The sequence below is a fragment of the Meiothermus ruber DSM 1279 genome (assembly GCF_000024425.1).
Taxonomy (GTDB): Bacteria; Deinococcota; Deinococci; order Deinococcales; family Thermaceae; genus Meiothermus; species Meiothermus ruber.
The window spans coordinates 2,392,600-2,449,003 of sequence record NC_013946.1; the positions used below are offsets into that span (position 1 = coordinate 2,392,600).

52 protein-coding genes and 1 tRNA gene (2 of these 53 running past the window's edge) are annotated in these 56,404 nt (G+C 64.5%); 22 read left to right on the forward strand and 31 right to left on the reverse strand.

What is annotated here, in order from left to right:
* The 5 genes in view from MRUB_RS11810 to mce are tightly spaced (at most 40 nt apart) and all read left to right on the forward strand, a layout consistent with a single transcriptional unit that may run on beyond the window.
* Positions 1-489, forward strand: partial view of an LptF/LptG family permease gene (locus MRUB_RS11810; RefSeq protein ID WP_013014593.1) — the end only. The gene continues 528 nt to the left of window position 1, outside the view; the window shows 489 of its 1,017 coding nt (coding positions 529-1,017); its start codon lies off the left edge, out of view; the stop codon is at positions 487-489.
* Positions 490-508: 19 nt separating this feature from the next.
* Positions 509-1,549 carry an LptF/LptG family permease gene (locus MRUB_RS11815; protein WP_013014594.1) on the forward strand — a complete coding sequence of 347 codons (1,041 nt, stop codon included), beginning with the start codon at positions 509-511 and terminating at the stop codon, positions 1,547-1,549.
* Between the two features lie 2 nt (positions 1,550-1,551).
* Entirely contained in the window at positions 1,552-4,533 is a 2,982-nt protein-coding gene (locus MRUB_RS11820) for an LPS-assembly protein LptD (RefSeq protein ID WP_013014595.1), read from the forward strand.
* The gene (locus MRUB_RS11825; RefSeq protein WP_013014596.1) at positions 4,534-5,652 is read left to right on the forward strand and encodes a hypothetical protein; all 1,119 of its coding nucleotides are present in this window, start codon (positions 4,534-4,536) and stop codon (positions 5,650-5,652) included.
* A gap of 40 nt (positions 5,653-5,692) precedes the next feature.
* On the forward strand, positions 5,693-6,088 hold the full coding sequence (gene mce, locus MRUB_RS11830) for a methylmalonyl-CoA epimerase (protein ID WP_013014597.1): 396 nt from the start codon (positions 5,693-5,695) through the stop codon (positions 6,086-6,088).
* A 1-nt stretch (position 6,089) separates the two neighbouring features.
* Here the strand turns inward: mce and MRUB_RS11835 are convergent, their stop codons facing one another.
* On the reverse strand, positions 6,090-6,674 hold the full coding sequence (locus MRUB_RS11835) for a DedA family protein (RefSeq protein WP_013014598.1): 585 nt from the start codon (positions 6,672-6,674) through the stop codon (positions 6,090-6,092).
* Positions 6,675-6,761: 87 nt separating this feature from the next.
* Complete coding sequence (locus MRUB_RS11840) at positions 6,762-7,463, reverse strand: SDR family oxidoreductase (RefSeq protein ID WP_013014599.1); 702 nt, start codon at positions 7,461-7,463, stop codon at positions 6,762-6,764.
* A 143-nt stretch (positions 7,464-7,606) separates the two neighbouring features.
* Between MRUB_RS11840 and MRUB_RS11845 the strand changes: the two genes are divergently transcribed.
* Positions 7,607-8,044, forward strand: coding sequence for an OsmC family protein (locus tag MRUB_RS11845; RefSeq protein ID WP_013014600.1), 438 nt, complete (start codon positions 7,607-7,609; stop codon positions 8,042-8,044).
* Here MRUB_RS11845 and MRUB_RS11850 read toward each other — a convergent pair.
* From MRUB_RS11850 to MRUB_RS15950, 3 genes are read right to left on the reverse strand one after another with little or no spacing between them, the layout of a single operon-like run.
* A complete protein-coding gene (locus tag MRUB_RS11850) occupies positions 8,041-10,803 on the reverse strand; it encodes a UvrD-helicase domain-containing protein (RefSeq protein WP_013014601.1) in 2,763 nt (920 codons plus the stop codon). The genes MRUB_RS11845 and MRUB_RS11850 overlap by 4 nt on opposite strands.
* Complete coding sequence (locus tag MRUB_RS11855) at positions 10,800-11,243, reverse strand: type II toxin-antitoxin system death-on-curing family toxin (RefSeq protein ID WP_013014602.1); 444 nt, start codon at positions 11,241-11,243, stop codon at positions 10,800-10,802. Before MRUB_RS11855 ends, MRUB_RS11850 begins: the two co-directional genes overlap by 4 nt.
* Positions 11,224-11,394 carry a restriction endonuclease subunit S domain-containing protein gene (locus tag MRUB_RS15950; protein ID WP_013014603.1) on the reverse strand — a complete coding sequence of 57 codons (171 nt, stop codon included), beginning with the start codon at positions 11,392-11,394 and terminating at the stop codon, positions 11,224-11,226. Before MRUB_RS15950 ends, MRUB_RS11855 begins: the two co-directional genes overlap by 20 nt.
* Positions 11,395-11,458: 64 nt before the next feature.
* Here MRUB_RS15950 and MRUB_RS11860 point away from each other — a divergent pair, with 64 nt between their 5' ends.
* From MRUB_RS11860 to MRUB_RS11865, 3 genes are read left to right on the forward strand one after another with little or no spacing between them, the layout of a single operon-like run.
* A complete protein-coding gene (locus MRUB_RS11860; RefSeq protein ID WP_013014604.1) occupies positions 11,459-12,304 on the forward strand; it encodes an aminotransferase class IV in 846 nt (281 codons plus the stop codon).
* Positions 12,305-12,337: 33 nt separating this feature from the next.
* Complete coding sequence (locus MRUB_RS15820; protein WP_024050441.1) at positions 12,338-12,508, forward strand: hypothetical protein; 171 nt, start codon at positions 12,338-12,340, stop codon at positions 12,506-12,508.
* Positions 12,509-12,565: 57 nt separating this feature from the next.
* Positions 12,566-12,820, forward strand: coding sequence for a hypothetical protein (locus MRUB_RS11865; RefSeq protein WP_013014605.1), 255 nt, complete (start codon positions 12,566-12,568; stop codon positions 12,818-12,820).
* A gap of 6 nt (positions 12,821-12,826) precedes the next feature.
* Here the strand turns inward: MRUB_RS11865 and MRUB_RS11870 are convergent, their stop codons facing one another.
* The 3 genes from MRUB_RS11870 to MRUB_RS11880 form a co-directional block, all read right to left on the reverse strand.
* Entirely contained in the window at positions 12,827-15,163 is a 2,337-nt protein-coding gene (locus MRUB_RS11870) for a hypothetical protein (RefSeq protein WP_013014606.1), read from the reverse strand.
* A gap of 39 nt (positions 15,164-15,202) precedes the next feature.
* Positions 15,203-15,709, reverse strand: coding sequence for a hypothetical protein (locus MRUB_RS11875; protein WP_157413590.1), 507 nt, complete (start codon positions 15,707-15,709; stop codon positions 15,203-15,205).
* Positions 15,710-15,779: 70 nt separating this feature from the next.
* Positions 15,780-17,045 (reverse strand): SpoIID/LytB domain-containing protein, encoded by a 1,266-nt coding sequence (locus MRUB_RS11880; protein ID WP_013014608.1) that lies wholly within the window; start codon positions 17,043-17,045, stop codon positions 15,780-15,782.
* Between the two features lie 226 nt (positions 17,046-17,271).
* Between MRUB_RS11880 and MRUB_RS11885 the strand changes: the two genes are divergently transcribed.
* Complete coding sequence (locus tag MRUB_RS11885) at positions 17,272-19,194, forward strand: heavy metal translocating P-type ATPase (RefSeq protein ID WP_013014609.1); 1,923 nt, start codon at positions 17,272-17,274, stop codon at positions 19,192-19,194.
* A gap of 79 nt (positions 19,195-19,273) precedes the next feature.
* On the opposite strand, the gene MRUB_RS11890 is transcribed toward MRUB_RS11885, so the two are convergent.
* A tRNA-Ala gene (locus MRUB_RS11890) sits at positions 19,274-19,349 on the reverse strand.
* A gap of 96 nt (positions 19,350-19,445) precedes the next feature.
* Here MRUB_RS11890 and MRUB_RS11895 point away from each other — a divergent pair.
* Positions 19,446-21,011 carry an acyl-CoA carboxylase subunit beta gene (locus tag MRUB_RS11895; protein WP_041654073.1) on the forward strand — a complete coding sequence of 522 codons (1,566 nt, stop codon included), beginning with the start codon at positions 19,446-19,448 and terminating at the stop codon, positions 21,009-21,011.
* A 1-nt stretch (position 21,012) separates the two neighbouring features.
* Here the strand turns inward: MRUB_RS11895 and csaB are convergent, their stop codons facing one another.
* Genes csaB through udk form a run of 3 tightly spaced genes read right to left on the reverse strand, consistent with a single transcriptional unit; the run spans position 21,013 to position 24,441 of the window.
* On the reverse strand, positions 21,013-22,011 hold the full coding sequence (gene csaB / locus MRUB_RS11900; RefSeq protein WP_013014611.1) for a polysaccharide pyruvyl transferase CsaB: 999 nt from the start codon (positions 22,009-22,011) through the stop codon (positions 21,013-21,015).
* Positions 22,012-22,054: 43 nt separating this feature from the next.
* Positions 22,055-23,785 carry a DUF5693 family protein gene (locus tag MRUB_RS11905; RefSeq protein ID WP_013014612.1) on the reverse strand — a complete coding sequence of 577 codons (1,731 nt, stop codon included), beginning with the start codon at positions 23,783-23,785 and terminating at the stop codon, positions 22,055-22,057.
* A complete protein-coding gene (gene udk / locus MRUB_RS11910) occupies positions 23,782-24,441 on the reverse strand; it encodes a uridine kinase (protein ID WP_013014613.1) in 660 nt (219 codons plus the stop codon). The genes MRUB_RS11905 and udk overlap by 4 nt, the downstream gene beginning before the upstream one ends.
* 77 nt (positions 24,442-24,518) lie before the next feature.
* On the opposite strand from udk, the gene MRUB_RS11915 reads away from it, so the two are divergent.
* Positions 24,519-25,460, forward strand: a complete 942-nt coding sequence (locus MRUB_RS11915) for a carbohydrate kinase family protein (protein ID WP_013014614.1) — start codon at positions 24,519-24,521, stop codon at positions 25,458-25,460.
* A 147-nt stretch (positions 25,461-25,607) separates the two neighbouring features.
* On the opposite strand, the gene MRUB_RS11920 is transcribed toward MRUB_RS11915, so the two are convergent.
* Both MRUB_RS11920 and MRUB_RS11925 read right to left on the reverse strand, forming a co-directional pair.
* Positions 25,608-26,753, reverse strand: coding sequence for an ABC transporter ATP-binding protein (locus MRUB_RS11920; RefSeq protein ID WP_013014615.1), 1,146 nt, complete (start codon positions 26,751-26,753; stop codon positions 25,608-25,610).
* A 187-nt stretch (positions 26,754-26,940) separates the two neighbouring features.
* Positions 26,941-28,992 carry a (Fe-S)-binding protein gene (locus tag MRUB_RS11925; protein WP_013014616.1) on the reverse strand — a complete coding sequence of 684 codons (2,052 nt, stop codon included), beginning with the start codon at positions 28,990-28,992 and terminating at the stop codon, positions 26,941-26,943.
* A 108-nt stretch (positions 28,993-29,100) separates the two neighbouring features.
* Between MRUB_RS11925 and MRUB_RS11930 the strand changes: the two genes are divergently transcribed.
* Positions 29,101-29,337, forward strand: coding sequence for a hypothetical protein (locus tag MRUB_RS11930; RefSeq protein ID WP_013014617.1), 237 nt, complete (start codon positions 29,101-29,103; stop codon positions 29,335-29,337).
* Between the two features lie 2 nt (positions 29,338-29,339).
* On the opposite strand, the gene MRUB_RS11935 is transcribed toward MRUB_RS11930, so the two are convergent.
* The 11 genes from MRUB_RS11935 to MRUB_RS11985 all read right to left on the reverse strand — a co-directional run bounded on the left by MRUB_RS11935 (position 29,340) and on the right by MRUB_RS11985 (position 39,114).
* Complete coding sequence (locus MRUB_RS11935; protein ID WP_013014618.1) at positions 29,340-29,810, reverse strand: CAP domain-containing protein; 471 nt, start codon at positions 29,808-29,810, stop codon at positions 29,340-29,342.
* Between the two features lie 58 nt (positions 29,811-29,868).
* Entirely contained in the window at positions 29,869-30,318 is a 450-nt protein-coding gene (locus tag MRUB_RS11940; RefSeq protein ID WP_013014619.1) for a divergent PAP2 family protein, read from the reverse strand.
* Between the two features lie 36 nt (positions 30,319-30,354).
* Positions 30,355-31,236 carry a bifunctional methylenetetrahydrofolate dehydrogenase/methenyltetrahydrofolate cyclohydrolase FolD gene (gene folD / locus MRUB_RS11945; protein WP_013014620.1) on the reverse strand — a complete coding sequence of 294 codons (882 nt, stop codon included), beginning with the start codon at positions 31,234-31,236 and terminating at the stop codon, positions 30,355-30,357.
* Between the two features lie 43 nt (positions 31,237-31,279).
* Complete coding sequence (nusB, locus tag MRUB_RS11950; protein WP_013014621.1) at positions 31,280-31,738, reverse strand: transcription antitermination factor NusB; 459 nt, start codon at positions 31,736-31,738, stop codon at positions 31,280-31,282.
* Between the two features lie 71 nt (positions 31,739-31,809).
* Positions 31,810-32,145, reverse strand: coding sequence for an Asp23/Gls24 family envelope stress response protein (locus tag MRUB_RS11955; RefSeq protein WP_013014622.1), 336 nt, complete (start codon positions 32,143-32,145; stop codon positions 31,810-31,812).
* Positions 32,146-32,232: 87 nt separating this feature from the next.
* Positions 32,233-33,303, reverse strand: coding sequence for a branched-chain amino acid ABC transporter permease (locus MRUB_RS11960; RefSeq protein WP_013014623.1), 1,071 nt, complete (start codon positions 33,301-33,303; stop codon positions 32,233-32,235).
* Positions 33,304-33,357: 54 nt separating this feature from the next.
* Entirely contained in the window at positions 33,358-35,262 is a 1,905-nt protein-coding gene (locus tag MRUB_RS11965; protein WP_013014624.1) for an AMP-binding protein, read from the reverse strand.
* Complete coding sequence (locus tag MRUB_RS11970) at positions 35,259-36,014, reverse strand: ABC transporter ATP-binding protein (RefSeq protein WP_013014625.1); 756 nt, start codon at positions 36,012-36,014, stop codon at positions 35,259-35,261. Before MRUB_RS11970 ends, MRUB_RS11965 begins: the two co-directional genes overlap by 4 nt.
* 90 nt (positions 36,015-36,104) lie before the next feature.
* The gene (locus MRUB_RS11975; protein ID WP_013014626.1) at positions 36,105-36,890 is read right to left on the reverse strand and encodes an ABC transporter ATP-binding protein; all 786 of its coding nucleotides are present in this window, start codon (positions 36,888-36,890) and stop codon (positions 36,105-36,107) included.
* A 35-nt stretch (positions 36,891-36,925) separates the two neighbouring features.
* Positions 36,926-37,840 (reverse strand): branched-chain amino acid ABC transporter permease, encoded by a 915-nt coding sequence (locus tag MRUB_RS11980; RefSeq protein WP_013014627.1) that lies wholly within the window; start codon positions 37,838-37,840, stop codon positions 36,926-36,928.
* Between the two features lie 86 nt (positions 37,841-37,926).
* On the reverse strand, positions 37,927-39,114 hold the full coding sequence (locus tag MRUB_RS11985; protein WP_036199650.1) for an ABC transporter substrate-binding protein: 1,188 nt from the start codon (positions 39,112-39,114) through the stop codon (positions 37,927-37,929).
* Between the two features lie 246 nt (positions 39,115-39,360).
* On the opposite strand from MRUB_RS11985, the gene MRUB_RS11990 reads away from it, so the two are divergent.
* Positions 39,361-39,969: an FMN-binding negative transcriptional regulator gene (locus tag MRUB_RS11990; RefSeq protein ID WP_013014629.1), complete on the forward strand. Its 609-nt coding sequence runs from the start codon at positions 39,361-39,363 to the stop codon at positions 39,967-39,969.
* The gene (locus MRUB_RS11995; RefSeq protein WP_013014630.1) at positions 39,966-40,604 is read left to right on the forward strand and encodes a GNAT family N-acetyltransferase; all 639 of its coding nucleotides are present in this window, start codon (positions 39,966-39,968) and stop codon (positions 40,602-40,604) included. The genes MRUB_RS11990 and MRUB_RS11995 overlap by 4 nt, the downstream gene beginning before the upstream one ends.
* 140 nt (positions 40,605-40,744) lie before the next feature.
* Here the strand turns inward: MRUB_RS11995 and MRUB_RS12000 are convergent, their stop codons facing one another.
* The gene (locus MRUB_RS12000) at positions 40,745-42,061 is read right to left on the reverse strand and encodes a TldD/PmbA family protein (RefSeq protein ID WP_013014631.1); all 1,317 of its coding nucleotides are present in this window, start codon (positions 42,059-42,061) and stop codon (positions 40,745-40,747) included.
* 25 nt (positions 42,062-42,086) lie between these two features.
* Positions 42,087-43,481: a TldD/PmbA family protein gene (locus tag MRUB_RS12005; protein ID WP_013014632.1), complete on the reverse strand. Its 1,395-nt coding sequence runs from the start codon at positions 43,479-43,481 to the stop codon at positions 42,087-42,089.
* Between the two features lie 166 nt (positions 43,482-43,647).
* On the opposite strand from MRUB_RS12005, the gene MRUB_RS12010 reads away from it, so the two are divergent.
* The 3 genes from MRUB_RS12010 (at position 43,648) to MRUB_RS12020 (ending at position 47,886) form a co-directional block, all read left to right on the forward strand.
* Positions 43,648-44,865 (forward strand): N-acetylmuramoyl-L-alanine amidase family protein, encoded by a 1,218-nt coding sequence (locus MRUB_RS12010; protein ID WP_244403979.1) that lies wholly within the window; start codon positions 43,648-43,650, stop codon positions 44,863-44,865.
* Positions 44,866-44,884: 19 nt separating this feature from the next.
* Positions 44,885-46,546, forward strand: coding sequence for an Eco57I restriction-modification methylase domain-containing protein (locus MRUB_RS12015; RefSeq protein WP_024050458.1), 1,662 nt, complete (start codon positions 44,885-44,887; stop codon positions 46,544-46,546).
* 362 nt (positions 46,547-46,908) lie between these two features.
* Entirely contained in the window at positions 46,909-47,886 is a 978-nt protein-coding gene (locus MRUB_RS12020) for a calcium/sodium antiporter (protein WP_013014635.1), read from the forward strand.
* On the opposite strand, the gene holA is transcribed toward MRUB_RS12020, so the two are convergent.
* Together holA and MRUB_RS12030 are read right to left on the reverse strand one after the other, a co-directional pair.
* Positions 47,868-48,806, reverse strand: a complete 939-nt coding sequence (holA, locus tag MRUB_RS12025) for a DNA polymerase III subunit delta (RefSeq protein WP_013014636.1) — start codon at positions 48,804-48,806, stop codon at positions 47,868-47,870. The two genes, MRUB_RS12020 and holA, sit on opposite strands and share 19 nt — an antisense overlap.
* Before the next feature lie 330 nt (positions 48,807-49,136).
* Positions 49,137-49,496: a DUF4160 domain-containing protein gene (locus tag MRUB_RS12030; protein WP_013014637.1), complete on the reverse strand. Its 360-nt coding sequence runs from the start codon at positions 49,494-49,496 to the stop codon at positions 49,137-49,139.
* A 120-nt stretch (positions 49,497-49,616) separates the two neighbouring features.
* Between MRUB_RS12030 and MRUB_RS12035 the strand changes: the two genes are divergently transcribed.
* On the forward strand, positions 49,617-50,294 hold the full coding sequence (locus MRUB_RS12035) for a hypothetical protein (protein WP_013014638.1): 678 nt from the start codon (positions 49,617-49,619) through the stop codon (positions 50,292-50,294).
* A gap of 6 nt (positions 50,295-50,300) precedes the next feature.
* On the opposite strand, the gene MRUB_RS12040 is transcribed toward MRUB_RS12035, so the two are convergent.
* A complete protein-coding gene (locus MRUB_RS12040) occupies positions 50,301-52,664 on the reverse strand; it encodes a TRAP transporter permease (protein WP_013014639.1) in 2,364 nt (787 codons plus the stop codon).
* A 110-nt stretch (positions 52,665-52,774) separates the two neighbouring features.
* Positions 52,775-53,776, reverse strand: a complete 1,002-nt coding sequence (locus MRUB_RS12045) for a TAXI family TRAP transporter solute-binding subunit (RefSeq protein WP_013014640.1) — start codon at positions 53,774-53,776, stop codon at positions 52,775-52,777.
* 246 nt (positions 53,777-54,022) lie between these two features.
* Here MRUB_RS12045 and MRUB_RS12050 point away from each other — a divergent pair, with 246 nt between their 5' ends.
* The 3 genes in view from MRUB_RS12050 to upp are tightly spaced (at most 45 nt apart) and all read left to right on the forward strand, a layout consistent with a single transcriptional unit that may run on beyond the window.
* Entirely contained in the window at positions 54,023-55,270 is a 1,248-nt protein-coding gene (locus tag MRUB_RS12050) for an MFS transporter (RefSeq protein WP_013014641.1), read from the forward strand.
* Between the two features lie 30 nt (positions 55,271-55,300).
* Entirely contained in the window at positions 55,301-56,143 is an 843-nt protein-coding gene (locus MRUB_RS12055) for a phosphotransferase family protein (protein ID WP_013014642.1), read from the forward strand.
* Positions 56,144-56,188: 45 nt separating this feature from the next.
* Positions 56,189-56,404 carry the 5' portion of a uracil phosphoribosyltransferase gene (gene upp, locus MRUB_RS12060; protein ID WP_013014643.1) on the forward strand. The gene runs 411 nt beyond the window's last position, so 216 of the gene's 627 nt are visible here — the first part of the coding sequence; it begins with the start codon at positions 56,189-56,191; its stop codon lies off the right edge, out of view.

The window sequence follows — 56,404 nt, forward strand, 5'->3', positions numbered from 1 at the left end:
GTCCGGGTGGTGGAGTCGGGCGGTTCGGTCTGGAGCGCCGAACGGGGGGTTTGGGTAAGCGGGGCCTGGCGGCTGCAAAACGCCTACCGCGTAGACCCCAGCGGCCAAATCTTCCAGGAGGCCGAGCATCCCCTGCCCTTCCCCGTGGGGGTGCAGCCCAAAGCCGTCTCCTACGAGGCCCTGCGCATGCCTGAGCTCCACGCCGTAGCCAGCGCCGACCCCGCCGCCCAGTTTCCTTTAGCCCGCCGCTATGCCAACGCCGTCGGCACGGTGGTGCTGGCCTGGCTGGCCATCGTGATTGGCCTCTCGCTGCGCGAGTCGGCCTGGGCTTTTATTGCTGTGGTGGGCCTTATTTTCGGCTACTGGACGCTTTTTACCCTCTCGGCCCAGTTCGCCCGCTTCGACCTGCTGGGCGCCTACGGGGCCTGGCTGCCCAACATCGTGTACGGTGGGCTGGCCCTGCTGGGAACCTGGAGGCTGGCCCGATGAATCGGGGCCGGAGGTGGCCGTGAGCGTGCTGGATCGCTACCTGATCAAAGAAGTAGGGGCCTCGGTGCTGGGCGCCCTGGCGGTGGTGGTGCTGGCCTTGTTGGGCGGGGCTTTGTACGAGGTGCTGGCGCCCCTCCTGGCCCGCGGCGCCGATCCGTGGGTGGTGAGCCAGTACCTGGCCTTCCGGGTACCCGAAGCGCTGGTGCGCGGGGCACCGCTGGCCTTTTTATTCGCGCTCTTGCTGGTGCTCTCGCGCATGGGCGAGGAGTCCGAGCTCAAGGCCATGCTGGCGGGGGGGGTCTCCAAGCTGCGGGTGTTGTTTCCGCTGCTTTTGTTGGGCACCCTCTTGTTTGTGATCTGCCTGGCCGCCGCCGACAGCCTGGTGCCGCGCAGCTTGCAGCAGGGCCAGAATGTGCTGCGCCAGGCCGTGCTGCAAAAGCCCAGGGCCCTCCTACAACCCGGCACCCGGCTGGTGGACGCCTACGGGCGCATCGTGTACGTGGGTGAGGTGAGCGATGCCGGCATCGGGCAGGTGCGGGTGATCACCGCTGAGGAGATCCTGGTGGCCGAGCAGGGCCGCTTCGAGCAAGGCACCCTGGTGCTCTCCCAGGGCATGCGGGTGACCTATGGGGGGGCCCGGCCCCGCACCGTCGCGCGGTTTGAGCGGGCCACCGTGCCGCTGGTGGAGCTTTCCCTCGAGCCCCCTGGGGGCCTCTTTAGCCTGACCGTGGCCGAGCTGCGCCAGCGCATCGCCCAGTACCGCGCCCAGGGGCTACCCTACCACGCCGAACTCACCGCCCTGCACCGCAAGTGGGCCGAGCCCGCGGCGGTGTACTCGTTCGCCATTTTTGCGGTGGGGCTGGCCTTCTTTCTGCTGGGTGGCAGCCGCAGCCTGGGCATGCTGGGGGTGGTGGTGCTGACCTTCATCTACTACGCCACCTGGAGCGTGGGCCGCATCATGGGCGAGCAGGGGGTGCTGCACCCCATCCTGGCGGCCTGGGGGCCCAATTTGCTCTACGCGCTGGCCGGGCTGGCCCTGCTGCGGCTGGGGAAGAGGTAGGCATGTGGGCGATGAAACCAGCGCTGGGCAGCCGGTACAGGCCCACAAGGGCTGGCAAAGGGCATCTGACCTGGTGGCGGACAGGTGCAGCCTCTCCGCTGCTTTCCTTCCTGCTCTTATGCCTGATTTTTCTCGCACCCGCCTTCGCCCAGGAGAACCCGCCCACACCCGAGGCGGGCGGCAAGAAACTGAAAATCCTCGAGGCCGAACGCCTGGAGCTGCGCAACGAGGCGGGCGAGGAGCTGGTGATTCTGGTGGGCAACCCGGTCAAGATGGAGCGGGACGGCGAGCGCATCGAGGCCTTCAGGGTCATCTACAACCGCACCCGCAAGCGCCTGATGCTCATGGGGGGGGTGCGTTATCAGGACAAGCAAGGCCAGCTCATCGAGGCTGGGGAGCTCGAGCTCTTCACCGACGACGAGAGCTTTGAGGCCCTTGAGGTAAAGATCGAGTCGGGCGAGTTTTTCCTGAGTGGCCCCATCTGCCAGCGGGCCGCCGGGCAGATTCTGTTGCAGGAGGGCTACCTGACCCCCTGCCAGCGCTGCGAACAGGAAGAGGCCGACTACGCCTTCCAGGCCCGCGAGGTGGTGCTCTATCCGGGCGACCGGATTATCGCTCGAGGGGTCTGGGTCTTGCTGCGCGGGGAGCGCACTTTGTACCTGCCGGTGTTGCTGCTGTTCCTGAACGAGCGGCGGCCCAAGCTCGAGTTCGGCCAGAGCGAGAGCGATGGGGTGTTCGTAGCTGCCGACCTACCCTATGTCTCGGACTTTGGCATTGGCTTTACCCTGCTGCGCTACTTTGAGCAGCGGGGCTGGGGTTTTGGCTTCGACCACTTTGGCATCGGGGCGGCCCAGGAGCGCTACCAGTTCCTGTACCTGCCCCCACCCGCCGGGCAGGCATTGCCCGACAGCGATCCCCGCAAGGACGGCATCTTCAAGTACCGCTTGAGCTACAAGCTGGAAGAACCCGACCGGCGAATAGAGGGGCTCATTCTGCGCGACGACAGCGCCCAGGATGAACCGCGTTTTTTGCAGGGGGCGGGGGGCCAGCCCGACTACACCACTTTCCTGATCGAATGGGCCACCCGCGCCACCCCCAGCCACCCCGAGCCCCTCTACCGCCTGACCCTGGACGGCTACATAGATCACAACCCCCTGGCCCTGCCCAACGAGCGCACCACCCCCCAGCGGCTCCCGGAGGCCGAGATTACCTTTCCCAGGGGCCTCGAGGGCGAGTTTCGGCTGAATGGGCGGGTTCTGCTGGGCTACTACGAGGCCCCCTCCAACCCCCTCAACCGCAGCGCCCGGCGGCTGGGGCCCTACATCGGGGCGGGCCGGCTCTGGGTGGAGCACCGCAGCAGCTACCGCCCTGCCACCCCGCCCTGGCCGGGCCTGAGCTTTAGCGTCGAGAACACCTTCATCGGGCGCTACTACAGCACCCAGAACCTCGACGAGAACGGCAACCCCACCGAGTTCGAGCGGCTCATCCGCTGGAACACCAGCGCCAGCCTGGGCCAGACCCTGGGGGCCTTTAGCCTCAACCTGCGCCTGAGTCGCAACGTGGTGGAGGGGGAAACCCCCTTTCAGTTCGATTATGAGCGGCCCCAGCGCAACAGCCGCCTCGAGGGCTCCTTCAGCTTCAACCCCGACCCTCTTTTTTCCTTCACCGCGCGGGCCAGCCGCGACCTCGAGCGCCGCGTCTTCGACCCGCTGGCCGAGTTCGCCCTCACCTCGCGCCCTTTCCTCTGGCTCAACTTTACCGCCAGCGCCAGCCGCGATATCGAGCTGGGCCGCTGGGGCCTGCTGCGCAGCAGCCTGGGCCTCACGCCGGCCCCCTTCAGCCTCAACCTGAGCTACGAGCGGCAGCTCGAGCTGGGCCTCGACCGCCTGCTCACCCTGAGCGCGGCCTACAACCCCCTGCCCTTCAACTTCTCACTGCGCACCAGCTACCGCTACTGGGACGTGCAGGAAAAAGAAACCCGGCCCCCCGAGCAGATCCCCCTCATCGCCCGCTACGATCCCCTCGAGCTTTCCGCCAGCTACAATCCCCCCGGCAACACCACCTCGCTCACCCACAGCCGCGACCTCAACAACGGGCAAGCCATCCGCACCGAGCTGAACCTGGTCTTGCAGGAAGCCCCCAACACCTTCCGCTTGCGTCAGAGCTTCACCCACCTCTACCAGCCCCTGCCCTCCCTCACCAACCCCACCCCCACCACGGTTCCGGCCGTGCTGGACGGACTGGCCCAGCTCACCCTGAGCCTGCATACCTTTGTGTTCGCCCAGACCATCGGTTTCAGTCCCGGCAGCGAGACCCGCTTCCGGCTGGGCTACCAGTACAGCGCCGACCTGTTGCAGGCCGACCTGCTGTGGAATTACCGCGAGGGCCTGCTGCGCAATCCTCGGCTAACGGTGCGAGCAGCGGTGCGCGAGCCCGAGATCTTCATCAACGAGGTCTCGGCGGAGTTTCACTTTCCCGAGAGCGAAAACCCCCTTACCCTCGAGGACGACACCCAGGCCTTCCTGCGCTTTTTGCGCTTTACCGGCGAGCTGGAGCTTCTCCCCGCGCCGCTGCGCCCGGAAGACCCCCCCGGCCTCTCGCTGCAAGGGTTCGTGGGCCTCGAGCGCCTCTCGGACAACAGCGGGCGCTTCCGTGTAACCCTGCGCGAGTTTGGCCCCACCATAAGCTTTATGGGCCAGGAGAAAACCCGCCTGTTCTACCGCATCGTCTGGAACGCCCCCGAAAGCGGCGGGACAAACCCCAAGGAGTTTTTTCTGCCCAACCTCGAGGGCACCCTCCTGCGCCCCCGCTTCGACCTGATTATCGACCGCTGCTGCTGGGCCTTCCGGGCCAGCCTCGATATGCTCAAACAGGAGTTCAAGTTTTCCTTTGCCTTAGGGGGTGAGGCCGCCGAGTTTTTGTTCAACCAAAACAACATCGTCCTGCCCGGCGGCCTCAAACTCCCCTCCCCAGGAGGATCTTAGATGAAGCAACCAATCCAAATCCTCAGCCTGGGCCTGCTGCTCTGTCTCTCGGCCTGCACCGGCAGCAGCGAAGAACCCACCCGCGCCCTGCTGGCCGCCAGCATCAACAACCCCAGCAGCGGCACCTACCAGGTGCGCTTTTTTCAAAGCACCACGCTGCAACCCGGTAGCACCGATACCCCCCGCCTGGTCGGGAGCTGGAACCTGGACGCGCCCATCATAACCCTCCTTTACCGCCGCAGCCTGGGCGCAGGCAACGACCAGCTCTGGGTGCTCACCCCGAGCCGCCTGCGCCGCTACAGCACCAACAACCTCACCATAGACGATGTGGGCACCCCCCAGCTCGACGGCTTTGACGAGGCCCTGAACGTGGACTGTAGCCAGGGCTACCTGCGCCCGGGGCAGAGCAACATCCTGCTGGTCTGTCCGCCCGCCCCCACCACCCCCCCGCGCCCCATCGAGGAGTACCGGGCCTGGATCATTCCCTTTACGGCCACGGCCCTCCCCACCCCCATCAATTTTCTGGACGCCAACCTGGTGCGCCTCAGCACCCCGGCCCGGTTTACCCTGGGCCCCAACGACCAGCTGCTCTACCTGACCCCCAGCCAGTTCGGGCAGTACGATTTTCTCAACCCCTACATCGAGCGGCCCTTGAGCCTGAGCACCTCGAGCCCCACCGATCTGATTTTTGTGAACGGCCAGGCCCTGGGGCTCTTCGACGACAACGACTCCACCAGCACCGACACCACCCTGGCTTCCTGGAACCTCAGCGCGACCGGAGCGGTAGGGCTCAGCCGAGACAGTAATATCGCTGCGCGGTTGTTCGCTCGAGGGGCCCCGCCGGTCTTCGTGCTGGGCACCGGCCTGGCCCGTTACGAGGGCAGCTTCCAGCTCCCGCGCGAGACCGAGAGCGGGCTTTTGCGCACGCGCCGCTACAGCACCGCCAGCGTGGGGGTTGACCAGTTTCTCTACCTGGCCGACCTGGACACCCCCACGCTTTTGGTTATAGACCTGACCGTGAACATCGCCAGCGCCCTGACCACCACAGGCGTACGTTCTTCTGCCCTGGGCAGCTTTCCGGAGGGCATCACCAGCCTGGCTTTTATCCCGGTGGAGTAGGCCCCTATCCCCTCGACCAAACCTGGGGTAGTTTGGGGGTATGGAGATACACCACATCGGCATCGCGGTGCAGGATTTACAGGAGGCCGCCCAGCCCTACCTGGGCCTGGGGTATGCGCTCGAGGCCCAGGGCAGTGTGGAGAGCCAGGGGGTTGAGGTCTGGATGCTCAGGAGCGGGGGAAGCCGCCTCGAGCTCCTCCAGGCCACCCGCCCCGACTCGGCCATCGCCCGCTTCATCGAGAGGCGCGGGCCGGGTCTGCACCACATCGCCCTCGCCACCCCCAACATTCGGGCCGAGCTAGAGCGCCTGGCTGCGGAAGGTGCGCCATTGATTGACGCCACCCCCCGCCCCGGTTTTGGGGGCCACCTGGTGGCTTTTATTCATCCCAGATGGTCGGGTGGGGTGCTGGTCGAGCTGGTGGAGGCCCACACCTGAGCTACCCCCAGCGCAGATGGCCCGCACGGTAGGCCCGCCAGGCCGCCAGCACCACGCCAAAAACCACCCCGGCCAGCAGAATCAGGTAGATGTAGCGCTCGAGGTGCGGGATTTTCGAGCCCACATAGTAGGCCAGCAGGGTCAGGCCCTGCGTCCAGAGCAGGCTGCCCAGCAGGCTCAGGGCAAAAAAACGCAGCCAGGGCATCTTAATCGTGCCGCACATAAAAGGCACCACCGCCCGAAAAACCGGCACATAGGGGCCAATCAGAAGCGAGAGCGGGCCGAAGCGGGCCATAAAGCGCCGGGTACGCTCGAGGTCTTCTGCCCTGACCCTGGCTTTGTTCAGGAGCGCAGGCCCCACCTTGTAACCCAGGTAGTAGCCCAGGTTGTTACCCAGCACCGAGCCCAAAAAAAGCGCCAGCAGTGCAAAGGACAATTGAAGCTTTTGGGCTGCGGCCAAGAGTCCCACCGCAATCAAAAGCGAGTCGCCGGGCAGGAAAAACCCCACCAGCAGGCCGGTCTCAGCAAATACCGTGGCAAAAATACCCAGATACCCCACGGCCTGCACATACGCGGTAACGTCCATGCGCTCCACCCTAACGCAAAAAGATGAAAAGCAGCAAGCCCGCCGGCACGACCGGACACCCGGCCCAGGGCTCGCCCCGAGCATCCTTCAGCGCGGGGGAAAAATTTGTAATTCCATCACCCGGCCCCGGGGGCTGCGGCTGGCCGCATAGACCAGGCTCTCGCCGATCTCGGCGGGGTCTACCCAGGCCATAGGGTCGGCCTCGGGCATCTCCCTGCGGTTGGCCGGGGTGTCCACGGCACCCATGGGGTACACGATGGCTACGCGTATGGCAGTACCGGATAGTTCGGCGTCCAGCGAACGCAGGTAGGTGGCCACGGCGGCCTTGGCCGCGGCGTACAGGGCCACCCCCGGCCCCACCCCATGCCAGGCTGCTGCTGCGGAAATCCCCGCGATAAAGCCATCTTTTTGGCTGAGCAGCTCGGGGATGATGGCCCGGGTCATGTAGAACAGGGTGCGCATGTTCAGGTCGAACATGCGGTCGTAGAGGTTGGGCTCGGTGTCTTTGACCGGGGCATAGGCAAAGCCACCCACAGTGTGAATCAGGCCGTCCACCCGGCCAAACTGGGCCTTAACCTGGCGCACCAGCATCTCGGCGTCGGGGTAGTGGGTCAGGTTGGCTACAAAGGCCCGCGCGCCCAGCTCCTGCGCCCGCTCGGCAATGGTGGTCTCGTAGGCATCGGCCAGGGCCAGCCTGGCGCCGGCCTGGGTAAAGGATCGGGCGATCGCCCCGGCAATGGCCCCACCCCCACCGGTAAGAATATAGACTTTGCCCTCCAAGGTCTGCATGGCTCAATTATCCGCACCAGCCTCCGAGCACCTGTCTTTAGGCTCACATTCGGCAGAATGTGCAGGGATGGAGTTATTTTACCCTGGCGCATCCAATATTATCGGGGTGGCTCCATAAGAGCCCGGTTACCCTAAGGAGATCTATGGCAACGAAAAAAGTAGTACTGCACCGCTTGGGAGGACACCGGTTTGTGGGCATCAACGAGCAGGGGGACAAGGTAATGGTGGACGGCGACCAGCCCTCCACCGGCCTGCGCCCCATGGAACTCCTGCTGGCCGCGCTGGCCGGTTGCACCGCCTACGACGTGGTGGACATCATGGAGAAAAAGCGCCAGCCCCTGGCCCGCTACCGGGTAGAGGCCGTGGGCGAGCGGGCCGAGGAGCACCCTAAGCGCTATACCCACATCGTGGTGACCCACTACGGCGCAGGGCCCAACGTCACCAAAGAGGCCCTCGAGCGCGCGGTGGAGCTCTCCCACACCAAGTACTGCTCGGTCTCGGCCACCCTCAACGCCCAGATCGAGACCCGGGTGGTGGTGGAGCCCTGGCAGGACGAGCAGCAGCTTCAATCGCAACGCTAGCGGCGCAGCCCCTCCCCTTTGGGCATGATCTCGCCCAGGGCGGCCTCCAGGATGGCCTTGTCCAGCCGCTCCACCCAACCAAAGCGCAGGTAGACCAGCCGCACCTCGGGCTCGATCTGCCAGGCCTGGCGAATGGCCGCCAGGTAGATTCCCAGTTGTACCAAATACCGCTCGGGCCGCATCTCCTGGTCGGTCTTGTAGTCTTCCAGATACCACTGCTGGCCCACCCGGTACAAGCGGTCAATCACCCCCTGCCAGACCGTAGAGCCCAGCGGCAGGGCCACGGCGAACTCGGGGTAGTCCTCGTCGCGGGGCCAGGGGAGTGCGCGGCCCAAAAGTTCCTGGTAGTGCTCCAGCAGGGCCTGCACCTCGGCCATGATGCCCCTGCGCTCGTCTGGGCCGAAGGGGAACATGACCTCCTGGGCCTCGAGGTTGGCCAGGTGTTGGGGGTTGTCGGGGCGCCAGTTCTGCCCGATGGCGTAGTGCACCAGCGTCCCGATGGCCCGGGCGCGGCCCGGAACGGCCTCACCCTCCTCGGGGTCGGGCAGGGGCAGGGGCTCGGCCTCGAGGCGCTTCAGCGCCGAGGGCGAGAAAAGCGGGGGAAACGGCTCGGGCTCGAAGCGGGCATCCACCCAGGGCGAGGGCTGCAAAGGCGCTGGCTGGCTCAGCACGCGCACCGGCGGCGCTGGCTGGTAGGGCCAGGTTTGTAGGTGAAAATCCGGGCGGTGGTAGGGCTTGCTGGCCGGGCCCAGGTTCATGGCCTCGAGCACCTTACCCCAGCCCTCGGGCTGGCCGTGGCTGGCGCTGGCGGTGAGCAGCAGGGTATCGCGGGCCCTCGAGGCCGCCACGTACAGCAGGCGGTAGCTCTCCTCCTCTTCCTGTAGCTTCACCTGCTGCCTAAAAGCCTCGAACTGTGGGGTTTCCGGCAGGGCCACCCACCGCCTCAAGCGCCCCCCATCCCCCCCATTCGGCCCCTGCCCCAGGTACAGCGGCTGGGGCCGGTGCACATTCATCCGCCCCAGGTCGAAGACCGCCACCAAAGGCCATTCCAGCCCTTTGGCCTGGTGGACGGTCAGAATCTGCACCCCCTCACCCGACTGCGGCACATCGCCGGCGTCGGCCTGCCGCGAGAGCAGCTCGAGCCGCTCCAGAAGCCCCTCGAGGTTCTGGGGTGGGCGCGGGGCGAAGTAGAAGAGCAGCGCGTCCACGTTCTCCCGCGCGCGCGGCTCCAGGAAGTCGTGGTAGGGGCGGCCATCCATCAGGGGGGCCCGGATCAGGAATTTGAGCACCTCGAGCGGGGCCATCAGGCGCACCTGGGCTTGAATCTGGCGAAGGCGTTCGTACACGCTGGGCCAGTGCTGGGCCAGGCGGCCCAGGGGGTCGTCGGCCCGCAACACCCCCTCGATCTGGGGAAGCTCGAGGGGCTTCAGGGGGCCGGCCTCGGTGTGCTGCCCGAAGGGGCTGCGCAAAAAAACCGCCAGCGACAGGCCCCTGGGGTCGAGGGCGGCCCGCAGGGCATGGTACAGGTCACGCACCTCCTGCCGCTCGTAGTAGCCCCGCCCCTGCAACAGCACGTAGGGAATCTGGGCCTCGGCCAAGGCCTCTTCCAAAAAGCGCACGCTGCCGTATGAGCGCACCAGCACCGCCATCTGGCTGTACTCGATGGGGCCGCGCAGGGCCGCGAGCCGCCCGGCCAGCACCCGCGCCTCCTGCTTGCGCAGCTCCTCGAGCGGGAGCTCCCCCACCACCCAGTGCACCTCCAGCCGCCCCTGCTCGGGCCGCACCCCCTCGACCGGGGGGGCTTCCTCGAGGCCAAAGCCCAGCCCCTCTTTAGCCAGATACCCTGTAAGGCCGTTCAGAAAGCGCACCAGCACCCGGCTGTGCCGGTAGCTATGGGTCAGGGGGGGTTCGGACTTACCTTCCCGCAGGGCCTTGCGGAAGACCGAGACATCGGCGTTGCGAAAGGCGTAGATGGACTGCTTGGGGTCGCCCACAATCTCGATGGGCAGCCTGGCCTGCTCGAGGGCCGCAAAAAAAGCCCCTTGCACGGGGTTCACGTCCTGGTACTCGTCCACCAAAAGCACCCGCACCCGCTCCAAAACCCGCTTCATGGCCCTATCATTCCTGGCGAGTTCTAAAGCCTTGCGCTCGAGCTCGGAGGGCGAGAGCAGGTTGGCCCCCAGGCGGGCCTCGTAGGCGGCGTACACGGTCTGGTACACCTGGAGCAGATGCTGGTTGGCCTCCCCCGCCGCCGGCTCAAAAACCTCGGCCTGGGAGCGCCTGGAAAAAAGGTGCAAAAGGGGCTCGGTGAGTTCGTCGGAGACCAGGCCAAACAGCGGGTGGTGGGCATCCTGGGCCAGGTAGCGCAGGGTCTGCCACTCCTCCTCGAAGATAGCCTGGGCCTCCCAGTCGCCCAGCATGGAAAAGTCGGGGTCGAGGTGCAGGAGCGGGGCCGCAAGCCGCAGGCACTGGGCCATAAAGCCGTGAATGGTGCTGAGGGTGGCCCCGGCAATCTCGCGGGCCGCCTCCTGAAAAGCGGCCCGGCTCCCCCCTGAAGCCACAAAGCTCAGGTGCCGCCCGGTTTGCAACACCTCCTCGATGGCCGCCGCCACCCGCACCCGCAGCTCGTCGGCGGCCTTGCGGGTAAAGGTGACGCCGGCAATGCGGCGCAACGGCGTACCCTTAGCGATGAGCTCGAGGTAGCGCAAGACCAGGCTGGCGGTCTTGCCGGTTCCGGCGGAGGCGACACGAACTTTCACAGGTGTGGGTCGGTATAGTCCTGATTACAGGCCATCAGCAAGAAAGCTCGAAATCCTTCCAGGCTCAAATAACCGGCTGCCATGAGCACCATCATATCCTCAATCTCGAGCGCCGGGCGGCTAATGTAGTAGCCGTTGGCGTGGAGGGTGGTTTCGACCGCAAGCCAGGCCGTTCGCTTATTGGCATCGTGAAAAGCGTGGTTCCTGGCCAATCGAAAACCCAGGGCCGCTACTTTGGTAAAGAAGGTGGGATAAGCATCCGCGCCCCCAGCGCTCGCAATAGGTGCGGACAGGGCCGACTGTAGGGCCGCCGCATCCCGAATCCCCTCCAGGCCCCCAAAGCGTACCAGGGCGTTGTGGTGCAGTGTAACAACCAGTTTTCCTGTGGGGTAGCGGTGGCCTTTGTAACGATAGAAGAAGCTAGCGCTGGGCAAGGCCACGTAATACCTCTGCGTTGCGCTCCAGGGCCTCCGCCACAATGCGCTCCTGTTCTTCGAGGGGAGTCTCCTCGAACTCGAGCTCCTCGAGCTGGGGAAGCTCAACGGGTGCAGGAACTTCGAGTTGAATGGGTTGGGTTTTGGCAGTGGACATGGCACTCCTGAGACAAATAAGTATAGCAATGTCCTGCTAGAATATCGAGCGATAGAGGGCTTTTGTGAAATACGCCAGCATCAACGGAACCATCATCGAACACGACAAGGCCAGCCTGCACATCTCCGACCTGGGCCTGCGGCGGGGGTATGCGGTATTCGAGTTTTTCCGCATTTTGCGGGGTGTTCCGGTGTTTCTGGAGGATCACCTCGAGCGCTTCGAGCGCTCGGCCCGGCTGCTGGAGCTTACCCCACCCTTCGGGCGGGAAAAGCTCGAGGGCCTGATTCGGGAGCTGATAGAGCTCAACAACCTGCGGGAAGCCGGCATCCAGATGCTGCTCACCGGGGGCTACTCCCCCGATGCCTTCACCCCCGGCCAGCCCAACCTGATCATCGCGCCCATGGCGGTCACCCCACCCCCAGCCCAGCTCTACCAGCAGGGGGGCAAGGTCATCCTGCACCAGAACCTGCGCGAGCTGCCCGAGGCCAAAACCACCGACTACCTGGTCGCGGTGAAGCTCGCCAAACGGGTGCGGGCCGAGGGGGCCACCGAGGTGATCTATCACGATGGAAAAACCGTGTACGAGGGCGGGCGCAGCAGCCTGTTGATCATCCAGCAGGGCACCCTGATCACCGCCCAGGCGGGCGTGCTGCCGGGCATCACCCGCAAGCACCTGCTGGAGGTGGCCCGTCCGATTTTGCCCATCCAGGAGCGGCCCATCACCCTGGCTGAACTCTACTCCGCCGACGAGGTGCTGCTGACCGGGGCCACCCGGCAGGTCATGCCCATCACCCAGATTGAAGATCGGCGGGTGGGCGATGGGCAGGTAGGGCCTTACAGCCAGCAGTTGATGAAAGCCTTCCAGGAGCACCTCGATGCCTATCTGAACCACCGCATGGTGCTGCGCTGAGCGCAGGGGGCTTGGGAGGGTTGCATACTTTCAGTGCTCTCACGGCCGGAGGGCTTCGGGTTCAGTACACGGTGGGGCCTGGGGGCCGACCTGTTGCTGCCCCCGCGCCCGGGGGCCTCGGCTTTTGCCCGCGGTTCGTACATAGAAGACGGTCTGGCTGTTGCTCTGAGCGTAACCTGGGAGACCTACATCGCTTACCGCTAGGTGGCCTCGACACTGAACGGCGGTGGCGTAGGGTTGGACACGGGGTATTGCTGGCCCATGGCCCTCGAGACCGACCAGGGGTATATCGGGCCCCGCCTATACAGCTACGTGCAGTGCCAGAGTACCAACAACGCCCCCCTGCAGTGCGGTGGGCTGCGCCTGAACCCCGGCTTTAGCATCGGGGCCAACCTCAACCTGGGGCGCTTTGTGGCCGCGCCGGAAATCCCGCTGTTTTTACTGCCTCCGGACGAGGCCTATGCCACCCTCCGCCTGGCTTCGCCGTTCAGTTTTTCGCTGTCTTTCCGTTTTTGAAGGAGGCTAACTGTACTGCGCCTCACGGCAGACGTCCCGAACACCACAGCTACGGCAACGGAAACCGGGGTTGGGTTCCACCACCCCGGTTTTGTACTGGGCGTAGGTCTCCTGCGCTTTGGCCAGTAGGTTCTCGAGCGCCCCCCAGAGCCGTTCGATGGGCTTGCCGTACACCAGCAGCGGGTCGCCCAGCACCGGCCAGGCCCACAGATAAACGCGCTGGACGCGCTTCGGGAAAGTCGAGAGCAGGTAACCGGCGGCCCAGCGCTCACTCCAGCGCTCGCGCACCTGCTGGTCGGCCTTTTCTGCGGGGGTCTCGGGGGCTACAAAGCGGTAGATGTGCACCTCGCCGCCCTTGCGCAAAACCCCGTCCAGCCGCGCTTCCAGCCCCGCACCATTCAGCCTGAAACCCAGGCTGAGCTCGCTCAGCAGGGCGTAGTGGTGGCGCATCCAGCCCTCGGTCTGGGGGAACTGCCGGGCCAGGGCCTCGAGGCGGGCCGGCACCAGCTTCTCGGCCTTGCGCAGCTCGTGCGTCCACTGCTGCCACCACTCCAGCAGTCGCTCGTCCTTGGGGATGAGCTGCTGGGCCCAGAACTGAAAGCTGCACTCGCGGTAGCGCCGCAGGTCTTCCACCCGAGGCGCCCCCAGGCTCGCCCGACCCAAGGGGGCCCGGTAGCCTCCTTGCTGGGCCAGCTCGAGCCGGCTGGCCGGGGGCAGCTTGGGCAGGTAGGGCGGGGTGCTGCCCACCAGCATGGGCTCGGGTTCCAGCGGCCCCTCCTGGCTGGCCTCGGGGTAGGTGATGATCACCTCGTCGGCGCGGGTTTTGAGCTCCTGCAAGAGCAGGCGGTCGCGCCCCAAAAAGCGTTTGGGCAACCCCGCAGCTTGAAGGGCTTGCTCGAGGCCCACCCGCAACTCCTCGGGGACGAAGTAGTCCTCCTGCTCGCCGGTGTTGTAGGCCCCCTCCACCGCATAGGTCAGATAGAGCTTCTTCCAGCGCTGCCCCGAGGCCAGGTTGGGCGTGAGCACCGCCACCCCGCCCGGCGGGCGCTGGGGCTCGTAGGTCTCGGCCAGCAAGGCCGCCCACCAGTGGCGGAAATCGGGGCCCAGGGCGATGCGGTGGGCTTCGTAGGCCCGTTCCAGCAGGCTGACCCGGCGGGGGCTGTGGCGCACCTCGGGCAGCGAGTCCAGCAGCTCCTCGGCCCAGGCCAGCGAGGGGTGGAAGCTGTGGTTCCACCCCCGGCCTTCGAAGAACGAGCCTGCTTCACCGGGGGGCTTCAGGCGCGAGAGCCAGGCCGCCCACAGGTCTTGCATCCCCAGCTCAGCGGCCAGGCGGGTGGTGGCCTCGAGGCCCACCAGGCCGCGCTCGAGCGCCGCTCGGCCCAGCGGGGCCAGGTCGGGCACGGCCATCAGGCGGCTGGGCGTGGGGTAGTCGGGCAGCTCGAGGAGCTCGAGCAACAGCCGCCCCTCGGGGGTGTCGGCGGCGGTGCGAAGCCGGTAATCCACCAGGGGCAGGCCATACTCGTCGGCCAGGGTGAGCAGGGCAGGAATCCGCGACTCCGGCGCCACCACCGCCACATCCAGGGCCGCCAGGCCCTGCGCCAGGTCGCGCTTGATGGCGCGCAGCACCCAGCGGGCCTCGCTCACCGGGTTCTGGGCGCGGTAAACCTGGGCCGGAATTGGGCGCGATTCCAGTGTCTCATCAGGGGCGAGTCCGGGCGGGGCTTCGGGTAAACTAACCCAGACCGGAACATAGCGGGACAGCGCCCGCAACAGCCGCAACTCCTGCACCCCCAGTTCGCGAAAGCCATCCACCACCACCAGGTCGGGCTCGAGCTGCACCGGCCCCTGCGCCAGCAGTTCCAGCGCCCCCGAGCGAAAGTCGTCGTAGTCCCAGCGGCCCAAGGTGGTCTTGAGCTCCTCGTAGCGGGCATATACCTGCCGCAAGCGCCGGGTCTCGGGGCTCTGGTTGGGAATCTCCTCCGGTTTTACCCCGTTGCGCTTGGCCTCGGCGATGGCGCGGGCAAACAGGCGGGCCTCACCGGGCTTGGGAATTGGATTTTCTGAATTCTGCAGGGCCTCCCCCACCAGCGCCACCCGGCCCGGCCCGGTCAGGATGGGCTTCAGGCCATAGCTGGCCGCCAGCAAGCGGTAGTAGAGCTGCTGCGAGGAGAGCACCTCGAGGCCCAGCACCGCGCCTTTTTGGGTGGCCCGGCGGTAGACGTAGGCTTTTTGCGCGGGCAGGCACACCCACCAGACCCGTTGGCGCTGTTGCAAAAAAGACTGGGCCAGCTCGAGCAGGCGGGTGGTCTTGCCGGAAGCCGGGGGGCCAACCAGGAGGTGCATGAGCTCACTATAGCGAGCCGCTCCTGGCTTCGAGAAGTACTAGCGAAGCTCGAGCGGAAACCGCACCACCGAGCGCTGGTAAACCGCCAGCCAGCGAGGGTTGGGGATGGGCTCGAGGTTCTGCCTCAGCAACAACACCCCCACCACCCGGCCCTGGTGGGTCAAAAAGCAGCGGTAGCCGGTGGGAACGGCCACGTACCAGTTACCCAGGCTCAGGCTTTGCGGTAGTTCTCCTAGACCCTGAGACAGCCGGTTGCGCAGCCGAATCGCGTCTTGTAGTGGGCGCTCGAGCGCCACCACCGCAATATCCTCCAGGCCCAGCGGAACCGGCTGCAGGTCGATGTTAACGGTCAGCCGGGCCAGGGCGGCTTCCCCGGTGCCCAGTACCACCCGCAGCAAGAAGCGCTGGGGGGCTACCCGCTCGGCGTAGGCAAACTGGGGGCGCAGGGCCTGAAAAACCCCCTGGCAGCGCTCGAGCACACCCAGCTCAACCGACTGCGCCCAACCCCAGGCCCCCAACACCAGCAAACAAAAACAACGCCTCAAGCTGCCCCCATCGCGGCAATAAAGCCAACCGCCCCCGACCACGGTTCAAAGCAATGCCACCTGCCTTCTATCAATCATCCTTCAGTTCTTCCCCGGCGAGCTCGAGCCCCACAGGCCACTTTACGCGATGTGGCTTAAGCCCACCTGAAAAGGCATCCACCCCAACCCCCGCAGAACCGGCATCTGGGAAGCGCGCCAACCCCAAAGCGCTATAAACCGGCCCCAATGGGTATCCGGCCAGGCGGAGCTTCTCCCTCAGGCCGGCCACCACCTCAAAGCTGCTGAGGAAGGTTCCGGGGTAGTAGTAGCCCAGAATCTGGCGGAAGTCCCAGCCCTGTAATGCCAGCCCTCGAGCCCCCCACTGGCTCATGCCCACCCCGTGGCCGCTGCCCTGTCCAAACACCTGCCAGCCCTCAAAGCGCACACGGGTGGAAGGCAGCCCCAAACCCCGCAGCAGGCGGGTAGACTGTGGTGCATCGAGCTCCACGCTGCCGCTATTCCCCACGATGCGCAGGCGTAGGGGACGGCCGCTCTCACTTACCAGCAGCGGGGTCACCGCCTGCACCACCCCAACCTGCATACCCAGCCCAGCCAGGCCCCGCGCCACCGCTTCGGGCGTCAGGGTACGGCTCCAGCTACTGTTGGGGCTCACCGCAAAGGGGTCGGGCCGGGCTACCAGATAGGGGACGGTGTTGCCCCAGACTTCAGCGGAAGCCGCTGTGTAGCCGCCTGAGTCGGCATGGTAGACCGCGGTAATTGGTTTTTGGTTGAAGCTCACGATCAGCGAGCGGGTAGCATACACCGCGCTCGAGTGCCGGGGGTTTTCCGCCGAGCGCCCCAGATAAACCTGACAGCGCTCGGTAGCGCATAGATCGTAGAGGCCCCGGGGATTAAGCCGGTATAAGGCAAAAGTACGGGCCAGGATGGCCTGGGCTTGCAAGACCGCGTCCGGGAAAGAGGCCGGCACCTCGGCCGGCACAACCCCCAGCAGGTAGTCTTCGAGCCAGACCCGGTTGACCAGCAACACCCGCCCCGCCTGCCACACCGCCAGCAGGTTTCCCCGGTAGCTACGGCCCTCCAAGGCAAAACCTTCAGCGGCCACAAACTCAACCCACGGGCCCGCGCTAAGCCCATCCACCAACACCTCGCCCGGGCCGGCCGTTACTCGAAACTGGCCCGTGCCCACATCTCGAGCCCCATAGGCTGTCTGCTGCCGGTGAGGCCCCAGTCGAACGGTAGCCGACGGGGCTTCGGCCAACAAAACCCGCAGCAGCAGGTCTGGCTGGGCTTGTGCAAACCCCAGCAGGAGCAGCCCCATCCATAAAACGCGCCTCATAGCAACCTTCCTCAAGTATAGGCTCACCGCCAAGACGGTCGCGTTCATCTGGCCTTGAGGTCGAGCAGCAGGCGCCCAATGCCCCGGTGCATAGCAGGTACAATCAGCCTACAGAAGCGGCACAATCCACCCTGCGCTGCCCGGTGGGGTTGTGCATTTCATTCTGTTGTGGGATACTCTTATTAGTAATGATTACTATTTTCATATCGAGCGAAAGGATCCTTCCATGAATGCAGTCTTCACGCCGTCCACAACGATACAAACCCAACGGCCACCGTTTTGGAGCCACGAGGTCAACCGGGGGTTTTTACTCTCCGGCCTCACCCTGCTGGGTGTGGTGGGGGGCTTTCTGGCTAAAGGCTATGGGCTGGGTTGGCTGCAAGACGGCCTGTGGGCGCTGGCTTTTTTAGCAGGTGGAATACCGGCAGCGCACAAAGCCATCCTGAGCCTGGTACAGCAGCGGAAGCTGGACGTGGATCTCCTGATGGTGGTAGCAGCCCTGGGCGCGGCCTCAGTGGGCCAGGCGGGGGATGGGGCCATCCTGCTTTTTTTGTTCAGCCTCTCCAACACCCTGCAAAGCTGGGCCATGAACCGCACCCGACGGGCCATCGAGGCCCTCATGACCCTGCACCCCGAAGGGGCCAATGTATTACTCCCCGACGGAAGCGAGCAGTGGAAGCCATTGGATGCTCTATCGCCCGGCGACATCCTGGTCGTGCGCCCCGGTGAGCGTTTCGCCGCCGACGGCCTGGTGGTGGATGGGTACACCGACGTCGACGAAAGCGCCCTTACCGGCGAGAGCGTTCCGGTAGACAAAAAACCCGGTGATCCTGTAAGAAGCGGTACCCTCAACGGACACGGAGTGGTGCGGGTGCGGGTTGAGCGTCCGGCCAGCGAAAGCACCCTGGCCAAGCTGATCAAGCTGGTGGAAAACGCCCAGGCTAGCAAAAGCCGTACCGAACGTTTCGCTGAGCGTTTCGAGGGTCCTTACACCATTGCAGTACTGCTCTCGGCCCCGGTGGTGTTCGCGGTGGCCCACCTGGTGTTTGGCCTCGAGGCGGCTCAAGCCTGGTACCGCGCCATGACCTTCCTGGTGGTGGCCAGCCCCTGCGCGGTGGTCATTGCCACGCCAGCCGCGGTGCTGTCGGCTATGGCTGCCGGCGCCCGGGCCGGGGCGCTATTCAAAAGCGGAGCAGCTTTGGAAGCTCTGGCCAAAGCCAACATCTTTGTCTTTGATAAAACTGGCACCCTCACCGAAGGGCGCATGAAGCTGGTGCAGGTCGTCGTGCTGCAAGGCAGCGAGGCTGAGGCCAGAGCCCTGGCAGCCGGAATTGAGCGCTACAGCGAGCACCCCATCGCCCAGGCCATCGCCCAGAGCTGGGAGGGCCCCACCCCAGCGATCAGCCAGGTACGGGCCATACGGGGCCACGGGGTGGTGGGGGCTCTGGCCGACGGCACGCCGGTCTGGGTGGGCAACCGCCGTCTTTTAACCAGCCTGGAGGTGGGCCTCGAGCCCCCGGTCGAGCGTCAGCTCGAGGCCATGGAAAACCAAGGCCTGACCACCGCCATTCTGGGCCTAGATCGTCGTATCGTGGCTTTGTTGGGTGTGGCCGATACCCCCCGCCCAGAGGCCGCCCAGGCCATCGCCAAGCTCCAGCGACAGGGCGCGCGGGTCATCATGCTCACCGGCGATCGCAAGGCCGTGGCGCAGAATATCGCTGCACAGGTGGGCATTTCAGAGGTCTACGCCGAGCTTTTACCCGAGGACAAGCTCGAGCGCATCCAGCAACTCCGCCAAGAAGGCACAGTGGTCATGGTTGGGGACGGCCTTAACGACGCCCCTGCGCTCAACGCTGCCGACGTGGGGGTCTCGATGGCCGCAGGTGCCGATGTTTCACTGGAGAGCGCCGATCTGGTGCTTATGAAAAACGACCTCAACCGCCTGGTCGGGGCTCAGCAACTGGCCCGCGCCACCGCCCGCACCGTCTATTTCAACCTGAGCTTTGCCCTTGGCATCATCATCGTGGTGGGGGCTTTTGCCCTGGCCGGCCAGGTACCCCTCCCGCTGGGGGTGGTGGCCCACGAGGGCGGCACGGTGTTTGTGGTCTTGGTCGGCCTGCGTCTACTGGCCCACCGGCTGGGCAACTAGCCGCGCCTCCAAGGCCCGGACACCTGCCCATAAACAGCAATCCGGGGGTTTGGTTCCCCCGGATTCTGCGTCCCTGACTTGGTGGAGCTGAGGGGATTCGAACCCCTGACCTTCTGAATGCCATTCAGACGCGCTCCCAACTGCGCCACAGCCCCGCGCGAACAGCAATGGAAAGTATAGGGGGCCAGCGCCAACTCGTCAAGCCTGGTCGGCGGGGTGGCATCTGAGCAGGTTGGTAAGATACAGGCATTATGGCAGACAACACACGGGCTTTGATGGAGGAGCTACTGGCCGAGATGGAAGAACGGCGCAAGCGCATCATCGCTGGCGGAGGGCCGGAACGACTGAAAAAACAGCACGAAGCCGGCAAGATGACGGCCCGTGAGCGCATTGAATACCTGCTCGACCCAGATAGCTTTGTTGAGCTGCAACCCTTCGCCGAGCACCCGGAAAGCGAGCTAATGCGTGGGATTCAGGCCCCCGCCGATGGGGTGGTTACCGGCTATGGTCAGATCGGGGGCCGTACGGTTTTCGTTTTTAGTCAGGATTTTACCGTGCTGGGCGGGAGCCTGGGCAAAACCCACGGACAAAAAATAGCCCGTCTGATGGATATGGCGGTCAAGGTGGGCGCGCCCATCATCGGCCTCAACGACTCGGCAGGGGCCCGCATCCAGGAGGGCGTGGATAGCCTTTCGGGCTATGGCGAGGTGTTCTACCGCAACGCCATCTACTCCGGGGTGGTGCCGCAGATCTCGGCCATCCTGGGGCCTTGCGCCGGGGGGGCCGTCTACAGCCCGGCCCTCACCGACTTTGTGCTGATGAGCAAAGGTAAAAGCTACATGTTCATCACCGGGCCGGAGGTGATCAAGAGCGTGACCCGTGAGGAGGTCACCTTCGAGCAACTGGGGGGCTCGGAGGTTCACACCACCAAGTCGGGCGTAGCCCACCTCGAGTGCGAGGGCGACCAGGGCGTGCTGGACACCATTAAGAAACTCCTGGTGTACCTGCCGCAAAACGCCAGAGAAAAACCCCCTCTACGGAACAACGGCGACTCCAAGCAGCGCAAGACCCCAGAGCTTTTAAATCTGGTTCATCCCGACCCGCGCCGCCCCTACAGCATGCACCAGATCATCGAGACCATCGTGGACGAGGGGGTGTTTTTGGAGCTGCACCCCCAGTTCGCCAAAAACATCATCGTGGGCTTTGCCCACCTGGGGGGCCAGAGTGTGGGAATTGTAGCCAACAACCCCCGCTTCATGGCCGGTGCGCTGGACATCAACGCCTCGGACAAAGCCGCCCGCTTTATTCGTACCTGCGATAGCTTCAACATTCCCATCCTGACCCTGGTGGATGTCACCGGCTTTCTACCAGGGGTGGCCCAGGAGCACCAGGGCATCATCCGCCACGGGGCCAAGATGCTGTACGCCTATGCCGAGGCCACCGTGCCCAAGATCACCCTGATTACCCGCAAGAGCTATGGCGGGGCTTACCTGGCCATGAACTCCCGCGACATGGGGGCCGATGTGGTGCTGGCCTGGCCCACCGGGGCGGTGGCGGTGATGGGGGCGGAGGGGGCTGCCAACATCATCTACCGCAAGGAAATCCAGTCTTCACCCGACCCCGCGGCGACGCGTCAGGCCAAAATTGCCGAGTACAAGAAAGCCTTCGACAACCCCTATGTGGCGGCCAGCCGGGGCTATATTGACGATGTGATTGACCCCGCCGAAACCCGCCGGCTCCTGATAAGGCACCTCGAGATGCTCTCCAGCAAGCAAGAAGAACGGCCCTATAAAAAGCACGGGAACATCCCGCTGTAGCCTACCTCGAGCGCTGCATCCGCCCCTGGGGGCGGGCCGATAAAACCTGGTCGAAGCTGCTACGAGCACGGGCTTTCATGGCCTCAATAGCGCTCCAGTTGGGCTGACGCCGGGTTAATACCGCCGAGGCCAGCAGATCGGGGTCGCCGGGCATGTCCACATACACCGCCCCGGCATCCCGGCAAAAGCCGGCCACCTTGGGGTCGTAGGCGATGCCGGCAAAGGGCGTTCCGGCTGCCGCCGCCAGGATGGCCCCGTGCAGGCGCACCGAGATCACATAGCCGGCCTGGGCCAGCAGATAGCTCACCCGGCGCGGATCCCAGGCCAGCTCGCGGGTAAAGCTGCTGAACTTTTCCAGCACCGGTTCATCGAAGCCCGGTTGCAGGGCTAGAACCACCACCTCGAGGCCCTCCACCCGCAGCCGGTCGGCCAGTTTGTGCAGATTGGCATTGGCCGCCTCGGTGCCGTACTTGGGCACCAGCACCACCATGTTGGGCTCGCGTTCCACCGGCGGCGTGGGGAGCAGCAGGGCCGGGTCAGCCCCCAGGTGCACCTCCAGTCCCAGGCCGCGCCCGTACTCGAGCGAACCCTCATCGCGAAAGTAACAGGGCACCCCGCGCAAGGCCCGCCGCACCCGGCGTTCCCCTCGCTGGCTCAGAGGCCCCAACGACTGGTTGAATACGTACACGGCCTTGCCCCGCCGCCGGGCCAGGCCCAACATGGTGAGGTAGTACCACAGGCTCAGGCTGGAGGTTTTGTCCTGCAGCAGACCTCCACCGCCCGATAAAAGCAGATCAATCCGGCCCAGGGCCTTCCAGACCTCGAGGGGGTGGGTGCGTTTGACGGCTTCCACCCCGTAGCGCTGCGCGGTCTCGGCGGGGTTGTTGGAAAACACCACGGCCTGGTGTCCACGGGCCCGCACCTCCTGCACGATGGCCTCTAAAATAGCCTCGTCGCCCGCATTCTGAAAGCCGTAATAACCGCTAACCCCGACGCGCATAGACCCTCCCATCCATCTTGGCATGCCCGGGCCTTAGATGCTTCTACCTGAGCCACCATTCGCGCAGGCGCCGGAAGACCCAGACCCCTACCAGGCCCAACAACAAGCCAATGAGCATCCCGTTCAACACCCGGAAAAAGGAGATGCTCAAAGGGGTGTGGTAATGCGAAAAGGTGTTCAGTATGGAACCCATACCCACCGCCACCAGCACCAGCAGCGCATTTCTCATCCAGGTCGGCCAGGGCAGCAGCAGGGCCATGGGGGCCAGGGCATGAGCAAAAATCTCCTTGAAGCGGGGGCGCACCATCACGTCCTGCAAGAAGGCCCTGAGCTGCAATTCCCATTCCGGCACGATGGAGGGGGCCGCATCGTTGCCCCGTCGCAACACCGCCAGCGCCACCACTGCCAGACCCAGCAGCACAAGAACCGCTTCGCCCAGCTTAAACTGGTAGTTGTAGAGGAAGTTCAGAACGGGCTTGTAATTGCTGGGCAAGAACGAGAGGGCCACCAGGAGGGGCGGCACCACCAGGGTCAGGGAGACCCCCCGGAAAGGCTCCAGACCCAGCACGCTCTGGGGGGTGCTGCCCAGGGCGGCCAGGAAGACCACCCCAGCCAGCGAGTAGAGCACCGCGGCCAGCCACAGGCGCAGGCCGGTTAATTGGCGCTCGAGGAAGCCCAGGGCCGGGAACACCATCGCCGCCAGCAAGGGCGCCGCATCCCCGCGGGCCACCCCCAGGGCCAAGAGCACCAGCAGCCCAACCACCGGTACTCCCAAGGGTTGTGGCAGCCCACTGGCCAGCAAAACCAGGCCTGCTACGATGCCCAAAAGGGCGATATACCGGAGCGGTGAAGGCGTAAAGTCGCGGGCCCTGGGCTCACCCATGGGGATACCGGAACGCTCCAGATCGCGCTGCAGGAAGCTCAGAAAAGCCTGGGTATCGCTCGGTTCCCGGTAGGGCCGCAGGTAGAGCAACTGGTGGCCGCGCTCGCGGGCCGCCAGCACAAACTTGTCGGCGGTCTCGGCAGGGGTGAGTTTGTCCTGCCACTCCGGGCGGATGCTAAAAAGCCGTTTGACCGGCAGGGTCTGGGCAAGCTGGGTGAAGCCCCGCTGGGGGGTGCCCTCGATCCAGGCGATCGGTTTGCCCTCCAGACCGGCTGCAACAGCCTCGAGGTTGTCCTTATAGCCCAGTGCATCCAGCCCTGCAAACGCCACTGCGTCGGCTTCGGGGGGCACCAGCTCCACGTCGTATTTGCGGTAGGGGTGATCGAAGGGCCGGGCCACGATGTAAAAGCCCTGGGCTTTTAGCTCGCGGGCCAGGGCCAGATCGAAGCCGGCCGGGAAAAACTCCACATTGACCGGGGTGGCCAGCCAGGTCTGGGTTCCGATCAGCACGCGTTCGGTCGGGATATCCCAGCGGGCCACCATAGCCTCCAGCAAGGCTGGGGGGCCGGCCAGGTAAAACCACCCCGGCTTGATCTGGGCGTTGGGGTAGAGCAATTGCAGGGTGTTGGCGGGATGGTAGCTAAGCAACCCCCGGTTTACCCAGTTACGCACCGGCTGTTCGTAGAGCGCCACCCCGTGCACCCCCAAAGCGCGGTACTCCTCCATGAGCTGCAGGAAGGTTTTGCCGGTAAAGCGGGCCTGGTCGGCGACTTCCTCGCCGTCCATCACCAGCACCACCGGCCCGGGCCGCTCAGCCTGCATCCGGGGCAGCAGGGCCGGCAGACTCAGCAAGGCCGAGAGCAAGATTACGATTCTGAGGTAAAAGTTCATGGCCGCCCCCCGTGGCCCACCCGGCCGTCCTGCACCAGGCTGCGCACCCGCGCGGTCAGCATAGCCAGGGCCTCCTGGTTATGCCCCCCGTGGGGAATGATCACGTCGGCATAGCGCTTGGACGGTTCCACAAAGGACAGGTGCATGGGGCGAACCTGCTCGAGGTACTGCGCTATCACGCTCTCCACGGTGCGCCCGCGCTCCGCAATATCGCGCTGTAAGCGCCGGATGAAGCGCACATCGGCATCGGTATCCACAAACACCTTGAGGTTCATCTCGGCGCGAAGGGTGGCGTCCACCAGCAGCATAATGCCCTCGAGCACCACCACCGGGGCAGGCTTTACCAGTATGGTTTCGCTCGAGCGCGTGTACTCCTTAAACGAATAGACCGGAACCGCCACCGGCTGACCCGCCACGATCTGGCGGATGTGCGTAAGGTAAAGCTCGAGGTCGAAGGCGTCGGGGTGGTCGTAGCTTTGCTTGAGACGCTCTTCAAAAGGCAGGTGGGTGTTGTCTTTGTAGTAGTTGTCCATCGGCAGCAGGGCCACATGCTCGGGCCCTACTGCATTGATCACCGCCTCGGTTACGGTGGTTTTGCCGCTGCCGGTTCCACCGGCAATTCCAATCACAAAAGCCCGACTCACAAAGCCAATCATACGCTCTGCAACCGGGCCTGGGTAGGCTCGAGCCAGGACTTTTGCAATTTCGGAGATTTGTTAGAGTATACGGCGGAATGGTGGTGCTCACCGGCGAGATCCTGGTTGACTTTATTGGTCGCAACCTCCTATCGAAGCCCACGCTCTCGTATCACGGGGTGCTGGGGGGGTCGGCCCTCAACACCGCCGCCATTCTGGCCCGTCTTGGGATACCAACGCGGTTTGTGGGTGAGCTTGGACAGGATTTTTTAGGCGACTGGGCCCTGGCCCGCATCGCCGAGCGCAAGATCGAAACCCGCTTTATCCAGCAGCTCCCGGAGGTGGCCACCCCTCTGAGCCTGGCCGAGCTGGATTCCCAAGGCAACGCGCGGTTTAGCTTCTACCGCGCGTTTGGTGCTACCCGGTTCAGCCCGGATAGCGCAGCCATGGCCCGGGCCAGGTGGTTTCACTTTGGCTCGCTATCGGCCTTCGACCCCCGCAACATCCCGGGCATCCAAAGCCTGCTGGAGATTGCCCTCGAGTTCGATGTGCTGGTAAGTTTCGACCCCAACCTGCACGCGCCCCCCAGCGAGGCCTACTGGGAACAGTTGTTGCGCTATATGCCGTACGTTTCGGTGCTGAAGGCCAGCCTGGACGACGCCCGGCGGATGTTCCCTCAGGCGCCCGATGAGCCCCAGGTCTTGCTCGAGCACCTCGTTGAGCTCGGCGCCCCGGTTACGGTGCTCACCCTGGGGGCCGGCGGGGCCATGGCCGCTTTCCGCACCCGGATGATGCGGGTTCCTTCGGTGCGGGTAGCCGTGGCCGATACCACGGGGGCCGGCGACGCCTTCATGGCCGGGCTCATCTACAGCATGATCAAGCAAGACATTGGCTCGAGGATGGAACTCCTGACCTGGGATGGCACCCAGCTCCCGGTCATCCTGGCCGCCTCCTGCCACCTCGCCGCCATCACCTGCACGGTGGAAGGGGCCAGCCCCCCCGAGCAGCCCCTGCAGGCCTGGTGGGAGCGTTTTGGTTAGGGTTTCCCAGTCCGTGGCAAATTGGACTGCGATGATTCATGCGGCTTCACAAGGGTACACATCAAGTCAAAAATCGCACCACACATCAGATCCCACAGGCAAACAACCCCAGTCGCCTGACCGGGGTTGCGTTGAATGTCTAGCGCTCTAGACTCGAGCCACCGAGCGGCTGTCTTTGACCGTGGCATGGCCGATGGCCTTTTCATTCCCCTCCACTTCAAAGGCGTGGAGCTTGCTGGTGTCCACCAGGAGTTCCACCGTGTCGCCGGTGCGCACCAGGGCGTGACCATCCACCTTGGCGGTCATCATATGCCCGGCCACGTCAACGTGCACCTCGGTATCGGCCCCCAGCGGCTCGACCACCTCAACCCTCCCCTTGATCACGTTCTCGCCTTCGGGAATGGTAGTCCAGCCCTTAAGGCCGATGTGCTCGGGACGGATGCCCATCCAGACTTCCTTACCGTTGTAGGGCATCAGGCTGGCCCCCAGGGTCTGGTTGGTCTTAACCTTGAAGCCTTCCCCCACGAAGTAGGCGTTGCCGCCCTCGACCTGCACCCTCGTGCGAATGAAATTCATGGAGGGGGAGCCAATGAAGCCCGCCACAAACTTGGTCTCGGGGAAGTCATAGAGGTTGAGGGGCGTATCCACCTGCAATACCTCGCCGTCCTTCATCACCACAATGCGCTGGCCCAGGGTCATGGCCTCGACCTGGTCGTGGGTCACGTAGACGGTGGTTACCCCTAAGCGGCGCTGGAGCTTGGAGATCTCGGCCCGCATCTCCACGCGCAGCTTGGCGTCGAGGTTGGAAAGGGGCTCGTCGAACAGGAAGACCTTGGGCTCGCGCACGATGGCCCGGCCCATAGCCACCCGCTGGCGCTGACCCCCCGATAGCTCGCGGGGTTTGCGGTTTAGCAGGTGGTCAATTTTGATGATACGGGCGGCCTCTTTGACCCGGCGGTCGATCTCGTCTCTGGGCACCCGGCGCAGCCGCAGGCCAAAGGCCATGTTCTCGTAGACGTTCATGTGGGGGTAGAGGGCGTAGTTCTGGAAGACCATGGCGATGTCGCGGTCTTTGGGGGGCACATCGTTGACCAGGCGGTCGCCGATGTAGAGCTTGCCCTCGGTGATGTCCTCCAGACCGGCAATCATGCGCAGGGTGGTGGTCTTGCCGCAGCCCGAGGGGCCTACAAACACCACAAACTCGCCGTCTTCGGTCTCGAGGTTGAAGTCTTTGACCGCCGTCACCTTGCCGCCGTACCGCTTGTAAATGTGCTCCAGTCGGATTTTTGCCATTATTGGCCTCCAATCTGATGCCAAGCCGCCATGCTGGCTTGGCGCGTACCGCGTTCCCGCGCTGTGAGACCTCGCCCTGGCGAGCCCATCGGGGATTCATCTGGTACGCGGCCAGTTTACCCAGTTTGCGCAACCAACTTCAATACCTGGCGTGACGCTGACACCCCAGGGTCTTAAAGCGGTACAGCTATTCGCCCGCCGGGCTGGCCTGCTTGCTTTTTAGCTGCTGCACCACCAGCTCAGAGATATCCAGCACCCTGGGGGCCTGGCCCTCGGGTTCCTGGGCGGTCTCGAGGTTCATCATCTGCATACAGAAGGGACAGCCCACCGCAATGGTCTCGGCCCCGGTGCCCCTAAGCTCGCGGTAGCGGTGGGTAGAGACCCGCTCCTGGCCGGGCTCCTCCTCTTTCCAGAACTGGGCCCCGCCGGCCCCGCAGCAGAAGCTATTGGTGCCGTGGCGCGGGGGCTCCTTGAGCGCAAGGCCGGCCGCCTGGATGACCTGGCGGGGTTCTTGCAGCACCCCGTTGTGCCGGCCCAGGTAGCAAGGGTCGTGGTAGGTAACCGCCCCGCTCATGGGCAGGAGCTCGAGCCGCTTAGCATCAATCAGCTCGGCGATGAACTCGGTGTGGTGCTTGACCGTGTAGCGGCCGCCAAAGTCTTTGTACTCGTTGGCCAGGGTGTGGAAGCAGTGGGGGCAGGTGGTCACGATGGTCTTGGGCTTATCCGCCATGACCGCGTTCAAGGTCTCTACGTTCTCGGTGGCCAACTGCATGAACAGAAACTCGTTGCCGGCCCGCCGGGCCGCATCCCCCGTGCATTTTTCCTGCTTGCCCAGCACCGCCCAGCTCGTGCCGGACTCATGCAGAATTTCCGCGAAGGCCCGGGCGGTCTTCTGGGCGCGGGGGTCGTAGGCCGGGGCGCAGCCCACCCAGTAGAGCACCTCGGCCTCGGGGTTCTCACTTACGGTCTTGACCGGGAACGGCAGCCCCTCGGCCCAGGCCAGGCGCTTATCGGCCCCCAGGTTCCAGGGGTTGCCGTTGCGCTCCATGCCCTTGAAGGCGTTGTTGAGCTGGGTGGGGAAGGCCCCCTGCATCATCACCTGTTCGCGCCGCACGTCCAGGATGTGCAGCATGGGCTCGTTGCCCACCGGGCAGACCTCCACGCAGGCGTTGCAGGTGGTGCAGGCCCAGAGGGCCTCTTCGTTCAGGGCAAACTCCAGCAACGGGCGGGGGCTCTCCTGGCCCGCGGCAAAAGCCGGCAGAATCTGGTTCAGCTCGTAGCGCTCGTTGATGATCAGGGCCGAGGGCGAGAGGGCCTTGCCGGTGGTGTAGGCCGGACAGACCTCCTGGCAGCGGTTGCACATGATGCAGCTATAGGCGTCCAGCAGGCGCGGCCAGGTGAAGTCCTCCAGCTTGGCGACCCCGAACTTCTCCAGCTTTTCCAGCTCTTCAAAGTCCTTGGCGATGGGCAGCAGGGCCCCTGGCTTCTCCTTCTTGAAGGCCAGGTTGAGGGGGGCCAGGAATAGGTGGATGTGCTTGGAGCGGGCAAAGTAAGGGATGAAGAGCAGAATCGAGCCGATGGCAAACCACCAGAAGAGGTGCTCGAGGACGATCAACCGGTCTACATCCACCCACAGGAACAGGTTGCTGGCCAGGCTGGCTACCGGCTGGAAGGGATCGGGGCCGTACTCGAGGTTGGCGGCCTGGGCGGCCTTGTGCAGCAGGCGGCTCCCCACGTGAAAAAGAATGAACCCACCCACAATGGCGCTATCGGTGGGGATGCCCTCGCGCACCCGCTCATGCAGGGGGGTCTTCTCGTTCCAGCTAAAGGTCTTGCGCCCCGCCCCGGAGTAACGCCGGATGAGCAGTCCGGTAATGCCGACCAGAATGAGAGCCGTGAGGATGTCGGCCACCAGGTTGTAGCCGTTCCAGAAGCCCCCCCGGGCCTTGAAGGGGAAGAAGCCATCGAGCACGTCCACCAGGTTCACGCTCAGGTAAAACACAAAGCCGTAGAACACAAAGGCGTGCAGCAGGCTCACCCAGGGCCGCTTTTTGAAGACGGTCTGCATGGTGAGGGTCTGCCACAAAGCCCGGCCCGCTCGAGCCGGCAGGTTGTCGAAGCGGTCTTCGGGCTGGCCCCGGCGGATGGCCTTGTAGACGCGGTACAGCGCCCCACCACCAAAATAAAGCGAGGCCAGCACCAGCAGCAAGAAGAGGATTTTTTCAGGTGTGGTTAGCATGGAACTCCCTTCAAGCGGTAAAAATTTATACTGAGTATAAGTTTATTGGTCGCCTGGACGGATATCAAGTGCGGGGCTTTACCTCAACCCATCGTACAATGCAGGGCGATGAGTACCTTCGTGCTGGCCTGGATCTTGCTGCTGGTGTTTGCCGCTTTTAACAACTACATCATCTACCGGCTTCTGCGGGAGCGCAACCGCACCGACTTGATGTGGATTGGCGTGGTCGCCACGGTAATACCGGTGGCGCTTTTTGCCCTGTGGCCGGGGGCGCTGACCCTGATGTCGTTCCCGCTTTTGCAGAGCATCGGGATGCTGTTGATCATGCGCCTGGCGCAGCGCTAGCCCTAGCGTGGCTGGGCCAGCACCACCGTCCAAGCGTAACCGACCCTCGAGAGCCCCGCCCCGGCCTCGGTGTAGTAGGGATTCATGATGGCCCGGCAGTGTACCGGCGAACGCAACCACCAGCGCACGGCCCGCGCCGGGTCGCTACTACGGCCCTTGAAGATAATTTCTGACATGCGCAGGTAACCATAACCGGCCCTGGCAACCCGCACCCGCGGCCCCACCCCCTGGTAGTAGTGCGACATAAAGCCGTAGCGTCCCATGTTCAGGGCATGCTTCTTAGCGGCTAGGGCCAGGGTTGCGTTGTAACGCAAGGGGGGTAGCCGGACACCACCACCACCCCCACGGCAGGCCACACCCCGGGCCCGTGCATCGTTGAGCAAGGAGAGAATTTGCGTCTCGAGCTGAGTGGTGGACTGCGCCACTGCCAGCGGGCCAATCAGAGCAATAAGCACCCAGACCACCCTTTTCATAGGACTGCCGATAAGCTACCACCCCACCACCCCCTCAGGCAACCCCAGCGGCCCGGATTCACACCAGGGTAAAGCTTAAGAAAGCAAAAAGAATACCCAGGACGGCGCCCACAGCGACCTCGAGGTAGGTGTGGCCCAGCAACTCCTTGAGGGGCTCGGGCCGCGGGCCGTGGGCGAAAACTGCACGAAACTCCTCAAACAGGTCGTTCAGGCGCTCGGCGTGCAGCCCGGCCGCCCGGCGAATACCGGTGGCATCGTACATCACGATGATAGCCAGCACCACCGCAATGGCGAAAAAGGCGCTGCCCACCCCCTCGGTAATGCCCACCCCTGTGGCTAAAGCGGCCACCGTAGCGGAGTGGGAGGAGGGCATGCCACCGGTCTCGGCCAGGCGTTCCCACTCCCAGCGGCGCTCCACCCAGTAGTAGATAAACAGCTTGAGAAGCTGTGCCACCACGCTGGCTAAGACAGCCGTCCAGAGCACCTGGTTAGAGAGCAACTCACCCATAGTCAGCGCTACCTGCCAGATTCTACCTTCATGGGGTTAGCGCGCCGCCTGCAACCGCTCGCCCGTGGGCCTGCCCCGCCGCCGCATGGCCGCAATCACCGTGTTGTAAAGCAGCATAGCCACCGTCATAGGGCCCACGCCGCCGGGCACCGGGGTCAGGGCCGAGGCCACAGCCGCCACCCCCGGGGCCACATCCCCTACCAGGATGTCGCGGCCTTTTTCGTTCTGGCCCACGCGGTTGATGCCCACATCCACCACCACCGCGCCCGGTCGCACCATCTCGGGCGTAATGAGGCCGGCTTTCCCCACCGCCGCCACCAGAACATCGGCCCTGCGGCAAACCGCGGCCAGGTCTTGGGTGCGCGAGTGGGCCAGGGTCACGGTGGCGTGCTCCCGCAACATCAGCGCGGCCAGGGGCTTGCCCACCAGGTTGCTGCGCCCCACAATCACCACTTCCTTGCCGGCCAAGGGAATCTGGTAGTGCTTCAGAAGGCGCATAACCCCGGCCGGTGTGCACGACTCCAGGGCTTCCAGCCCCATCCACATCCGCCCAGCATTGACCGGGGTCAGGCCGTCCACATCCTTGAGGGGATCGATGGCTTCCAGCACGGCATTGAAATCAACCTGCCTGGGCACCGGCGACTGCACCAGGATACCATCCACCTCGGGGTCGGCGTTGAGCCGGGCAATGTGGGCCAGCAGCTCCTCTTGCGAGGTACTTTCGGGGAACACATCCACCTGGCTGGAGAGTCCAAGTCTTTTAGCCTGCCGATCCTTTAGACGCACATAGGCCACCGAGGCCGGGTCATCCCCCAGCCGCACCACCCTCAGGTGGGGTACATAGGGTAAGGTGGCGAGCAGGGTTTGCAGCTCCTGATAAACCGCCTCGGCAACAGGAGGGCCGGATAGTTCTAGCATGGCGCACCTCGAGGTCAAAAGAAGATTTTGGTATGCAAGCGGCCTAGTCGCTCTTGGCTACCGCCGATAGCTCACCCGCTTCAATGCGTTTGAGCAAACGGGCTAAAACCCCGTTGACAAAGCGCCCAGAGTCCTCGCCGCCATAGCGCTTGGCAATTTTGACCGCCACCTCGATCAAAGGGGCATAGGGCGTGGGCTCGAAGAGCATCTCATAGGTCGCCAGGCGCAAAACCGCCAGGTCGGTCTTAGCCATCTGGCTGAAGCTCCACCCCTCAATGGTGCTGGCCAGCGCTTCATCCACCGTTTGCTGTTGCGCTGCATAGCCCTGCACCAGGCGCTGGGCGAACAAGAGCCCCTCATGATCGAGCACATCGGCTTCCTGGTCGGCCTCCTCGGGTTCGACTTCCTGGGTGGCGTGCTGCCAGGCCGCCTCGAGCGGAACCCCGCCCACAGCGTGCTCAAACAGCACCTTAAAGGCCAGTTCACGCGCTTTACGCCGCATGCGACCCCCAGCTCAAGCAGCACAGACAACAGCCCAGGTCAACGCGCTTGAAGCGCCCGGCAAAAAACATACTAGGCTGCATGGGGCTCCTTATACTCCACAGCCACCACCGTAACGTTGACCGCCTTAACCTTGAGGCCCGTGGAGGCCATTAAGACCTCCCCCACGGTTCGCTGAGCCTCCTTGGCCGCTTCGATTACGGATCTACCGTAATCCACACACACGTTAAGGTCAACCACCAGGGTGTCCCCTTCGCGCTCCACGCGCACCGGGCGTGAGCGCCGCCCCGACAGCATCTCGCCCACACTCCGGCCACCCGCCTGGGCCAGGCGCAACCCTTTTTGCCCCTCCAGCGCCAGCGTCACCAGGCTGACCAGGGCCGATTCGGAAAGGTCGTAGTCCACCATGCCCGTAGTTTACCTGCTTGTGAGCCTCGAGCGCACCCACCCCCAAAAGCAGTTGGGGCAGGCCAGCCCCCTTAACAAACCCATCCTTCAGTACGGCAGCGGCCAGGTTCGGAAGTAGTCCCGAATGCGGCCCCACAAACCCACCAGCCCCCGGGGTTCCAGAATCAGGAACAACAGAATGAGCACCCCAAAAGCCACGCTGCGCCAGGCCGAGAGCTGGGCCACGTACTGCGGCCCGAAAGCCCCGGCAATCACGCTCAGGATTTCGGGGATCAGGACGATAAACAAAGCCCCCAAGACCGCGCCCAGCACCGTGCCAGCCCCGCCCACGATCACGATGGCCAGGTACTGGATGCTAAAGGCAAGCACGAAGTTCTCCGGGGTCACCGCCCCAATCAGGTGCATCAGGATACCCCCGGCAATGCCCCCGTAGAAGGCAGAAAGGGCAAAAGCCGTGAGCTTGGAGCGCACCAGATCTACACCGGAGAGCTGGGCCGAGAGATCGTTATCGCGCACGGCGAACCAGGCCCGGCCCGCCCGGGTTGAGAGCAGGCGCTTGGCATAAAAGAACATGGGGATGGCAAACACCAGGCCAAGGTAGTACACCACCCGGTCGTCGGCCAGGGGCAGCCCCAGAAAAGTGCCCTCCGCCGGAAGACTGCGGCCGGCCACCCCCCCGGTGAAAGCAGTCCAACGCTTGAAAACATAGTCGGCCAGGAACTGAAAGGCCAGCGTAGCGATGGCCAGGTAGGCCCCCTTGATGCGCAGCGAGGGGATGCCCAGCACAATCCCAATCAGGGCGGCCACCAGCCCACCGGCCAGGATACCCAGGGGGGCCAGGTCGCCCGAGAGGTGGCTCGAGACATAGGCGCCAATGCCCACAAACGCGGCCTGGCCCAGCGAAATCTGGCCCGCGCCCCCCACCAGCAGGTGCAGGCCCAGGCCGGCCAGGGCTGCTATCAGAATCTGGGTGGTTACAAACAGCGGGTACTGCGGCAAGAGCAAAGGCAGCACCAGCACGCCAATAATTGCCACGGCCAGCCAGAAGCGCCCCTGGGGGGTGCTGGCGTAGGCCTCGTCCTGGCGGTAGTCTTCGCGCACCGTACGCGAGAAGCGGCGGCTAAAGGCATCGGTTAGGGTTTGGCTCAGGCGGTACATGACGGGTTTCCTCGGAGGTTCAACAGCAGCATCTACAACGCATCGGTCGCTTCCTTAGGCACGCACCTTGGGTTCATCCATCGGCCTGCCCACATCGGCAATCTGCACCTCGGCCTCGAGGGTACCCTGGCCCTCGAGGTAGCGGATGGGCAGCGTCAGCTTTACCTTTCTGGAGCCATCGTACAGCGCGGCCAGCAAAGCTGCGTAGCGCGCCTCCACCGTCCCCCGCTTGACCTTGCGGGTGCGGGTGATCTCCTCGTCGTCGGCGTGCAGCTCTTTGGGCAGGATGGCAAAGCGGCGCACCTTGAGCTCTTCGGGTAGGCTCTCACAAGCCATCCTGAGCTCCTGGGCAATCAGCTCGTAGACCTGCGGGTTGGAGGTCAGGCTCTGGTAGGTGGTAAAGATGATGCCGCGCTTGCGCGCCCAGTTCTGGGTGTTCTCGGGGTCAAGCTCAATCAGGGCCGTCACAAACGGCTTGCCGTGGCCGATCACCACCGCCTCGCGGATGTAGGGCGAGTATTTGAGGCGGTTCTCCAGGAATTGCGGCGCAAAGCGGGTGCCGTCGGCCAGGGCCCCCACCTCCTTGAGCCGGCCCAGCAGCACCAAATGGCCGTTTTCGTTAAAGAAGCCCGCATCGCCGGTACGGAACCAGCCGTCCTCGGTAAAGGTTTCCCTGGTAGCGGCCTCGTTCTTGAAGTAGCCCGCGAACACCTGCCGGCCCTTAACCTGAATCTCGCCATCCTCGGCGATGCGCACCTGGGTATTGGGCAGGGGCTTGCCCACCGTCTCGGGCGGGGTGTCGCCGGGCAGGTGGGCCACGCTGGTGGCCGCGGTCTCGGACTGGCCGTAGACCTGGCGGATATCCACCCCCAGCGCGCGGAAAAAGGTGAACACTTCGGGGCCCAGCGGGGCCCCCCCCGTGGCGGCGATGCGGCAGGCTGCCAGCCCCATGCGGGCCCGGAGCGGGCGGGCCACCAGCGGGTAGGCCAGGGCCCGAGCCAGGTTGAGCCCAAAGCCAATGGGCTCTTTGCGGAACTCGCGCTGGGCGCACTCGAGCAACACCCCCATACCCCAGCGGTAGACGGCCTTCTTGAGCCCGTCGGCGTCCTCCATCCGGCTGCGCACAATGGCCGCTGCATCCTCCCACAGCCTTGCCGGGGCCAGATAAAAGTCGGGCTGCACCTCTTTGACATCCTCGCGCACGGTGATCACATCCTCGGGGAAGTGCACCACCGTGCCGTCGGTAAGGTTGCGCACCACCGTGAGCATCTGCTCGCCAATCCAGGGCAGCGGCAGGTACGAAAACACCCACTCCCCGCCGCGGATGCTGATGGTCTCGCGGCCCGCCTCGGCCCCGGCGATCAGTTGGGCGTGGGTCAGCATGGCCAGCTTGCTGCGGGCCGTGGTGCCGGAGGTGGGCGCCAAGAGCGCCACCGTATCGGGCCCCACCTGGGCTTGCGCGGCCCGCACAGCCTGGCGGTTTTTCTCGGCCTGGCCCAGCTCCAGCACGCTGCTAAAGGGCCGTACCCGCTCGTTCCAGTACTTGCTCATGCCGGCCTCTTCCCAGACCAGCACAAACTTTAGCTTGTCCAGGTGGGGCAGCACCTTATCCAGTTGTTCTTCGTCCGAGACCACAATGCCCGCGCACTCGGAGAACTCGATGAAGTAACCCACCTCCTCCGGCATGGCATCGGCGTAGATGCCCATGGGCATGGCCCCTACAGTCTGGGCCGCCAGTTCGGATATGACCCACTCCGGTGCGTTCTGGCCCAGGATGGCCAGCACTCTACCCGGCTCCAGGCCCAGTTCCAGCAACCCCCCCGCAAGCTGCTCGACCTTCTCTTTGAGGTGGGCCCAGGAGGTGGTCTCCCACACCCCCAGGCGCTTAACCCGCATCGCAGGGGCGTTGGGCCTGGTCTGGGCGTGATGGGCCAGAAATTCAATCAGGGTCTGACTCATGCACTCCTCCCCAGATAAGCCTCGGCCACGCGGGGGTTCTCCCGCACACCCGCCGGGGCTCCCTGGTACAAGACCTCACCGTAGGACATCACCAGTACCCCGGTCGAAAGCTCCAGCACGGCTTTAAGGTCGTGTTCCACCAGCACCAGCGTGACGCCCCACTCGCGCCGGGCGTCCAGCAGGAAGCGGGCCAGGTCTTGTTTTTCCTCCAGGCTGAGCCCGGCCATGGGCTCATCCAGGAGCAGCAGCTTGGGCCGACCAGCCAGGGCTCGAGCCACCTCCACCCGCTTTTGCAAACCGTAGGGCAGGGCCCCGGCCGGTACGTGGCGGTACGGTGAGAGGTGCAGGTAGTCCAGCACCTCTTCGGCGTGGTGGCGAATCTTCCATTCGATCTGGGCTTTGGGCATCAGGTCGGTGTAGCCGCCCACGGCCAGCTCGGCCCCCAGCTTGACGTTGTCCAGCACGGTCATGCCGCGGAAGAGCTCGAGGTTCTGGAAGGTGCGCCCCAGCCCCTTGCGCACCCGCTGCTGGGGGCTCTGGCCGGCCAGGTCTTCGCCCATAAACACCACCCGACCCTGCTGGGGCCTGTACAGCCCCGACAGCACATTAAGCAGGCTGGTCTTGCCCGCCCCGTTGGGGCCAATCACCGCGAACAAATCGCCCTCCGCCACGCTAAAACTCACCCCGGCCAGCGCTTTGACACCCCGGAAGGAAAGGTGCAGGTCGTGGGCCTCGAGCAGCGTTTTAGACATGGCGAACCTCCTTGCCGTAGGGTGGCACAAGAAGGGTAGGCGGAAGTGCCCCACCTGCTCCCCTGCTCGCCACCCACGTTTTTCTCGAGACTATACCCATCGCTTTCTCCTCCGATACCGCTTGGCCTCCGAGAAACCTCCGACCACCGCACCCCCTAAGTAAAACTCCATCACGTCGGCATCGGCCTGGGCTTCCTGGGCGGTGCCCTCGAAGACCACCCGGCCCTGCTCCATCACATACACCCGCTCCACGATGGAAAAAGCCGCCCGGGCGTTCTGCTCCACCAGCACCAGGGTGAGGCCCTTGTCGCGGCGCAGCTCGTCCAATACCCGCATGACCTCCTCGGTCAGCTTGGGCGACAGGCCCAGGCTGGGCTCGTCCACCACCAGAATCCTGGGCTCGGTCAGGAGGGCCATACCCAGCAAGAGCATCTGCTGCTCACCACCCGAAAGGTAGCCCCCCTGCTCGAAGCGGCGCTCGTAGAGGCGGGGGAAGCGGGTAAAAATCTCGTCGGTCAGCTCTTTCTGGCGCTGGGGGGTCAGCTTGTGCCCTGCGGCCCGCAGGTTTTCGATCACGGTCAGGTAGCGAAAGATGGGGCGGCCCTCGAGGATGGCGGTCAGGCCCAGGCCCGCCACCTTGAGCGCGGGCAGGTGGCTGATATCCTCTCCACCCAGGGTAATTCGACCGTCCAGCACCCGCCCGTCGTACTGCGGCAACAGCCCGGAGATGGCCCGCACCAGGGTGCTCTTACCCGCCCCGTTGGGGCCCAGCAGCGCCACCGCCTCGCCAGCCCCGGCCCGCATGCTCACCCCCTGCAGGGCCAGGATGACCCCCCTGTAGACCACTTTTAGGTTTTCAACGTTGATTTCGGCCATTCAAACGCTCCTTGGATAGTGGGGATGTCCTCCCTTCACACCCGCTCGATGCGGTGCTGGCCAAACAAGCCATAGGGGCGGAACAGCAGCACCAAGAGCACAATCAGGAAGGGGATGGCCTGGGTGATGCCGGGCAGCAGGGACTCGAGGTAAAGTTGCGAGAAGGCCTCGATCAGGCCAATCAGCAGGCCTGCCACCACCGCACCCGGTACCGAGTCGAAACCCCCTAGAATAGCTACCGGGAAGACAATCAGTCCGAGCAGAATCAGATGGTGGCCGGGGCCGCCACCCCCCGCCGCGCCCGCCAGAAACGCACCGCCAATGGTAGCCATCACGGCCGAGATGCCCCAGGCCACCGCCACCACTCGAGGCGCATTGATGCCCATGGCCAGCGCAGCGGTTTCACTCTCCGAGACCGCCCGCAATAGCACCCCGTAGCGGCTGTATTTGAGTGCCAAAACCAGCAAAATAGCCAGGGGTAGGGCCAGAATCAGGCTCCACACCGCTTTAGAAGAAAGAAACACCCCCCCCAGGCTAAAGGCCAGGTTGGGCATCTCCTTGGGTAACTGGGAGATATCAGCGGCCCCCATGGCTTTCTGGTCGGGGCCCCACAGGATGAGGGTGGCCCCGTCCAGGGTGGCGGCCAGACCAATGGTTGCCATAATCACCGCCACCACGTTTCGCCCCAGGAGGGGCCGCACAAACCCCCGTTCGACCAGCACCCCAAAGATAAAGGCCAGGGGCAGGGCCAGCAGAATGGCCAAGAACAGCGGAAAAAAAAGCGACATGGTGTAGGTCAGGTAAGCACCAATGAGCATGAACTCCGCTATGGCAAAGTTGACCACGCTGGTTGCGCGGTAGACCAGCACAAACCCAGCGGCAATCACCGCATACAGCGCACCATTGGCCAGGCCGTTGAGGGCGGTTTGGATGACTAAGGCCAGATCCATGTTTTCCTTTAGGCGATTTTTGCGACAGGCCCGAGGGCCCGGGCCAACCAGCGGTCAGCTCCCGACCCTCGAGCCCCCAAGGCAGCTTAGAGTTTTGAACCGTCCACCCAGTCGGTGATGGCGTCGAAGCGGCCATCCCGCACGTTGGCCCGCCAGAGCTTGGTAAAGGGCAGTCGGTGGTTCACCCAGCGCATGTTGCGCACCTGGCCGCCAGCGTTGTAATCGCCCAGGCTCTCCAGGGCCTCGATCATGCCGGGGCGGGTCAGCTTGCCCGCCGCATGCGCCCGGCGCATGGCCTCGGCGATCACATCCACGGCCATCCAGGAACCCATGTAGTAGGTGGTGCGGTACGAGAGATCGCGGCCTTTAGAACGGCGCAAAGCCCGGATCTGCTCCACCGCCGGCACCGTGGTGTCGTAGTAGTAGGCGTTGTGGTAGGTCACGATGAAGCCATCGGCCGCCGCCCCGGCCCGCTGCATCAGGGCCAGCTCAGCCGAGTAGTAGGTGCCCATAAAGGTAGCCCGGACGCCCTGTTCGCGGGCCGCCCGCACCACCAGCGGTTCTACGGTGAGCACATAGCCCTGCATAATCACGAAGTCGGGCTGGGTCTGGCGCAGCTTGGTCACGATGGGGGTGGCATCGGCGATGGCCAGGGGGGTGACTTCCTCACCCACAATCTGGAAGCCCAGTTTGGCCGCACGGTCTTTTATGAAGGGAATGGGGTCGCGGCCGAACTCGGAGTTGGAGTAGCAGAGGAAAATTTTGGCCCCACGCCCCCTTTGCAAGCGAATCTGCTGCAGCAAAGCCCCGGCCATATCGTTGTAGGTGGGGCCAAAGACGAAAATGGTGGGGTAGGTGTTGGGATCGGCCAGCTCGTTGGAGAAAGAGGTGGCGGTGTAGGGCAGGCGCAGGCGGGTAATCTCGGGGGCCAGGGCTTTCGAAAGGCCGGTGGAGTCGCCGTAGACAAACACCAGCTCTTCCGGGCTTTCGCGCTGCACAATGCGATTGAAGGCAGCCGTTCCGCGGGCCACATCGTAGCCGTCGTCCTCGACCACCAACTCAAAGCGCCTTCCTCCGATACCACCGCTGTCGTTGATGCGATCGGCGGCATCGCGGAAAGCGTCCAGGGCCGCATTACCCGCAAAGGCAAAAGCACCCGTGAGGGGGAGAATGGCCGCGAGTTTGACCGGCCGGGCCTGGGCGCGGGCAATCATCCAGGGACTGTACACGGTAGAAGCAGCTAGACCAGCTTTAAGTACTTGCCGACGGTTCATCTTCATGCACTTCCTCCTCGAGAGCAACTTCGGTTGTGTTGTGCACCTAGAATACTATGCCCCCTCGAGTTTTGTGTACCCGGTTCAAAACCATCTGGCTTATGGCGTCCACCGAACGGTCTAGCACGGCGGCGCATTGGAAAGCCCTTTTCTTCGGCGCGTGTTGTTGAAGGCTCGAGGCCGGATCCCCACGTTTTGTCAGGATGCCTATTGGCAAGCCCTTTGCTGGAGGGTTAGGCTGGTCGAATGTATCTACCCCAGCACTTTGCCGTGACCGACCCAGCGGTGCTGTTCGACCTGATGCAGCGGTTTAGCTTTGCCACCCTGGTCTCGGTGCACGAGGGCCGGCCTTTTGCCACCCAGATACCCTTTACGGTCTACCCCGAGCGCAACCTGCTGGCCAGCCACATGGCCCGCGCCAACCCCCAGTGGACCAGCTTCGACCAGAACCAGGAGGTGCTGGTGATCTTCCAGGGTGACCACAGCTACATCTCCCCCACCTGGTACGCAAAGCACCCCAGCGTACCGACCTGGAACTACATGACCGTCCACGCCTACGGCAAGGTGCAAATAGTCGAAGAGCCCGAGGCGGTGAAAGCCCTGCTGCACGATCTGGTGGTGTCGTACGAGCAGCAGTGGAAGATGGAGGAGCTTCCCCAGGACTACCTGCACGGTATGATCAAAGGGATTGTGGCCTTCCAGATCGAGATTACCCGGCTTTTTGGCAAGTTCAAGCTCTCGCAAAACCGCAGCCGGGCCGACCAGGAGCGGGTTATTGCCGCCCTGGAGCAAAGCCCCCATCCCGGCGATCGGGCCGTTGCCCGGCAGATGAAAAAGCGTTTGGAACAGGTATGAACCCCCACCTCACCCAACCCATCACCCTCGAGGGCCGCCTTGTCCGGCTCGAGCCCCTCACCATGGCACACCTGCCCGCCCTGCTGGAGATCGCGCAGCTCGAGGAATACCCCTACACCGCCGTGCCCAAACCGGAGGTGGGGATGCGGCGCTATATTCAAGCCGCCCTGAACGAGCAGGCCCAGGGGCAGGCCCTGCCCTTTGCAACGGTGGACAAGCAATCCCATCGCGTGGTGGGCAGCACCCGCTTTATGGCCTTCGAGTACTGGCCCTGGCCCGAAAACAGCCCCCACCACCGCCCCCAGCAACCCGATGCGGTGGAGATCGGCCACACCTGGCTGGCCCCACCGGCCCAGCGCACCGGCCTCAACACCGAGGCCAAGCTCTTGATGCTCACCCACGCCTTCGAGGGGCTGGGGGTGCGCCGGGTGACGCTCAAGACCGACGCCCGCAACCTGCGCTCACGCCGGGCCATTGAGCGGCTGGGGGCGCACCTCGACGGGATTCTCCGCGCGCACCGCCCCGCGGCCGACGGCGGCATCCGCGACAGTGCGATGTACAGCATTCTGGCCGAGGAGTGGCCGGCAGTTAAGACCCGGCTTTTGTACTTATTAGCCCAGAGAAACCCCGCTTGAAGGTTGTGATATCCGCTTTAGCCCGCCCCCGTGTGTGAGGCGGTGTACTCGAGCCCCTTCAGATTCAGATGCCGCCGGTCGTGGCCGGCCAGCATGGTTACAGAGAGGCTCGAGGCTGTCTTGGTGTAATCGCCCAGGGTTCAGGCCCCAGCAAAGGACAACTCGGCCACCTCGACCATGGGCGAGCCCACGATGCCCATCATGGGGTTCCACTCGAGCTCGCTACCCAGGGCGGTGATGCGGTTGAGCAGCTCCAGGAAGTTCCCCGCCACCGTGAAGTTCTCCACCGGGTGGGCCACCTCGCCCCCCTCCACTTTGAGGCCCAGGGCCTGCAGGCTAAACTCCCCCGAGATGGGGTTGGCCCCGGCGTGCAGGCCCATCAGGTCGGTGACCACGATGCCGCTGTCCATCTGCACGCCCGCGCCGGGCTCTACGAACAGGTTGCTGGGCGCAATGCCCAGCACCCCCTTGTAGTTGCGGGCGGCGTGGCCGGTGTTCTCCACCCCCATCTTGCGGGCGGTCTCGGAGTTATGGGCAAAGGTGCGCAGGATGCCCTTCTCGATGAAGACCGTGCGCCGGGCCGCGGTGCCTTCGGCGTCGAAGGGGCGCGAGGCCAGCCCGTCCGGTAGGGTGGGGTCGTCTACCAGGGTGAAAAGTTCCGAGGCGATTTTCTGCCCCACCCGGCCCGCCAGCAGGCTCTTGCCCTCGAGCACGTTCTTGGCCGAGAGCAAAAACCAGCCCATCATGCCCAGCAGTTGGGCAAAGGCCTTGGGCTCGAAGTAGGCTTTGTAACGCCCGGTTTTGAGGGGGCGGGCCCCCAGCAAGCGCCCGGTGCGGTGCAGGAACTGCTGGGCGGTGCGGCCGGGCTCGAGGGCGTGGAACTCCTTGGAAAGGTCGAACTCGTAGCCCTGCTTGAGGCTATGCCCCTCGCCCATCACGGCGCTGGTCAGAAGCAGGGCGTAGCCGTTGCGAAAGGCCCCCGAGACCCCCTGGGTGGAGCCCAGGGTGGCCTGGGTCTCGTTCTCGGAGTAGCGGGTCATCTGCACCTGCCGCACCCGGGGGTCGGCCCGCAAAGTAGCCTCGAGGTTCAGAGCCGCCTGGCGCTTTTGCTCCAGGGGGGCCGAAAGCCCCTCACCCAGCAGGTCGTGCTGGCCCAGGGCACCCCCCGCCGGCAGGAACCCCCCAGTCTCGGACTGCAATAGGGCATTCTCGTGGGCCTCCTGCAGCACCCAGTCGAGCGCTTCCGGGGTGCGCTCCTCGGTGTAGGCGTAGCCGGTTTTGCCCTCCACCACCACCCGCACCCCCACCCCGCCCTGGGTGGCCTGGGTGATCTCTTCCACCTTGCCGCCGTGGGCCTGGATGGTGAGTTCGCGGGTGTGGGTGGCCAGCACCTCGGCCTCGAGGCCCAAGGCGCGGGCTTTTTGTAGTAGATAATCCCTGGCTTCTTCAAAGGTCATGGTTCTTCCCCCTTGGTAGAGCGGCTCAGGCCTGGCCCCCCACCACAATCTCGGAGATCAAAAGGTGCGGCTGGCCCACCTCCACCGGCAGGCTGCCCGAGAGTGAGCCGCACATGCCGGGGCCCATCTCGAGGTCGTCCGAGACCGCCACAATTTTCTGGATGCTCTCGGGGCCCTTGCCCACCAGCATGGCCCCCCGCACCGGCTCCTCGATGCGCCCGTGGCGGATGATGTAGCCCTCCTTGACCGCAAAGTTGTACTCACCGGAGCCGGGCCGCACCTGCCCCCCGCCCATATCGGCGGCGTAGAGGCCGTACTCGATGCCCTCGAAGAGTTTTTCCTTAGGGGTGGTGCCGGGGGCGATAAAGGTATTGCGCATCCGGCTGGTGGGGGCAAAGGTGTAGTCCTGGCGCCGCCCCGAGCCGGTGGGCCGGTAGCCGGTGAGCAGGCTGCCCAGCCGATCCACCATGTAGCTTTTGAGCACCCCGTTCTCGATCAGCACGGTGCGCTCGGTGGGCCTTCCCTCGTCGTCGAACTCCTGCGAGCCCCAGCCGTGGGGGGTGGTGCCGTCGTCGATGTAGGTCACGCAGTCCGAGGCCACTTTTTCGCCCAGCTTGTCGGAGAGCACACTGGCTTTTTTCGCGACGGAAGTGGTTTCCAGGAGGTGCCCCAGGGCCTCGTGGAAGATCACCCCGCCAAAGCCGTTGCCAATTACCACGGGCATGGTGCCGGCGGGGGCCGGTTTGGCCCGCAGGTTGGTGAGGGCCTGCAGGCCGGCCCTGCGCCCGACCTCGGCGGGGGGGTAGCGGTCGAAGAGCTCGAGGCCCACACTGAGCCCCGGCCCCATCACCCCGGTCTGCATCCCGCTCTCGTCCTGGGCGATGGCGGTCACGTAGAGACGGGTGCGCACCCGGCGATCCTCGGCCCAGGTGCCCTCGCTGGTGGCCACGAGCACCTCCTGCTCCCACTCCATCAGGTTGGTCTGCACCTGCTTGATCTGGGGGCCGACCTGGGCCCCGGCCTCGGCCTCGCGGAGGCGCTCGAGGCGGTAGCGCTTGTCTTTGGTGCTAAAGGGAACCTGGGGGGCGTGCAGCCCCTGGGCCACCACCTTGCGAAAATCGAGGCCGCCCCGGCCCAGCGCGTCCACCTGGCCCGCCTGGCCCTTGAGCTGAACCAGGGTCTCGGTGACCTCGAGCAGGCCCTGGGGGCTCAGGTCGTTGGTGTAGGCATACACCACCTCGGTGCCGTAAAAAAGCCGCAGCCCGGCCCCGTACTCGAGGCCGCTGGTGGCCTCCTTCACCTCGCCCGAAAGCACCCGCAAGGCCCGCCGCCGCCAGCGCTCCACATACAGCTCTGCGAAATCGGCCCCACCCTGCCGGGCACGGCGGAGCACATCTCCCACCAATGCTTCGTCTAACACACAACCTCCTTGTAGCTAACCCAGCCTAACAGACTAAAGGCCCAAGCAAAACCCATATGGGTTGCATTTTGTGCGGTCGTCTGACCGCACCGTGCTTCTGCTCATAAAGCTCGCTGCGCAAAGTCCTCATCCCAAACTTTGGGGCCTCTATAAACTAAAAACTGTTTTGAAGGCGAACCGTTTCCCACTGAGTTTACTGATGGCCGCCCTCCTGAGCACCGGCGCGCTGGCCCAGAGCCTGCCGCCCATTCGCATTGGCGACCAGCCGGGGTTTACGCGGGTGGTGCTGGACTTACCCAAAGAGGCGACCCACCAGATTGAGCCGCTGGGCGCTGCGCTGCGGGTGACCCTGCCGGGTCAGACCGTCACACCCGGCCTGCACTTTGTGAGCCTGCCGGAGCTGGCCGGGTATGTGCTCGAGCAGCACGAGAACCAGGCGGTGCTGATCCTGCTGACCCCCCAGGGGGTCACGCCCCGCTCCGGCTACAAGACCATGACCCTGGCCGCCCTGCAGGGCGACGGGCAGCGGCTGGTGATTGATCTATCCGGGGCCTTTGTGGATACCAGCCCGCTACCGGCCTTCCCGGAGTTTCGCTTTGTAAAGGCCAGCGGGCGGCGCTTTTCGGTGGTGGTGGACGCCGGGCACGGCGGCCCCGACCCCGGCGCCTTGGGCCCGGTGGTGGAAAAAGCGGTGAACCTCGAGGTGGCCCTGCGGGTGCGCCGCTTTTTGCAAAACGCGGGGGTGGAGGTCACCCTGACCCGCGAAAGCGATACGGCCTTTTCACCCGACAAGCGCACCGACCTGGCCCAGCGCGTGGCCCTGGCCGAGGGCAAAGATCTATTTGTCTCTATCCACGCCAACGCCGCCGCACCGACCCGCGCCGACGCCTGGTGCGGCCTCGAGGTCTACTACTACAGCCCCACCACCACCCGCCCCTTTTTCCCCTCCCCGGCGCCGCTCCTGCCCGCCCCTCCCCCCCTTGCGCTCAACCCGCTGGATGCGCTCGAGGCCGCCCAGTCCACCCCGCTCGACCCCGGCGCCCAGCCCAGCCCCGAGGATGTCAACCCCATCCCACCGCAGAGCCTGCCCACCCCCACCCCGCAGATGGACTCGCTGCGCCGCATGGAGCTCTCCCGCACCCTGGCCACCCGGGTGCTCTCGTACACGCTGGGGGCCACCGCTGCCGTCAACCGTGGGGTGCGCAGCGCCGACTTCTTCGTGATCCGCTACACCGGCGTTCCGGCCATCCTGGTGGAGATGGGCTACCTGAGCCACCCCATCGAGGGCCAGAACCTGCGCGATACCAACTACCTCGAGCGCATCAGCTACGGCATCGCCCGGGGGATCCTGGAGTATCTGGAAAACGACCACCCGTTCAAATAGGCTTTCTCGGCGGAGGGATATGCCCAGTTGCCTTGACCAGACCCAGGCCACGCCCGTCGTCCAGCATCCAGCCGCTCCTTCGGCTCGAGGGGCCGTCTTCACCCGCCCTGAGGTGGCGGAGTTCATGCTGGATCTGGTGGGCTACACCCCCGACCAACCCCTGTATCAGCAGCGCATTCTGGAGCCGTCGTTTGGGGATGGTGTGTTCCTGCTAGCCATCCTGCGCCGGCTGCTGGCGGCGGCCAGGCGGGCCGGGGTTTCGGAGCTGGCCGGGGCCATCCGGGCAGTGGAGCTGCACTCTGAAACCTTCGAGGCCACCCACCGCGCGGTGGTTGCGCTGTTGCAGCAGGAAGGCTTCAGCAGGCACCTGGCCGACCAATGGCTGATTCAGGGGGATTACCTGCTGTGTTCACTCGAGGGACCTTTCCACTACGTGGTCGGCAACCCGCCCTACGTGCGCATGGAGACCGTCCCCCCTACCCTGCTGGCCGAGTACAGAAAACGCTACGCCACCATGTACGACCGCGCCGACCTGTACATCCCTTTCATTGAGCGTTCGCTATCGCTGCTGGCGGAGGGGGGTGCGCTGGGATTCATCTGCGCCGACCGCTGGGTCAAAAACCGCTACGGCGCCCCGTTGCGCCAGTATGTGGCCGACAACTTTCATCTCAAAATTTTCCTTGACATGGCCCATATGCCGGCCTTCCGCTCTAAAGTAGCAGCTTACCCGGCCATCGTGGTGATCAGCCGGGAAGCGCCGGGGCCCACCCGCGTTGTTCGCCCGGCGAGCCTCGAGCCAGGCCAGCTCACCCGGCTTGCGGAGGTGCTGCGGGCCAGCACCCTGCCAGAAGGCAGCGGGGTGCGGGTGGCCCAGGTCACCCGCGGCGCAGCGCCCTGGCTGTTCCTTGCACCCGAGCAAAGGGCTTTGCTGGAGCGGCTCGAGCGCAGCTTTCCCAGCCTCGAGGAGGCGGGCTGCCGGGTTGGGATTGGGGTGGCGACCGGGGCCGACCAGGCCTTTATCGGCGACTTCGAGGCCCTCGAGGTAGAACCGGATCGCAAGCTGCCCCTGGTCACCACCCAGGACATCGGCTCAGGCGAGGTGCGGTGGGGCGGCAAGGGTCTTATCAACCCCTTTAGCGAGACGGGTGATCTGGTCGATCTTCGCTGCTACCCCCGGCTGCGCGCTTATCTAGAAGCGCGCCGGGAGGTGATAGCCAGTCGACACTACGCCCAGCGGTTTCCGGCGCAATGGTACCGCACCATCGACCGGATCGTACCCTCGCTGGCCAGAACGCCCAAGCTCCTCATCCCCGATATCAAAGGCCGGCCCCATGTGGTGTTTGAGCCGGGGCGGCTGTACCCTCATCACAACCTCTACCACATCACCTCCGAATCGTGGGATCTGCGCGCACTCCAGGCGGTGCTGTTGTCGGCGGTGGCCCACCTGTTTGTCGCGGCCTATTCAACCCAGATGCGCGGGGGCTATCTGCGCTTTCAGGCCCAGTATTTGCGGCGCATCCGCATCCCACCCTGGGCCAGCGTACCCCAGAATATCCGGCAAGCCCTCCTCGAGGCCGCCCAGAAGCGCGATGTGTCAGCCTGCAACCAGGCCGCCTTTCGGTTGTACGGCCTTAGCGAGGAAGAAAGCGCTGTTCTCGAAAGGTTATACGCAAGCACGTGATGACTCCTCGGACTGGAAGTCCAAGGCTTCTCGGGAACCACAGATACACCGCACCCGAGGGCTCCGTCCGAGCCCATAGAAAACCTTGACTCCGTATCGGCAGGCGAGCGGTATGCTTCCCGCCCCGCCTTGGCGGGGCGGATGCCACGGGTGTTCGTTTGGAGTTTTACCCATCGGACTACCCGATGGAACCCCCTACTCCAGGTTTCAAGGGGCACGGGAAGCGATGTTCCCAAGGAGATCACACCGCCCATTTGCCGCCCACTATGCTATGTGCTCCTCCGGAGCACGTGGGGAGTCCATGTGAAAACCGGGGGATTATAGCCCCCACACCCCCTCCAATTTTTGCTACCCTACTCGGCATGGAGTTCGCATCGAATTTGTTGCTTATAGCCAGCGGCGTGGTGCTGCTGTACTTTGGGGGCGAGTCGCTGGTCAAAAACGCGGTGATACTGGCCCGCAGTTGGGGCATCAGCACCATGGTGGTGGGCCTGACGGTGGTGGCTTTTGGCACCAGCAGCCCCGAGCTGGCCGCCAGCCTGGCCGCGGCCCTCTCGGGCAGCCCCTCCATCGCCATTGGTAACGTGGTGGGCTCGAACATTCTCAATATCCTCTTCATCCTGGGCCTCACCGCCCTGATCGTGCCCATCCGCGCCCAGGCCCAGTTCATCAAGCGCGAGGTGCCCATCATGCTGGGCGCAACCTTGCTGCTGTTTGTGTTCCTGTACTTCGACCAGCAGATCACCCGCTGGGAGGCGCTCTTTTCGGTGGGATTACTGGGTCTGTACATCTGGTTTCTGTACCGCAGCGGTGCAACCGAGGTAGCCGAGGTGCAGCAAGAGTACGAGCAGGAATACAGCCAGACCACCAAAGCCGGCTGGCAGGCCTACGCGGGGGTGGTGCTGGGGCTGGTGCTCCTGGGGGTGGGGGCCCGCCTGCTGACCCTGGGGGCGGTGGAGCTGGCCCGGGCCTTTGGGGTGCCTGAGCTCATTATTGGCCTGACCGTGGTGGCCCTGGGCACCAGCCTGCCGGAGGTGGCTGCCTCCATTGCGGCCGCCCTGCGCCGCGAGCCCGACATCGCGCTGGGCAACATCGTGGGCTCCAACATCTTCAACATCCTGGGCATCCTGGGCCTCACCGCCCTGGTGCAGCCAGTGGGCCTGCCCTGGGAGGGCATCCAGCGCGATATGTGGGTGATGCTGCTGGCCAGCCTGCTGCTATGGCCGTTTCTGGCGACCGGGTTCCGCCTGGGGCGGCGCGAGGGGGGCGTTTTCCTGGGGCTGTACGGGGCTTATGTGGCCCTGCTGATCTACAGCGCTGCTCAGCGCGGCATGGGTTGATGCACCCGCGCCAGCGTGGCCAGGGCCCGCTCCAAGGCCAGCCGCATATCCCGGCCTGTTTTGGCCGCCTCCTCAGCCTCCAGCAGGGCCTCGAGGGCCTGGGTGATGGCCTCTCCAGACATCTTTTTAGCCAGTAACAGGGTTTGCTTGGCAGCGTAGGGGTGCATGCCCAGGGCGCTGGCGGCCACCCCCTCCCCCATCAGGGGGTCATCCTGCAGCAGGGCCCAGGCCCTAGCCACCCGCACGTACTGCCAGGAGAGCGCACCCAGAATGCGCAAGGGGTCTTCCCCCCGCTCCAGTAGCTCACGGGCCACCTTGAAGGCCTGGGTGGCTTTACCTTCGGTGATGGAACGCACCAGATCAAAGCCGGAGATGGGGGTGTCCAAAGCGACCAGGGCCTGTACTTTCTCCAGGGTGATGGGGGGCGAGGCCAGGCAGAGTTTGCGCAGTTCCTGGTCGAGGGCCTCGAGGCCCATGGCCGGGTTCTCGGCGCTGCCCTTACCCCCCACCAGGCCCGCCAGGTACGAGGCGATGGCCCCCGGTAACTTCAGGTCGTAGTGGCGGGCGCGGTTCACCACCCAGTTGGTCATCTCCTTGGGGCCAGGGGTGGGGTGATCGCGCTTCTGGGCTTTTTCGGCGTACCACTTGCTGCGGGCCGCGGTGGGCCGGGGATCGAGCAGCAGCACCACCGCCTCGGGCGGCAGGCCTTCCAGCACCTCCTTAAGGGGCTTCCACTCGGCCTCGGCAAGGTCGCGCAGATCCACCAGGGCTCCGCTGGGGCCAAACAGCCCACCGCTGGCCTCCTGGGCCACCAGGGCCGGCTCCGGGGGCATCAGGCGGGGGGGTAGGCCCTGCAGGCTGGCCTCCTGGAGCAGGGCCTCTCGGGCCAGAAAGCTGTCGCCGGTGAACACCTGAATCATGCGCAGTGGCAGGATACCAGATGACAGGCACTTACAGCTTAGAGTGGCAGCATGACGACGCCTCGGACTGAAAGTCCAAGGCTTCCCGGGTACTACAGCGTAGAAGCCGTATCCGAAGGCTCCGTCCGAGCCCAGAAAACCTTGACTCCGTATCGGCAGGCGTCCAGCTCTGCCACGGGTGCTCGTTTGGAGTTTTACCCACCGAACTGCCCGGTGGAACCCCCTACTCCAAGTTTCAAGGTGCATTGGGGGCGTTCATGTATCCCCGGTTTGAAAACCGGGGGATTATAGCTCCCCCACACCCCCTCTTTTTTCTAAGACCACAGGGCTTTACGCCGGCTCGAGCGCCGCCGGTTCGGAGCTGGGCTCGAGCGCCGCTGCAGGCGCTTCGTGTGTAGGGCCCGATTTGTGGCCCGGCTTGTCTTCTTTCTCGGCCTCGGGCCTGACCCCCTGGGTAATGGCATACTCCCACCAGAGCTGCAAAAGCTGGGGCTCGAGGTCGGCCACCATCCCCTGCAACCGGGTAAGCTCGTTGCGGGCCAGGCCGTTGTTGATCACCACACTCACCGGCTTCAAGGTGAACTTGGCCCAGGCATCCCCGTCGCGGGTTACAAAGATGTGCGGCTTTTCCTGGGCGCTGCCCGACTTAACGTAAAAGCGAAAACCACCCCGGCGCATGAGCGTCAACATAACCTGAGTTTATCCATTCGGGGGCCCTCCCGCGGTGCTTCTGACCATCTGGGTAGCACGGCATCCATCCCTTCACCATCCCACCTTCGGCCCTTCGGTTTTCGGATAGATTGGATACCGGTGGACAACCGTCTGCGGCTCCTGTTGGTGCTCTTCCTGCTGGGCAGCTTTGCGCTTTTTAGCTGGCGCGGGCTGGGCGAGGTCTTTCGCGAGCGCGGGCGCTACACCGACGCCCTGGGGCTGATCCCCGCGGCCACACCGCCGCTTCGCTTTGGGGTTCCCTCGCTGCAGGAGCTTGCGGTGCGCTACCACCTCGAGCCCACCCGGGCTACCTGCTCGATCTGCCACCTCGGCTCCCTGGGCAGCAAGCAGTTCAACCCCTTCGGCCAGGACTACCAGGCCATCGTCCATCGGCTCCTGGACGAAACCGTGGGGCCCGACAGCCCCGAGTCGCGCAGCATCTTTCAGCTAAGCGCAGTGCAGATCCGCCAGGCCCTGCAGCAGGTGACCCAGGACGGGCTGGACTCCGACCGGGATGGCTTCGACAACGACCTCGAGCTCCTTTTTGGCTTTCTGCCGGGTGATGCAGCTTCCAGGCCCCGCCTGCGCGTGGAGACCCTGCAAAACTACCGCACCCGATTGCGCCAGGCCGCCCAGGAGGGCCGGCTGGAGGCCTTGCTACGCCAGGGCGCGCGACCCAGCGAGGCCCAGCCCGCCTTTTGGGGGTTTGCGGCCAACCAAACCCCCCTGGTGCGCCCAGAACGCCTGGCCCTCTATCAAGCCGCCCTCAGCCCGTGAATGGTGTCAGTCGGCGGCCTGGGGCGAGGCGGTGCTTTTGCCCTCACCGCGCAAGAAGAAGAGCAGCCCCAACACAAAAGGAATAAAGGCCATCCAGAGGTTGGGATAGGGGTAGAACAACGCCAGGGCCAGGAGCCCCATCACCCAGCTTTCCCAGCGCCGCAAGGGGCGGCGGGTGTAGCCAACCGTGGCCGCAGCCAGGAAGACAATGGCCGTGGCGGTGAAGAAGAAGCGCTCGAGGATGATCAACCACCCCTCGAGGCCCGGCAGGTTCTGCAAAATCGGCAAAATCAGCAGCCCGGTGCCGGTGAAGGAGAGCAGGAAGAAGAAGCCGATGATGTACTTGGCCAGCGCCACCCGCGCCGCGTACACCCCGGTCAGGATGGGGTTGGTTTTGAAGACCGAGGCCGCCGCATAGCCCGAGAGCGCCACCGGCGGGGTCACGTCGGCCAGCACCGCGTAGTAGAAGAGGAACATGTGGGTGGCCAGGGTGGCCGCCAGCACCGCCTGCTGGGGCTCGAGGCCAAAGCCCTGGAAGTTGGCCGCGGCAATTTTGATGATGGCCGGCGCAGTGAGCGAGGCGGTGAGCACGTAGGTGGCCGTCGGGGGCACGCCCATCCCCAGAATCAGGCTGAAGATGGCCGTGACCAGGGTAGCCAGCAACAGGCTCTCCCCCGAGACCTGCCCCAAGAAGATCGAGAACTTGGAGGGCAGGCCGGTGATCACCATCATCCCGAAAATCAGGTTGGCCGCCACGATGGCCGAGCCGATGGGGATAAGCTGGCGGAAACCCTCCACCAAACCCTGGGCGATGGGCAGGAGGGCCCCCCGCAGCTTACCGGCGGCAGCCGCTGGATACACAAACGTGCCCAATAGCAGGCCCAGCGCCGCCAGCGTCACAGGCAGAATAGGGATGTTGCCGAGATCCCACCCAGCCAGCACAGGGAGCAAAGCGCCGCCGATGGCCAGCCCAATGCCCAGGGGCAGGCCCACCTTGTAGGCGGGGCTTTGCATGGCCTCGGCCAGCGGGGCCGGCCGCAGGGTGGGGTCGAGGTAGCAGATGAGCACAAAGGCCAGCGAGGCCAGGTACACCGCGGTGGCCACCTCGGTGCCCAGAAAGAGCAGCACCACAATCAGCACAATCGGGATGAAGATGGTGCTGTAGCGCAGGGCATAGCGTTTTCCTAGCGGAATGTCTGCGCCCACCGGGGGCAGCTTGGCCTTGCGGGTATAAAACTCGTTGAAGGTGAGAATCCCCAGCAGGTACAGAAGCATGGGCCCCAGGGCCATGATCACCACCCACAGATAGCTGATCTGCAGGATCTCGACCATCACAAAAGCGATGGAACCCAGCACCGGCGGCGTAATCAGGGCAATGGTGCCTGCGGTGGCCACCAGGCCGGCGGCGATCATTTTGTCGTAGTTGGCTTTTTCGTAGAGGGGCTTGGTCAGGGTGGCCACGAACTGGGTATCGGCCGCCCCGGAGCCGCTGAACATTCCCATAAACACCGAGGCGATGCCGGTCACCCGGCCCGGGGTCTGGGGGGTGCGGCCCACCATGGCCAGGGCGATGTTCGCCACCACCTTGCCCAGCCCCAACGCCCCAATCAGGCCCGAGAGGATGGTGAAGTAGACCAGGTACTTGGCCGAAACCCCGGTAATCAGGCCGTAGATGCCGGCCTCGGTTTCGTTGTAGGTTTTACCCAGGATCAGGTCGATGCCGTTTTTGGCTCCACGGAAGGTGCCGGGCACGTACTGGCCGTACATGTTGTAGGTCAGGAAAAGCAGCACCAGCGAGGGCATGATGGGGCCCAGCAGCCGGCTGACCAACCCCAGCACCAGAATGATGACCGTAAAGGACATGGCCATATCCCAGCCCGCGGGAATTACCGCCCGGTTGACCAGCTCCTCGTAGTAGCGCACCTGGTAGGCCCAGGGCGCGATGGCCAGCAAGGCCGCGGCGATGTCGGCATAGCGCCGCAACCGGGGTAGCAGGTTGGGCCCCACCGCCAGGGCCCAGGCCAGGCTGCCCATCAGTTTGCCCGCGAGCGGAATATCCACACCCGGTACGTTGGGCACCCAGAAGGTGTACAGAAAGGGCAGCGACAAAAGCGCAAACACCCAGGCCCCTATAGTGGGACGGGCGGCCTGGAGCTGAGAGGTAATCAGGTAACCCGCCACCAACAGCAGCAGGACGTGGGTAGCCCGCCGTAGCTGCACCTGATCCAGGATGCTGATGTCCAGCCGGCTCAAGGGCGTAAAGGGGTGAAGCACCAGGTACAAGCTGAACAATGCCGCTGCTAGGAGGATAAACCAGATAAGGCGTCCCAGCGGGGTGGTTCTACCCGCACTGTCTCGAGGTATCTCCATACGCAAACCTCCAAAAACTCGTTGAGCGATTATACCGAGTTCATAAGAGGCTGTAGCACCTATGAAAAAGCTCCCCCGGGCTCGAGGGAGCTTTCAGGGCTAGGCCGGGTTTAGCGGATGGCTCCGACCTCGCGCAGGTACTTTATGGCCCCTGGGTGGAAGGGGATCACGGTTTTCTGGTTGTACAGATCTACGGTGTTCTTGAGGGTGGTGTCGCGCGCGGCGGCAGTGGCCGTCACCAGGGTCTGCAGGTTGCCGAACACCGCTTTCATGATGGCAGCGGCCAGGTCGTCGGGCATGGAGGCCGGGCAGAGGAAGACGTTGCCGGTGAAGAGGGCGAAGACGTCGTCTTTGGTGCCATAGGCGCTCTTGGGCAGCCTGCCGGTGGTGATGATGCCGGGGAACTCCTTGAGCAGCAGTTGGGCAGTGGGGCCGGTGCGGGGCGAGTCCACCAGCTTGATCTGGTCACCTTTGCGGGCCAGGCTCTGGGCCAACTCGACCACGCTCGAGGTCGGCACACCCCCTACCCAGAAGTAGGCGTCAATGGTGCCCTCGGAAAGGGCCTTGGCCGACTCGGCAGCAGGCAGGCGCTCGCGCTTGGCAAACTCACGCGGATCCACCCCCGCCCCCTTGAGCACCAAGAGGGCCAGGTTCTCGGTGGAGGAGCCGGGCTGGCCGGTCGAGACCCGCTTGCCCCGCAGGTCGCCCACAAACCTGATGCCCGACTTTTCGGTGGTCACAATGTGAATAAGGCTCGGATACATGTAAAACATGATCCGCTGCATATCGGCCTTGCGCTGGGCAAAGCGGGGCTCCTCACCAGTGTAGGTGACCAGGGCCGAGTCGGTGGTGGCCAGGGCACAGTAGTAGGTGCGGGAGGCAGGATCGGTGCGGTCGCGCAGCAGCAACAGGTTGTCGTAAGAACCCCCGGTCTGCTGGGCGGTGGCGTCGGCCACCCCAGCCTCGCTCAGGATTTTGGCAACAGCCTGCCCGTAAAAAAAGAACACCCCACCGGTGCTACCCGTAGGGATGACCACCCTGGGGCGCTGCTGGGCTACGGCCCAGCCCGCCAGCAACGCCAAGGCGACGATGGTTAGTTTCCAAAACTTCATTCAAGAACCTCCTGAAACCGGCTCGGGAGCAAGCGCTGGGTCGCACCCAAACCCAGTACAGGCCGATGCGACCACGGGTTTTGCTTCCGGCTGTGGACAGTTTACATTGTGCGCCCAGCAAGTCAAGAGACACAGGCAACATCCGCTTTATGGGACGAATCACCGTCTGGCATCACCCCGGGAGGCATTGAAAAATATCCAGAGCGAAAACTGACCCACGGGTCAGTTTAGGAGTATGATGGGCGGGTGCTTGCATTAGCCTTGTTGCGTGACCCCAGATACCGTACCTACTGGATCGCACTGTTTCTCTCCCAACTGGGCACCTGGATGCAGGCCGCCACCCAGGGCTGGCTGGTGCTCGAGCTCACCAGCAGCGCCGAACGGCTGGGTCTGGTGGTGGCCTTGCAGTTTCTGCCCTCGCTGTTGTTCTCCATACCCGCGGGCGTGCTCTCCGACCGCTACAGCCGCCGCAACCTGCTTTTCATCACCCAGGGCGGCATGGCCCTGCTGGCCTTAAGCATGTTTGTGCTCATCGCCGGCGGCTGGGTGCGCTACGAGCACGTGCTGGTGTTTGCTTTCCTGTACGGCATGTTCAACGCCGCCGACCTACCGGTGCGGCAGGCCTTCACGGTGGAGCTGGCCGGCAAAGAGCGCTATCCGGGCGCGATTGCCCTCAACTCGTTCGGCTTCAACACCTCGAGGCTCGTGGGCCCGGCCCTGGCGGGGTTGCTGATTGCGGGTTTTGGCCTCTCCTGGAGTTATCTAGCCAATGCCCTCTCCTTTTTGCCGCTCATCGTAGTGTTGTTCGGTGCACCCAATCCCAAAGTAGAGGCCAAGCGCGATGGGGTCTTGCGGGAGGCCCTCGAGGGCATGCATTTTGTATGGGGGCATCCTTTGGTGCGGCAGGTGGTGGTGCTGGTAGGCCTGACCAGCCTCCTGGGTATGAACTTCCAGACCATCGTGCCAGCCTACGCACGGCTCGAGCTCAAGCTCGATGCCCAGGGCTTCGGCTTCCTGATGTCGGCGGTGGGGCTCGGCTCCATTGTGGCGGCCCTTATCCAGGCCCTGGCTTCCAGAGCCCGCCCCCTGCGGGCTGTGCTGGGCAGCGGCTTGCTGGGCCTGGCCCTGATGGGCCTGGCCCTGCCGCTCCCCCCGGCCTGGGTGGCCTTTATTTTCGGCCTGGCGGGTCTGGGCATGATCACCACCCTGATCAACTCCAACACCACCGTGCAGCTCCTGGCCCCCGACCGCATCCGGGGCCGGGTGATGTCGGTCTACTCGATGGTTTTGTTGGGCTCCGGCCCGCTGGGAGCCTACATTTCAGGGCTGCTGATCGACACCCTGGGGGCCCGCTTTGGCGTGGCTGTTATGGGTCTGCTTACCCTCTCGGCAGCCCTCTGGATGTCCCGCTTTCCCTGGCCCAAAACCCTGGCCCACACACCCCCACCCACAGCCGAGCCTTCGGTTCCGCCCCCACAGGTTGCCTCGGACTGACCTGGTGCGGGTATCCTGTGCAAGGTGGAGATGCTACCGGCCCTCGAGGCCCGCTACCAGATGCACCTGACCCCCTTGGCCGGGGGCGCCGAGGCCCGCACCTTCGCCGGGGATGGGCTGGTGTTCAAGGTGTACCCCCCCACCTCCCAGCCCGGCGGCATCTACGCCGCGCGGCTCGAGGCGCTCAACATGACCAAGGCCGGGCTGGGTGACTGGGTGGTGGAGACCTACAACCTGAACCAATACGGCATCCTGGTCACCCGACGCTATCCAGGGGCCAACTTCACCCCCGAGCGTTTCCACCAGGCCGCCCTGGAGGAGCTGGCCCGGTTTTTCGTGCGTCTCCATGCCATCCCAGAACCCGGGGTGGTCAGCCGCACCCGCCTGCAAGACCGCCTCCAGCAGTTTGGCAGCACCCTGCACGACCTGCCCCAGGCCCGGCAGTTGGTCGGCTGGCTTTGGGCGCATATCGAAGAAGTGGCCGGAACCCCCCAGGCCTTCTGCCACCGCGACCCCCACGCCGGCAACATTCTCCTCAAGCACCCCGAGGCCCAGGGGGTGCCGGAGGCCCTGGTGGTGGACTGGATACGCGCCCAGCCCGACGACCCCGCCCGCGATCTGGCTATTCTGACCACCGGAACCCTGGTGATGCTGGGGGAGGCGCAGGCCCTGGCCGCCTTGCGGTATATGGTGTCGTGCTACCCCCAGCCCCAGGCCCTGTGGCGCCGTCTGCGCTTCTGGGTTCCGCTCACCTACCTCCACGACATGCACTGGTTCCGCACCAAAGAGCCCAACGGCTTCGAGGCCGCGGTTGCCGACAAGCTGCCCAAAGCCCTGCGGTTCTACCAGGAGTTCAGCCCAGAGCTGGCCTGATATGATTTGCCCCCACCCTCACCGCGGTGTTACGATTCACTGAGCATGAAACTGACCGTGGTAGACCACCCCCTGGTACAGCACAAGCTGGCCATCATTCGCGATAAGAACACCGGTAACAAAGAGTTCCGCGAACTCATGGAAGAGGTCACCATGCTCATGGCCTACGAGGCCATGCGCGACCTCGAGCTCGACCCGGTCACCATCGAAACCCCCCTCACCACCATGACCGCCCATATGCTTTCAGGTAAAAAACTGGCT

Bases quoted from the DNA above. Each gene is read 5' to 3' on its own strand.
- MRUB_RS11820 (WP_013014595.1), top strand. From the start codon at position 1,552: ATGTGGGCGATGAAACCAGCGCTGGGCAGCCGGTACAGGCCCACAAGG.
- MRUB_RS11825 (WP_013014596.1), top strand. From the start codon at position 4,534: ATGAAGCAACCAATCCAAATCCTCAGCCTGGGCCTGCTGCTCTGTCTC.
- mce (WP_013014597.1), top strand. From the start codon at position 5,693: ATGGAGATACACCACATCGGCATCGCGGTGCAGGATTTACAGGAGGCC.
- MRUB_RS11835 (WP_013014598.1), bottom strand. From the start codon at position 6,674: ATGGACGTTACCGCGTATGTGCAGGCCGTGGGGTATCTGGGTATTTTT.
- MRUB_RS11840 (WP_013014599.1), bottom strand. From the start codon at position 7,463: ATGCAGACCTTGGAGGGCAAAGTCTATATTCTTACCGGTGGGGGTGGG.
- MRUB_RS11845 (WP_013014600.1), top strand. From the start codon at position 7,607: ATGGCAACGAAAAAAGTAGTACTGCACCGCTTGGGAGGACACCGGTTT.
- MRUB_RS15950 (WP_013014603.1), bottom strand. From the start codon at position 11,394: ATGTCCACTGCCAAAACCCAACCCATTCAACTCGAAGTTCCTGCACCC.
- MRUB_RS11865 (WP_013014605.1), top strand. From the start codon at position 12,566: ATGGCCCTCGAGACCGACCAGGGGTATATCGGGCCCCGCCTATACAGC.
- MRUB_RS11870 (WP_013014606.1), bottom strand. From the start codon at position 15,163: ATGCACCTCCTGGTTGGCCCCCCGGCTTCCGGCAAGACCACCCGCCTG.
- MRUB_RS11880 (WP_013014608.1), bottom strand. From the start codon at position 17,045: ATGAGGCGCGTTTTATGGATGGGGCTGCTCCTGCTGGGGTTTGCACAA.
- MRUB_RS11885 (WP_013014609.1), top strand. From the start codon at position 17,272: ATGAATGCAGTCTTCACGCCGTCCACAACGATACAAACCCAACGGCCA.
- MRUB_RS11895 (WP_041654073.1), top strand. From the start codon at position 19,446: ATGGCAGACAACACACGGGCTTTGATGGAGGAGCTACTGGCCGAGATG.
- csaB (WP_013014611.1), bottom strand. From the start codon at position 22,011: ATGCGCGTCGGGGTTAGCGGTTATTACGGCTTTCAGAATGCGGGCGAC.
- MRUB_RS11905 (WP_013014612.1), bottom strand. From the start codon at position 23,785: ATGAACTTTTACCTCAGAATCGTAATCTTGCTCTCGGCCTTGCTGAGT.
- udk (WP_013014613.1), bottom strand. From the start codon at position 24,441: ATGATTGGCTTTGTGAGTCGGGCTTTTGTGATTGGAATTGCCGGTGGA.
- MRUB_RS11915 (WP_013014614.1), top strand. From the start codon at position 24,519: ATGGTGGTGCTCACCGGCGAGATCCTGGTTGACTTTATTGGTCGCAAC.
- MRUB_RS11920 (WP_013014615.1), bottom strand. From the start codon at position 26,753: ATGGCAAAAATCCGACTGGAGCACATTTACAAGCGGTACGGCGGCAAG.
- MRUB_RS11925 (WP_013014616.1), bottom strand. From the start codon at position 28,992: ATGCTAACCACACCTGAAAAAATCCTCTTCTTGCTGCTGGTGCTGGCC.
- MRUB_RS11930 (WP_013014617.1), top strand. From the start codon at position 29,101: ATGAGTACCTTCGTGCTGGCCTGGATCTTGCTGCTGGTGTTTGCCGCT.
- MRUB_RS11935 (WP_013014618.1), bottom strand. From the start codon at position 29,810: ATGAAAAGGGTGGTCTGGGTGCTTATTGCTCTGATTGGCCCGCTGGCA.
- MRUB_RS11940 (WP_013014619.1), bottom strand. From the start codon at position 30,318: ATGGGTGAGTTGCTCTCTAACCAGGTGCTCTGGACGGCTGTCTTAGCC.
- folD (WP_013014620.1), bottom strand. From the start codon at position 31,236: ATGCTAGAACTATCCGGCCCTCCTGTTGCCGAGGCGGTTTATCAGGAG.
- nusB (WP_013014621.1), bottom strand. From the start codon at position 31,738: ATGCGGCGTAAAGCGCGTGAACTGGCCTTTAAGGTGCTGTTTGAGCAC.
- MRUB_RS11955 (WP_013014622.1), bottom strand. From the start codon at position 32,145: ATGGTGGACTACGACCTTTCCGAATCGGCCCTGGTCAGCCTGGTGACG.
- MRUB_RS11960 (WP_013014623.1), bottom strand. From the start codon at position 33,303: ATGTACCGCCTGAGCCAAACCCTAACCGATGCCTTTAGCCGCCGCTTC.
- MRUB_RS11965 (WP_013014624.1), bottom strand. From the start codon at position 35,262: ATGAGTCAGACCCTGATTGAATTTCTGGCCCATCACGCCCAGACCAGG.
- MRUB_RS11970 (WP_013014625.1), bottom strand. From the start codon at position 36,014: ATGTCTAAAACGCTGCTCGAGGCCCACGACCTGCACCTTTCCTTCCGG.
- MRUB_RS11975 (WP_013014626.1), bottom strand. From the start codon at position 36,890: ATGGCCGAAATCAACGTTGAAAACCTAAAAGTGGTCTACAGGGGGGTC.
- MRUB_RS11980 (WP_013014627.1), bottom strand. From the start codon at position 37,840: ATGGATCTGGCCTTAGTCATCCAAACCGCCCTCAACGGCCTGGCCAAT.
- MRUB_RS11985 (WP_036199650.1), bottom strand. From the start codon at position 39,114: ATGAACCGTCGGCAAGTACTTAAAGCTGGTCTAGCTGCTTCTACCGTG.
- MRUB_RS11990 (WP_013014629.1), top strand. From the start codon at position 39,361: ATGTATCTACCCCAGCACTTTGCCGTGACCGACCCAGCGGTGCTGTTC.
- MRUB_RS11995 (WP_013014630.1), top strand. From the start codon at position 39,966: ATGAACCCCCACCTCACCCAACCCATCACCCTCGAGGGCCGCCTTGTC.
- MRUB_RS12000 (WP_013014631.1), bottom strand. From the start codon at position 42,061: ATGACCTTTGAAGAAGCCAGGGATTATCTACTACAAAAAGCCCGCGCC.
- MRUB_RS12015 (WP_024050458.1), top strand. From the start codon at position 44,885: ATGCCCAGTTGCCTTGACCAGACCCAGGCCACGCCCGTCGTCCAGCAT.
- MRUB_RS12020 (WP_013014635.1), top strand. From the start codon at position 46,909: ATGGAGTTCGCATCGAATTTGTTGCTTATAGCCAGCGGCGTGGTGCTG.
- holA (WP_013014636.1), bottom strand. From the start codon at position 48,806: ATGATTCAGGTGTTCACCGGCGACAGCTTTCTGGCCCGAGAGGCCCTG.
- MRUB_RS12030 (WP_013014637.1), bottom strand. From the start codon at position 49,496: ATGTTGACGCTCATGCGCCGGGGTGGTTTTCGCTTTTACGTTAAGTCG.
- MRUB_RS12040 (WP_013014639.1), bottom strand. From the start codon at position 52,664: ATGGAGATACCTCGAGACAGTGCGGGTAGAACCACCCCGCTGGGACGC.
- MRUB_RS12045 (WP_013014640.1), bottom strand. From the start codon at position 53,776: ATGAAGTTTTGGAAACTAACCATCGTCGCCTTGGCGTTGCTGGCGGGC.
- MRUB_RS12055 (WP_013014642.1), top strand. From the start codon at position 55,301: ATGCTACCGGCCCTCGAGGCCCGCTACCAGATGCACCTGACCCCCTTG.